The following is a 57,671-nucleotide window of genomic DNA, read 5'->3' on the forward strand; positions in this document are numbered from 1 at the left end:
GTGAGGAGAGAATCCTAAGGCGCTTGAGAGAACTCGGGTGAAGGAACTAGGCAAAATAACACCGTAACTTCGGGAGAAGGTGTGCCTCTGGTACGTGAAGTGACTTGCTCATGGAGCGGAAGGAGGTTGCAGAAATCAGGCCGCTGCGACTGTTTACTAAAAACACAGCACTCTGCAAACACGAAAGTGGACGTATAGGGTGTGATGCCTGCCCGGTGCCGGAAGGTTAATTGATGGGGTCAGCCGCAAGGCGAAGCTCTTGATCGAAGCCCCGGTAAACGGCGGCCGTAACTATAACGGTCCTAAGGTAGCGAAATTCCTTGTCGGGTAAGTTCCGACCTGCACGAATGGCATAACGATGGCGGCACTGTCTCCACCCGAGACTCGGCGAAATTGAAATAGCTGTGAAGATGCAGTGTACCCGCGGCAAGACGGAAAGACCCCGTGAACCTTTACTACAACTTTACACTGGACTTTGAATAAGCTTGTGTAGGATAGGTGGGAGGCTACGAAACCGGGACGCCAGTTCCGGTGGAGCCAACCTTGAAATACCACCCTGGTTTGTTCGGAGTTCTAACCTAGATCCGTGATCCGGATCGGAGACAGTGTATGGTGGGTAGTTTGACTGGGGCGGTCTCCTCCCAAAGAGTAACGGAGGAGCACGATGGTACCCTCAGCGCGGTCGGAAATCGCGCAGTGCGTGCAAAGGCATAAGGGTGCTTAACTGCGAGACGGACAGGTCGAGCAGGTGCGAAAGCAGGTCTTAGTGATCCGGTGGTTCTTAGTGGTAGGGCCATCGCTCAACGGATAAAAGGTACTCCGGGGATAACAGGCTGATACCCCCCAAGAGTTCATATCGACGGGGGTGTTTGGCACCTCGATGTCGGCTCATCACATCCTGGGGCTGTAGCAGGTCCCAAGGGTATGGCTGTTCGCCATTTAAAGTGGTACGCGAGCTGGGTTTAGAACGTCGTGAGACAGTTCGGTCCCTATCTGCCGTGGGCGTTTGAGACTTGAGGGAAGCTGCTCCTAGTACGAGAGGACCGGAGTGGACGCACCCCTGGTGTTCCGGTTGTCACGCCAGTGGCACTGCCGGGTAGCTATGTGCGGACGGGATAACCGCTGAAAGCATCTAAGCGGGAAGCCCCTCCCAAGATGAGGTCTCACTGGATACTTGATATCCCTAAAGGGCCGTCCGAGACTAGGACGTTGATAGGCTGGGTGTGGAAGCGCGGTAACGCGTGCAGCTAACCAGTACTAATTGCCCGTGAGGCTTGACCATATAACACCCAAACGGTTTGTATGGTCGGTAAGGCGCGACAAGCGACATCCTCGCCGATGACAACTTTCTGAATTTTGGAAATCCGGGGACGGGTTCGACCGTCCCGGGTTTTCGATACCGTCTTCCTGGCGGCCATAGCGAACAGGACCCACCCGATCCCATTTCGAACTCGGAAGTGAAACTGTTCAGCGCCGATGATAGTGTGGGGTCCCTCCATGCGAAAGTAGGACACTGCCAGGTTCTTATCCAGACCCCCGTCGACTGACGTCGGCGGGGGTTTTTCTTTTCCGCTATATTGCGCTATCCCCCACCGCACATAGCTCCCGGCCTCCGCCGTCTGGTTCGGCTTGTCATGGCTCCTGAAATGGAGTATTGCTTGGCCTCATGAACGTCTTCATCACCGGCGCCAACCGTGGATTGGGGCTCGGCTTCACCAATCGTTATCTCGCCCGTGGCGATGAGGTGTGGGCCTGTTACCGCGATGACCGGGGCGGTCTCGATGCCCTCGATAACGCGCGCTTGCACCGGGTGGCCTGGGACACGCGCGAAGAGGCCCCGCGCACCGGCGGCATGCTCCCCGAGCGCATCGATCTGCTGATCAACAATGCCGGAATCTACGGACCGAAGGACAACGGCCAGGCGCTGGAAAACGTCACGCCCAAGGTGATGCAGGAAGTCTTCGATATCGACTGTGTCGGCCCGCTGCGCGTCGTGCGATATCTGCTGCCGCGCCTGGTCCAGGCGCGCGGAATCGTCGCCAATCTGAGTTCCAAGATGGGTTCTTCGGGAGATAACAGCAGCGGCGCTTGCTATGCCTACCGCGCGGCCAAGGCGGCACTGGTTATCGTGTCGAAATCCATGGCGATCGATCTGGCGCCCCGTGGCGTGCGCGTCATCACCCTGCATCCGGGCTGGGTGCGCACCGACATGACCGGCCACTCCGGCCTGATCGACGTCGAGGACTCTGTGCGCGGCATGGCCGGGGTAATCGAGCGCATCGATAAATATCCGCCCGGCGCATTCATCGCCTTCGACGGGAAGGAAGTGCCGTTTTAAGGTGAGGCGCGCTCGGTCTTGTCGCTCGGCAGCCCGAGGTTGTTCCACACCGCCAGCGTCGCCTGCGACTGATTCATCGTGTAGAAATGCAGGCCCGGCGCACCGCCGTCCAGCAGTTTGCGGCACAGGTCGGTGGTGACCTCGAGGCCGAAGGCGCGCAGCGAGGCCATGTCCTCGCCGAAATCCTCCAGTCGCTTACGGATCCAGCGCGGGATCTCAGCGCCACAGGCGTCGGAGAAGCGCGCCAGCTGGGTGTAGTTCGTGATCGGCATGATCCCGGGCACGATGGGCAGATCCAGTCCCTCCGCCTCACAGGCGTCGACGAAGCGGAAATAGGCCTCGGCGTTGTAGAAGTACTGTGTCAGCGCGGAATCAGCCCCGGCCTGCACCTTGCGCTTGAAGTTCAGCAGGTCGGCGCGCGCCGAGGAGGCCTGCGGGTGCACCTCCGGATAGGCCGCGACCTCGATGAAGAAGTGGCTGCCGGTTTCGGCGCGGATGAACTCCACCAGCTCGTTGGCGTAACGGAACTCGCCCGCCTCGCGCATGCCGGAGGGCATGTCGCCGCGCAGCGCGACCAGGTGGCGGATGCCGTTGTCGATATAACTCTGCAGGATCTCGCGGATATTGTCGCGGCTGGAGCCGATGCAGGACAGGTGTGGCGCCACGTCGACGCCGGTGATCTGCTTGATTTGCACTACCGTCTCGCGCGTGCGGTCCCGGGTCGATCCGCCGGCGCCGAATGTCACCGAGAAGAAGCAGGGATTGAGCTCCGCCAGTTTCTGGCTGACCGTGCGCAGCTTCTCCTCGCCCTCGGCCGTTTTGGCGGGAAAGAATTCAAAGCTGTAGGCCTTGGGGTATTGGCGTTGGGATTTCATCTTGTATGCGAGCCGTGCGCAGAAGAATGAAAAGGAGTTGTGGGGACAGAGTTAAAATCTGTCCCCATGGTGGCTTAATACCGGTAGTGCTCGGGTTTGTACGGGCCGTCAGCGGAGACGCTGATGTACCTGGCCTGCTCGTCCGACAGGCGGGTGAGCTTGGCGCCGATCTTTTGCAGATGCAGGCGGGCCACTTCCTCGTCCAGCTTCTTCGGCAGCACGTAGACCTTTTTCTGGTAATCCTTGGCATTGCGCCACAGCTCGATCTGCGCCAGTACCTGGTTGGAGAAGGAGTTTGACATGACGAAGCTCGGATGGCCGGTCGCGCAGCCGAGGTTCACCAGACGGCCCTCGGCGAGCAGGATGATGCGCTTGCCATCGGGGAAGATGATGTGGTCGACCTGCGGTTTGATGTTTTCCCAGGTGTACTTTTTGATTCCGGCGACGTCGATCTCGTTGTCGAAGTGGCCGATGTTGCACACAATGGCCTGGTCCTTCATCGCCTTCATATGGTCGTGGGTGATGACCTGGAAGTTGCCGGTGGCGGTGACGAAGATGTCCGCCTGTGAGGCGGCCTCGTCCATGGTCACGACGCGATAGCCTTCCATCGCCGCCTGCAGGGCGCAGATCGGGTCGATCTCGGTGACCCACACGGTCGCCCCGAGCCCGCGCAGCGACTGCGCGCAGCCCTTGCCGACGTCGCCGTAGCCGAGCACCACGCAGATCTTGCCGGCGATCATGACGTCGGTGGCGCGCTTGATGCCGTCGACCAGCGACTCGCGGCAGCCGTACAGGTTGTCGAACTTGGACTTGGTGACCGAGTCGTTGACGTTGATGGCCGGGAACGGCAGGTCGCCGCGTTTCTCCATCTGGTAGAGGCGGTGCACGCCGGTGGTGGTCTCCTCGGTGACGCCGCGGATGTTGCCCTTGATGCGGCTGTAGAAGCCGGGCGTCTTGGCCAGCTGCGCGCGGATGGAGGCGAACAGCACGCGCTCTTCCTCGCTGCTGGGGTTGTTCAGTACGCCGGCATCCTTCTCGGCCTTGGAACCCAGGATCGCGAGCAGGGTGGCATCGCCGCCGTCGTCGAGGATCATGTTCGGCGTGCCGCCGTCGTGCCACATCATGATACGGTGGGTGAATTCCCAGTATTCCTCCAGGCTCTCGCCCTTGTAGGCAAAGACCGGGATCCCACGCGCTGCGATCGCGGCGGCGGCATGGTCCTGGGTGGAGAAAATATTGCACGAGGCCCAGCGGATTTCGGCGCCGAGATCCGCCAGCGTCTCGATCAGCACGGCGGTCTGGATCGTCATGTGCAGGCTGCCGGCGATGCGGGCGCCCTTGAGCGGCTGCTCCTTGCGGTACTTGTTGCGGATCGCCATCAGGCCGGGCATCTCGGTCTCGGCGATCGCGATCTCCTTGCGGCCCCATTCGGCGAGTCCCATGTCGGCGACCTTGTAATCGGTGGCCACGTTCTTTGCGGCGGGTGTGCTCATTATCCGTTCCCCTAACTGGTTGATGGGTGGTTGGGCGCGACTCAGCCGCGGCCGGCGGCGGCGCGCAGCGCGGCAGCCTTGTCGGTGTTTTCCCAGGAGAAACCGTCGCCGCTGCGGCCAAAGTGACCGTAGGCGGCAGTCTGGTTGTAGACCGGGCGCAACAGGTTCAGCATCGCGATGATGCCCTTGGGACGCAGGTCGAAATGTTCAGCCACCAGGGCGGCGATCCTGTCGTCGGGAATGGTGCCGGTGCCGTGGGTATCGACCGTGATATTCATCGGCCGCGCCACGCCGATCGCGTAGGCGACCTGGATCTGGCACTGCTTTGCCAGGCCGGCGGCGACCACGTTCTTGGCGACGTAACGCGCCGCGTAGGCGGCCGAGCGATCGACCTTGCTCGGGTCCTTGCCGCTGAAGGCGCCGCCGCCGTGGGGGCAGGCCCCGCCGTAGGTATCGACGATGATCTTGCGCCCGGTCAGGCCGCAGTCGCCGTGCGGGCCGCCGATGACGAAACGGCCGGTCGGGTTGATCAGGTACTTGGTATCCTTGAGCCACTCCTTGGGCAGCACGGGTTTGATGATCTCCTCGATCACCGCCTCGACGAACGAGGACTTCATCTTCTTGGACGATTCGCTCTGGTCGGGGCTGTGCTGGGTCGACAGCACCACGGTGTCGATCGAATGCGGTTGGCCGTCGACGTAGCGCATCGTCACCTGGCTCTTGGCGTCCGGGCGCAGGAAGGGCAGCTTGCCGTTCTTGCGCAGCTGGGCCTGGCGCTCGACCAGCCGGTGGGCGTAGTAGATCGGCGCCGGCATCAGATCGGGGGTCTCGTCGCAGGCGTAGCCGAACATCAGGCCTTGGTCGCCGGCACCCATGTTCAGGTAGTCATCGCTCGCCTGGTCCACGCCCTGGGCGATGTCGTTGCTCTGCTTGTCGTAGGCCACCAGCACGGCGCAGCCCTTGTAGTCCATGCCGTATTCGGTGTTGTCGTAGCCGATGTCCCTGATGGTATCGCGAGCGACCTGGATGTAGTCGACGTACGCGTTGGTGGTGATCTCGCCGGCCAGTACCACCAGGCCCGTATTGACCAGGGTCTCGGCAGCCACGCGTGAGAGCGGGTCCTGCGCGAAGATCGCGTCCAGAATCGCGTCCGAGATCTGGTCGGCGACCTTGTCGGGATGACCTTCGGAGACGGATTCGGAAGTGAACAGATAGGATTTGGACATGGGCTCCTCTTCTTCGTAATGTAAGACGCTGAATTGAAAGACCTCGTTATGACGGCTGGTCGGGCGCGGCCAGGACAATATCGAGTTCCCGCCGTCCGCTGGGTAGGAAGTGCCTAAATATTGTGCATAACGATGGAATTGATTTTCGCGATATATTAGCGGTCTTGCTGTCTGATGGCTAGCGGCACGCGGGCGTCAGCCTGCAGTATTCCCCATGAATTCTCTGTCGAAATGCCCTGGGACCTCCCTTCCCCGGAAGCCAGCCTCCGGATCCGCCCGGACCCGCTATAATGACCGCTCGATTTGCAACACGGCTAGGCACGGCGGGAATGGCACGGCCGCGGCCAATTCGGAGCGGGAGGAGATCATGGTTCGTCTGGAAACACCGGTATGCGATTTCGGGCGCGCACCGCCGCCGTTTTCCCTGCCCGGGGTGGACGGTAAGCGATGGACCCTGGAGGATTGCCGCGGCCCCAAGGGTCTGCTGGTGATGTTCATCTGCAATCACTGTCCCTACGTCCAGTCCGTGCGCGAGCGCATTGTGCGCGATACCCGCGAGCTTGCGGATTACGGCATCGGCAGTGTCGCCATCATGGCGAACGACCCCGCGGACTATCCCGAGGACAGTTTCGACAATATGCGGCGGGTCGCCGCGGAATTCGGCTTTCCCTTCCCGTATCTCTGGGACGAGACCCAGGACGTCGCCCGCGCCTACGGGGCCGTGTGCACCCCCGATTTCTTCGGCTACAACGCGGCGCTCGAGTTGCAATATCGTGGCCGGCTGGATGCCAGCCGCAAGGAAGCCGTACCGGACGCCCGGCGTGACCTGTTCGAGGCCATGAAGCAGGTCGCGCAGACCGGCCGAGGTCCGCGCGAGCAGGTTCCCAGCATGGGGTGTTCGATCAAATGGCGGGGCGGGGAATAGCGCCCGCCCGCAGGCCTCATTGCCGGGATGTTGACACCCGGTGATGAACCGGCCCTCCAGGCGGGCTGCAGATCTTTGTTGCTGGAATCATAAACCTGGGCGAAAATACACGGTTCTTGCTATAGTCGGCACATAAAAATTATCAGCCCGGCCCGAGGGCGGGCGTGGGCGCGCGGAGGGATGGTTGCGGACCGGTGCGAGGGGTGTACGGCCGGTCCGGCGGGTCTGAAACAGGTGTTACCCAACCATGCACGGGCATGGCGGCCAGTGACGGTGGCACCGGCAAGGTCCTCAGCCCACGCCGCCAGTGCAGGGTCCCAGCGAATTTTCTGGTTTTGGATCAGTCCGGTCTTGCGGGGCGATGCGCCCCCGAGCGGCCGGGCTGTCCATTTGGAAGGCCGATCGCCGACGCCCCGCGCGCCGGCCGCGTACTCGGAACAGGTTTTGAAACAGCTAAATTTTTAGGAGACAGAAATGCCATCCCGCAGAGAATTAGCGAACGCGATCCGTGCCCTCAGCATGGATGCCGTGCAGAAGGCCAAATCAGGGCATCCGGGCGCGCCCATGGGCATGGCGGATATCGCCGAGGTCCTGTGGAACAGCTTCCTGAAGCACAATCCGTCCAATCCGAACTGGTGTGACCGCGACCGTTTCGTGCTGTCCAACGGCCATGGCTCGATGCTGATCTATTCGCTGCTGCACCTGAGCGGCTATGCCCTGTCGATGGAAGACCTGAAGAACTTCCGTCAGTTGCACTCCAAGACCCCGGGGCATCCCGAATACGGCTACGCGCCCGGCATCGAGACCACCACCGGACCGCTCGGGCAGGGCATCACCAACGCGGTCGGCATGGCGCTGGCCGAGCGCACGCTCGCGGCGCAGTTCAACCAGCCCGGCCACCACATCGTCGACCACTACACCTGGGTGTTCATGGGCGACGGCTGCCTGATGGAAGGCATCTCGCACGAGGCCTGTTCGCTGGCCGGAACCCTCGGTCTCGGCAAGCTGATCGCGTTCTGGGACGACAACGGCATCTCCATCGACGGCCATGTCGAGAACTGGTTCAGCGAGGACGTCGCCAAGCGTTTCGAGGCCTACGGCTGGCACGTGGTGCGCGCTGTCGACGGCCATGACGCCGCCGCGATCGAGAAGGCGGTCCACGAGGCGAAGTCGGTCAACAACAAGCCCTCGCTGATCTGCTGCAAGACGGTGATCGGCTACGGCGCCCCGAACCTGTGCGGCAGCCACGACTGCCACGGCGCCCCGCTGGGCGATGAAGAGATCAAGGCGACGCGCGAGAACCTGGGCTGGAAGTCCGCCCCGTTCGAGATCCCGGGCGAGATCTACGCCGGCTGGGATGCGAAGAAGAAGGGCGGTATCGCCGAGCAGGCCTGGGGCGAGAAATTCAAGGCCTACAAGGCCGCCCACCCCGCCCTGGCCGCCGAGTTCGAGCGCCGCGTCAACGGCACGCTGCCCGCGAACTGGGAACAGCACGTGCAGGGCTATATCAAGGCCTGCGCCGAGAAGGGCGAGAGCCCGGCCACGCGCAAGGCCTCGCAGATGGCGATCACCGCGCTGGCCAAGGTGTTGCCCGAGTTCCTCGGCGGATCCGCTGACCTGACCGGTTCCAACCTGACCAACTGGCCGGAATGCAAGGCCATCACCAACACCGTGGCCGATGGCAATTACATCTCCTACGGGGTGCGCGAGTTCGGTATGTCCGCGATCATGAACGGCGTCGCCCTGCATGGCGGCTTCATTCCCTTCGGCGGCACGTTCCTGATGTTCTCCGAGTACGCGCGCAACGCCCTGCGCATGGCCGCATTGATGAAGCAGCGTTCGATCTTCGTCTACACCCATGACTCCATCGGTCTCGGCGAGGACGGCCCCACCCATCAGCCGGTGGAACAGACCGCCACGCTGCGCCTGATCCCCAATATGAGCGTGTGGCGCCCGTGCGATACGGTCGAGACCGCGGTGGCCTGGAAGGCCGCGGTGGAAAACAGCAAGGGTCCGACCAGCCTGATCTTCTCGCGCCAGAATCTTCCGCACCAGGCGCGCGACGCCGCCCAGTTGGCGAACATCGCCCGCGGCGGCTACGTGCTGCGCGACAGCCAGGGTGCGCCGGAAGTCATCCTGATCGCCACCGGCTCGGAAGTCGACCTGGCCATGAAGGCCGCCGAGCAGCTCAGCGGCAAGGGGCGCCGCGTGCGCGTGGTGTCGATACCGTCCACCGATGTGTTCGACAGGCAGGACAAGGCCTATCGCGAGTCCGTGCTTCCCATCGCCTGCCGCAAGCGCGTGGCCATCGAGGCCGGCGTCACCGATTACTGGCGCAAGTACGTTGGACTGGACGGCGCCGTGGTCGGGCTCGACCGCTTCGGCGAATCGGCGCCCGCCGGCGCGCTGTTCAAGGAGTTCGGCTTCACCGTGGAAAACGTAGTCAAGGTCGTCGAGGCCGTGCTCTGACAGATTTCAATTCAGCCTTGCGAGGAGAGAAACAATGGCAATCAAAATCGGCATCAACGGATTCGGGCGCATCGGCCGCATGGTGTTCCGCGCGGCGGTCAAGGAAGCCGAGTTCAAGGACATCGAGATCGTCGGCATCAACGACCTGCTCGAGCCCAGCTACCTGGCCTACATGCTGCAGTACGATTCGGTGCACGGTCGTTTCAGCGGTGACATCAAGGTGGACAACAACACCCTGATCGTCAACGGCAAGAAGATCCGCCTGACCGCCGAGCGGGATCCCGCCAACCTGAAGTGGGGCGAGGTCGGCGCCACTGTGGTGGTCGAGTCCACCGGGCTGTTCCTCACCAAGGAAACCTGCGAGAAGCATCTCGTCGCCGGCGCCAAAAAGGTCGTGCAGTCGGCGCCTTCGAAGGATGACACCCCGATGTTCGTCTACGGCGTCAACCACGCCAAATACGCGGGCGAGACCATCGTCTCCGCCGCCTCCTGCACCACCAACTGCCTGGCGCCGATCGCCAAGGTGCTGAACGACAACTTCGGCATCAAACGCGGCCTGATGAGCACCGTGCATGCCGCCACCGCGACCCAGAAGACCGTCGACGGTCCTTCGGCCAAGGACTGGCGCGGCGGCCGCGGTATCCTCGAGAACATCATCCCGTCGTCCACTGGCGCCGCCAAGGCCGTCGGCAAGGTGATCCCCGAGCTGAACAAGAAGCTGACCGGCATGGCGTTCCGCGTGCCGACCTCTGACGTCTCCGTGGTCGACCTGACCGTGGAACTCGCCAAGGACGCCAGCTACGAGCAGATCTGCGCGGCGATGAAGAAGGCCTCCGAGGGTCCGCTCAAGGGCGTCCTCGGCTATACGGACGAGAAGGTGGTGTCGACCGACTTCCGCGGCTGCTCCATGCCCTCGATCTTCGACGCCGAGGCCGGCATCGCCCTCGATCCAACCTTCGTCAAGGTCGTGTCCTGGTACGACAACGAGTACGGCTATACCTGCAACATGCTGCGCTTCGTGCAGCACGTGGCCAAGTAAGCGAGAGAATGAAAGGGGGCGGGATCGATCCGCCCCCTTCTGTTTCCGCGGCCCCGCGCCAATCCGGCAGCAAAGAAGATTTAGCTGAAGCACCGTCTTGATCTAAATCTTTTTAGCGGAGAAAGAAATGTCTGTCATCAAGCTGAACGATCTCGACCTCAAGGGCAAGCGTGTGCTGATCCGCGCTGACCTCAACGTGCCGGTGAAGGACGGCGAGGTGACCTCGGATGCGCGCATCACCGCCTCCATGGCCACGATCAATCATTGCCTGAAGCAGGGCGCGAAGGTCATGGTGACATCTCACCTCGGTCGCCCGACCGAAGGCGAGTGGTCCGAGGAAAACTCGCTGAAGCCGGTCGCCGACAACATCGGCGCGCGCCTCGGCAAGCCGGTGCGCCTGATCAAGGACTGGGTCGACGGCGGTTTCGACGTCGCCGCCGGCGAACTGGTGGTGCTGGAGAACTGCCGCATCAACAAGGGCGAGAAGAAGAACGTGGACGAGACCGCGAAAAAGTACGCGGCGCTGTGCGACGTCTTCGTGATGGACGCCTTCGGCACCGCCCATCGCGCCGAGGCCTCGACCCACGGCGTGGCGAAGTTCGCGCCCGTCGCCTGCGCCGGGCTGTTGCTGACCGCGGAGCTGGTGGCGCTGGAGAAGGCGCTCGCCAATCCGAAACGCCCGATGGTCGCGATCGTCGGCGGTTCGAAGGTGTCGACCAAGCTTACCGTGCTCGAGTCGCTGTCCGAGAAGGTCGACCAGATGGTGGTCGGCGGCGGCATCGCGAATACCTTTCTTGCCGCGGCCGGCAAGAAGATCGGCAAGTCGCTGGCCGAGATCGACCTGATTCCGACCGCCAAGGGCTTGATGGAGAAGATGCGGCAACGCGGCGCCTCGATCCCGATCGCGGTCGATGTGGTCGTCGGCAAGAAGTTCGACGCCAACGAGCCCGCGGTGCTGAAGGACGCCTCGGCGACGGCCGACGACGACATGATCTTCGACATCGGACCGAAGAGCGCGCAGCAGCTCGTCGACATCATCATGAAGGCGGGCACCGTGGTCTGGAACGGCCCCGTGGGCGTGTTCGAGTTCGATCAGTTCGGCGCCGGCACCAAGAAGATCGCCGAGGCGATCGCCGCCACCTCGGCCTTCACCCTCGCCGGCGGCGGCGACACCATCGCGGCGATACAGAAGTACGACATCTACGACAAGGTGTCCTATATCTCGACGGCGGGAGGCGCCTTCCTCGAATATCTCGAGGGCAAGACGCTGCCGGCCGTCGCCATCCTGGAAGAGCGTGCCCGCGGGCGCGGCTAGACAATATAGGGAGTTGTATCATCCTGCTATGACGCAAGAAAGACATCGTTTACGGCGCACGAAGATCGTCGCCACCCTCGGGCCGGCCACCGACAGCCCCGGGGTTCTGGATCGCATGGTGCGTGCCGGCATGGACGTCGTGCGGGTGAATTTCTCCCATGGCGAGGCCGCCGATCACGTCCGCCGCGTCGAGGCGGTGCGCCAGGCGGCGCGCAACGCCGGGCGCGAGGTCGCGGTGCTGGCCGACCTGCAGGGACCCAAGATCCGCACCGACCGCTTTGCCGAGGGCAAGGTGTTCCTTGAAGAGGGTGAGCGCTTCGTTCTCGACGCGGGCTGGCCCGCCAATGGGGGTAACAAGGATCGTGTCGGCATCACCTACAAGGAGCTGCCCAACGACGTCGTGAAGGGCGACAATCTGCTGCTCGACGACGGCAAGATCGTGCTGGAGGTGACGGAGATCTCCGGCGGCGAGATCATCTGCCGGGTGCTGGTGGGCGGCGAGCTGTCCAATAACAAGGGCATCAACCGTCTCGGCGGCGGCCTGTCGGCCGCGGCGATCACCGACAAGGATCGCGCCGATATCAAGGTCGCCGCCGCCATCGCGGCCGATTACGTCGCGGTATCCTTCCCGCGCAACGCGGCCGACATCAACGAGGCGCGCGAACTGCTGCGCGCGGCGGGCGGTCACGGCGCCATCGTGGCGAAGGTGGAGCGGGCCGAATCCCTGGCCGGCATCGAGGACATCATCGCGGCCACCGACGTGGTGATGATCGCGCGCGGTGACCTCGGCGTGGAGATCGGCGACGCCGAGCTGCCTGGCGTGCAGAAGCACCTGATCCAGCTTTCTCGCAGCATGAATCGCGTCGTCATCACCGCGACGCAGATGATGCGTTCCATGGTGGACAGTTCGATTCCGACCCGCGCCGAGGTGTTCGACGTGGCCAATGCGGTGCTGGATGGCACCGATGCCGTAATGCTCTCCGAGGAGACCGCCACGGGGCGGTATCCCGTGAAGGTGATCGAGGCCATGGACCGCATCTGCCGCGGCGCCGAAAGCCAGAAGGTCGCCGTGCTGTCGCGCCACCGGGTGGACTCCGAGTTCCAGCATATCGACGAGGCGATCGCGATGGCCTCGATGTATACCGCCAACCATCTGCGCGTGCGGGCGATCGCGGCCCTGACCGAATCCGGCTCGACCGTGCAGTGGATGTCGCGCATCAGCTCCGGCATCCCGATCTACGCCCTGACCAAGCACGAGGCCACCCGGCGCAAGGTCAGCCTGTTCCGCGGGGTCTATCCCGTGGCGTTCGACTCGGCCTCGCAGCAGCATATCGAGGTCAACCGCGAGGTGATCGACGAACTGGTGAAGCGCGGCACCGTGCAGGCGGGGGATCTGATGATCATTACCAAGGGTGACCAGATGGGCATGCATGGCGCGACCAATACCATGAAGATCATCCGGGTAGGGGATTACTGATTGCCGCGGCTATCCCGGCCGCGGTTTAGCCGATGATTTTTCCGGGAAAGAATTTAGAATAGACAGACACGACGGGTTTACTGGTAAGGAGAAACGCTATGGCCTTGATATCACTTCGTCAGTTACTGGACCACGCCGCGGAACACAATTACGGAGTTCCGGCGTTCAACGTCAACAATCTGGAGCAGATGCGCGCCATCATGGAGGCCGCGGCCGAGACCGACAGCCCGGTGATCGTGCAGGCCTCCGCTGGCGCGCGCAAATACGCCGGTTCGCCGTTCCTGCGCCATCTGATCCTGGCCGCCATCGAGGAATGGCCGGACATCCCGGTCGTCATGCATCAGGACCACGGCGTCAGCCCGGCGGTGTGCCAGCGGTCGATCCAGCTGGGATTCTCCTCGGTGATGATGGACGGCTCCCTGAAGGAGGACGGCAAGAGCCCGGCCTCGTATGAGTACAACGTGGACGTGACGCGCAGGACGGTCGAAATGGCCCATGCCTGCGGCGTGTCCGTGGAAGGTGAACTGGGTTGCCTCGGGTCGCTGGAGACCGGCATGGCCGGCGAAGAGGACGGCATCGGCGCCGAGGGTCATCTCGACCACAGCCAGCTGCTGACCGACCCCGAGGAAGCGGCCGATTTCGTCAAGAAGACCAAGGTCGACGCCCTGGCCATCGCCATCGGCACCAGCCACGGCGCCTACAAGTTCACCCGTCCGCCGACCGGCGACATCCTCGCCATCGAACGCGTCAAGGAGATCCATGCGCGCATCCCGAACACGCACCTGGTGATGCACGGCTCGAGTTCCGTCCCGCAGGAATGGCTGAAGATCATCAACAGCTACGGCGGTGACATGGGCGAGACCTATGGCGTGCCGGTCGAGGAGATCGTGGAAGGCATCAAGCACGGCGTGCGCAAGGTCAACATCGACACCGACCTGCGCATGGCCTCCACCGGCGCGATGCGCAAGACCATGGCGGACAATCCCAAGGAATTCGATCCGCGCAAGTTCTTCGCCGCGACCATCAAGGCCATGAAAGAGATCTGCAAGGCCCGCTACGAGGCCTTCGGCACCGCTGGCAACGCCTCCAAGATCAAACCGGTCTCGCTGGAGGCCATGGTCAAGCGCTACGACAAGGGCGAGTTGGAGCCGAAGGTGACTTGATACCGGACAGATGTCATGTATGAGGCGGCGAACATATGGGTTCGCCGCGCTTGTATGTCAAGGGCGGACTTGGTTCCGCCCTTTTTTTGTATCCATCATGTCCATATGGACGCTTTTCCGCTATACCGCATCGAGCAGTTCGGGTTGCCGGGCGATGCCCGAATTGAAATATTCCAGAGGGGATATCTGAAGGAGTTCCGTGTCTATTCTTTCCAGCAGTGACCGCGATACCAGAGGATCGAATTTTCTCGCGAACAGGGCTTTTGACCCTCTCATCTCATCGAAATCCGAATCGATCAGCGTAGCGGGGAATCCCCGTTCCGGGGCATACCAGTTGATGTACCGGTAATTGAAGCGGGAGGACCCCAAGGGCCGCTTGAGGACGTTTTCCGCGAGGGCTTGGTAGTTGTCGCGATATTCTCTGAAATGGATGGCGTCCTCCTTAAAGGGAGAGTTCAGTACGATGGTCTGGAAAAACATTTCATCCGGTGCGTCAGTGTAACGATAGAACAGCGAGAAATCTGCCCTGCGTGCTATAAATTCTAGGCAGTATTTGACGCAGTCGTGGGTGAGCATCCACCATTGCGATCCACCGTAAGGTTGCAGATCATCGAAATATTTCCTGGGCCGCATGCGGGATAGGAGTTCATTTTGTATGAACCGCTTGTATCGATGCCGGACCGATTTTATGCCCTGCCGGGGATTTGTCAGGACCGAATCCCAGAAGTAATAGTGCTGGATCTTTCGGAGCCAGTTTGGAAAATGTTCGGTGTCGCGCAATGGGAAATAATGAAGATATTGGGTGTTCTTGTCCTGGAAGAATCGAATGATTTCTTCAGTTCTGGCCAGTGGGTAGTCCATTCCGCTGAGAAGTACGTAGTATCGTGCCCGGCAACGCAGCGCGGCCTTCATCAGGGCAATTGTCGCCAGTATCTGGCTATATCCTCTCCAGAATATTTTGTACCGCTCCCTGATGAAATGAACTTTTCTGTTTTCCCCGAGCAGTTTTGTAAAAGGAGTGATGTCTGATCTCTTGTCGATATGAATGAAAAACTCGACGGAGTCATGATCGAGCCTGTCGATCATTCTTGCCAGGTGCCCGGGATGAGCATGAGCCAGGATCAGATAGGCCAGTGTTATTGCTTCTGTCCCCGTCTCCATAGCCGCAGCCCCTCTGAATTCCAGGAAAGTATATTTGGTGAGTTCGCGAGTCTTTTGGTCGTGCGCGAGATCACCCTCATGCTGCGTCAATCATGTGGCGGAATCCCCACGAAGACAAGGGTACTAGTTCTTTGTTATGACCGCCTGCATGAGATCTAGCCAGAAAGAACTAGTAAAAAATGGATCAATCTTGATCTTGATGGGCGGTTTCCCGGAAGAATGCGGGGGCGGTTACTGAAAGGGGGCGCGGATGTTGCTTTATTAAACCTTATAGTACTCGCGATACCACGTGATGAATTTCTCTATACCCTGCTCGATCGAGGTCGCCGGCTTGAAGCCGACGTCGCGCATCAGATCGTCAACATCCGCATAGGTCGCCGGCACGTCGCCCGGCTGTAGCGGCAGCAGGTTCTTTTCCGCCGTCCGGCCCAGGCAGCGTTCGATGGTCTCGATGAAGTGCATCAGCTCGACGGGATTGTTGTTCCCGATGTTATAGAGCCGATACGGGGCCAGGCTGGTACCCGGGTCCGGCTGATCACCGCTCCAGCGGGGGTTCGGCTCCGGGATCTTGTCCAGGGTTCTGATCACGCCTTCGACGATGTCATCGATATAGGTGAAATCGCGCCGGCATTTCCCGTAGTTGAACACGTCGATCGGCTTGCCGGCGAGGATATTGCGGGTGAACAGGAACAGCGCCATGTCGGGCCGTCCCCACGGTCCGTAGACGGTGAAGAAGCGCAGCCCGGTGGTGGGGATTTGGAACAGATGACTGTATGTGTGTGCCATCAGCTCGTTCGCCTTCTTGCTGGCGGCGTAGAGGCTGACCGGGTGGTCCACGTTGTCGTGGACGGAAAACGGCATCCTGGTGTTCGCTCCGTAGACCGAGCTGCTGGAGGCATAGACCAGGTGTTCCACTTGGTAATGGCGGCAGCCTTCGAGGATGTTGGTGAATCCGACCAGATTGCTGTCGATATAGGCCCGTGGATTGATCAGTGAATAGCGCACGCCGGCCTGGGCGGCCAGATTCACGACCCGCTGCGGCCGATGGGTCTTGAACGTATCGGTCATGGCTTCCTGGTCCTCCAGGCTCACCCGCACGTCGGTGAAGCGGTCGTGCTGATTCAGTCGCGCCAACCGCGCGAACTTGAGATTCACGTCATAGTAATCGTTGACGTTATCGACGCCGATAACTTCGTCACCGCGCTCCAGAAGACGCTGCGCCAAGGTGGAGCCAATGAAGCCCGCGGTACCGGTAATAAGGACTTTCATGTCATATCTCTTCTTGAAGAATCAGGGCGGTAGACCTGGGGTAAGGATTGATTCGAATGTGATGAGTGATGAGTAATGAGGTGATTGATACCGTATCATCACGGCTTATCCTCGTTATCATCACCCAACCCATTACCCATCACGCCCCGATCTTTTCTTAATCCTAAGGCATCAGTCCTGCGTCTTAGAGACGCCCATCCACCTGGTCCGCCGGGAACAGGGATTTTACATCGTAAACCACCGCGTTCGGTTTGCCCAGGCGACGGATACCGGCGATGCCGAGATCACGGAACTGCTGGTGTGCGACTGCAAGAATTACAGCGTCATAACTGCCGGGGCCCGGGCTGACGATGGGACGGATGCCGTATTCATGTTCAGCTTCCTCAGCATTGATCCACGGGTCGTGGATGTCGACTTGGGCGTGGTATCCCTTCAGTTCAGCCGCAATGTCGACGACACGCGTGTTGCGTAGGTCCGGGCAATTTTCCTTGAACGCGAAACCGAGGATAAGGATTCTTGAGTCAGCCATCGGTATGCGGCGCTCGGTCATCAGTCGCATTACGCGACCGGCAACATAACCGCCCATATTGTCGTTGATGCGACGGCCAGCGAGGATCACCTCGGGGTGGTAACCGATTTCCTGCGCCTTGTGGGTCAGATAGTAAGGATCGACGCCGATACAGTGGCCGCCGACGAGCCCGGGCCGGAAGGGCAGGAAGTTCCATTTGGTGCCGGCTGCTTCCAGCACTTCCAGCGTATCGATGCCAAGCCGGTTGAAGATCAGCGCGAGCTCATTGATCAGGGCAATGTTGACATCACGTTGCGTATTTTCGATGACCTTCGCGGCTTCCGCCACGCGGATGCTGCTCGCCTTGTGTGTGCCGGCTGTGATGACGCGCGCATATACGGCGTTTACGAGGTCGGCCGCCTCCGGGGTCGAGCCCGAAGTGACTTTGGCGATGGTTGCGAGACGATGCTGCTTGTCGCCGGGATTGATGCGTTCCGGGCTGTAACCGGCAAAGAAGTCCCGGTTGAATACCAGACCCGAGCTCTTTTCCAGCAGGGGCACGCAGATCTCTTCCGTGCAGCCCGGATATACGGTGGATTCGTAGACGACTACATCCCCCTTTTTGAGCACCTTGCCGACAGTGTTGCTCGCGGAGACCAGAGGAGTGAGATCCGGACGTTTGTAGGCGTCGATCGGCGTCGGGACGGTGACGATGAAGAAATTACATGAGGCGATGCCTTCCGCGTTGTCGCTGTAGGTCAGTTTTGGGATATTGGCCAGTTCTTCCGGGCTGACCTCGAGGGTGTTGTCCCGCCCCTCCCGAAGCTCGCTGATACGGCGTCGGTTGATATCGAATCCGACAGTGGGGAAATGTGCGCCCAGGGCCACGGCCAGCGGAAGGCCGACGTAGCCCAGGCCGATGACGCCGATGCGGATATCGTTGAGGTTCAACATGGGGTATCTCGGTAATAGTCAGTTGCGGATGTTACAAGAATGTCAGGTATCAGACTCTGGTGATACGTGATGGGTAATGGGTGACTAAGAGCAAATGTTTTCATCACCCATAACCCATCACGCTCCATCCCATTATAACGGCTGCTCGCCCCGGCCGATTGAGTAATATTTCAAACCGGCCTGTTTTACGATGTCTGGATTATAGAGATTTCGCCCATCGAAAATGACCGTGTTTCTCAGGGTGTTCTTCAGTCTCTTGAAGTCCGGGCTGCGGAAGGTATTCCATTCAGTGACGATAGCCAGGGCGTCCGCGCCCTGGATGGCGTCATCCTGCGATTCGCACAAGGTGAGCCCAGTGTGGTCGCCATAGATGTGCCGGGTTTCCTGCATGGCTTCGGGATCGTAGGCGCGCACGCTGGCGCCGGCGGCCCAGAGTGCCTCCATCAGCACGCGGCTCGGCGCCTCGCGCATGTCATCGGTGTTGGGCTTGAATGCGAGCCCCCACAACGCGATGACCTTGCCCTTCAGGTCGCCGCCGAAGTGCCGGTCGATCTTGCGATACAGGGTCTGCTTCTGGCGGTCGTTCACGGCCTCGACCGCGCGCAGCAGTTCAGCCGAGTAGCCGATCTGCTGGGCGGTGTGTTCCAGTGCCTTGACGTCCTTGGGGAAGCACGAGCCGCCGTAGCCGACCCCGGGGTAGATGAAGTGATAGCCGATGCGCGGATCGGAGCCGATGCCGATACGCACCTGCTCGATGTCCGCCCCCAGGCGTTCCGCCATGTTGGACAACTCGTTCATGAAACTGATCTTGGTCGCGAGCATCGCGTTGGCGGCATACTTGGTGAGCTCGGCCGAGCGGATGTCCATGCGGATGATGCGCTCGTGATTCCGGTTGAAGGGGGCGTACAGTGCGCGCAGGAGTTCGGTCGTGCGGGGATTGTCGGTGCCGACGATGATGCGGTCCGGCCGCATGAAGTCATCGATGGCCGCACCTTCCTTGAGGAACTCAGGGTTGGAAACGACATCGAATTCAATGTCGATCCGGCGCGCCTCCTGTTCCTTTAGGACCGCAGCCTTTACTTTGTCCGCGGTGCCCACGGGGACCGTTGATTTGTTGACGATGACGCGATACTCGCTCATATGCCGACCGATGCCGCGGGCCACCTCCAGGACATATTGCAGGTCGGCGGAGCCATCCTCACCGGGCGGTGTGCCGACGGCGATGAACTGGAACAGGCCATGCGCCACGCCTTCCGCGACATCCGTCGTGAAGTTCAGCCTGCCGGCCTTCAGGTTGTTGTGGACCAGATCATCGAGGCCCGGCTCGTAGATGGGGATCTGCCCCTGTTTGAGCTTGGCGATCTTCCGCGTGTCGATGTCGACGCAGAGTACGTCGTTGCCGACCTCCGCCAGGCAGGTGCCTGTGACGAGGCCGACGTAACCCGAACCAAAAATAGTAATTTTCATGAGATGTGCTCAATAACTCTGCGTGGCGATAATGGAAATATGAATTTAATTGTGGGCGCTATCATAACGTAGCCATGTCGGAGCGTTCTACCCGAATCACGTGCGTAAATGTTATCGGATCGGATAGCGGATGGTTGAAGTGGTGGTTCGTTATGGTCACTGAGTATGGAGGATAGCGCCTTATCGTTACCACTGCCGTCGCCGGGTTGTGATGCCGGAGGGGATGTGGTGGCTAAGCCGGGAATGATGAGGCCGGGCGGAGAAGTTTGGCGCGATAAGACGATCAATTTTGCCCTGATTTTGATATTTTCTGCGCTAAAACGGGGCGTTTCCTTGAAGGGTTGTCTGGCAAGAAGATGTAGGAGGAATCCCTATATAAAATTATTTGTTTAAAAACATGGTATTAAAATTGATTTAGCACTATGGAATGGTAGTTGCTATAATTCGCGAGTCAAGGAAATGACGCTATGCGAACAAGGAGGTAATAAAGGTGTAACCTCACCCGGGTAACCTGGTGTTGTAAATATCTTGAAAAGATGTGGTTAAAAACGCCGATATACTGAAGAACACATGATTATCCTAGCCAGATGTGTTGTAATCTCCGCTATTCCCCACAGTACATTTTGCCCTCATTGCGTATCGGGAGCATACCATGAGCAGGGCTGAGATGTTTCCTGTTTTGAAGAAGGCATCGGAGGGCAACTTCCGTTCCTTCAGGGGAGTCATTCGCGGTCATCACTATGATATTTCCACGCTCCTGCGTTTCATCGATGCCCTACTGGTAGGGGTATCCCTGTGGGCTGTCATTTGGTTTTTCAGCGAGGTCGGAGACTATCGCTACACTCTGACGGCAATCCTGGCCATGGGTCTGTTCTTCGTCATCGGTCAGTTCATGGATATCTACCGTGTGCGGCGCGGGGCGTCTATTTTTCAGGAGATGGTTCAGTTATGCCTGGTCTGGATGGGGGTGCTGCTTGTCCTGTTGCTGATCGGGTACGCCACGAAGAGCTCGGAGGAGTTCTCGCGACGTGTCATCCTGACCTGGATAACCATCGCGCCGATGGTGCTGATCGCCTGGCGCAGCTTTATTCACTATTCCCTGGGGGTGTTGCGCCGCAATGGATTCAATACCTGCAAGGTCGCCATTGTCGGCGCGCGTGATCTGGGTGCGGAGTTCGCCCGAACCATCCTCGACTCGAAATGGATGGGATTGATGCCGGTCGGCTTTTATGACGACAGAAAACCGGCGGGGAACCGCCCATTGGTCAATGAACCGGTCAAAGTGGTCGGTGATCTCGGTGCGCTGGTCAAGCATGCGCGGGAAGGCAAGATCGACGCCATTTATATCACCCTGCCGATGCGCGCCGAAGAGCGGATCAAGAAATTGCTCACCCAGCTATCGGATACCACGGTTTCGGTGCATCTGGTGCCGGATTTCTTCGTCTATAATCTTATGAACGCCGGGCTCAGCAACATCGGTCAGTTCCCCATCGTCAGCATTCATGAGACGCCTTTCAATGGTGTGGACGGTTGGATCAAGCGTCTGGAAGACATCGTGCTGTCCAGCGTCATTCTCACGTTGATCAGCATCCCGATGCTGATCATTGCGCTGGGTGTCAAATTGTCGTCTCCCGGTCCCGTGTTGTACAAACAGAACCGGTACGGCTTGCGCGGAAACAGGATCGAGGTGTGGAAATTCCGCAGCATGACGGTGTGTGAAACCGAGGGCGAGGTCAAACAGGCCCAGCAATCCGATAGCCGCATCACTGCCTTCGGCGCCTATCTGCGAAGGACATCCCTGGACGAACTGCCTCAGTTCATCAATGTGCTTCAGGGCAGCATGTCCATCGTCGGGCCGCGTCCTCATGCGGTGATTCATAATGAGGAATACCGCAAGCTGATCAATGGGTATATGCTGCGCCACAAGGTCAAGCCGGGTATTACCGGGCTGGCCCAGATCAATGGTTGGCGAGGGGAAACGGATACCTTGGACAAGATGGAAATGCGCATCGAATACGATCTCGACTATATTAAGAACTGGTCGTTATGGCTGGACTTCAAGATCATATTCTTGACGGTATTTAAAGGATTTTCCGGTAAGAACGTTTATTGATTCTAAAGCGTGCGGGTTCGCTTTGTATCGATAAGCGACAAGCCTCCTGCACGGAGGGAGTGCGTGCGGTAAGCCAAGGACTGGGCCAGATTTCTCTTCTGTCGACTCGCTTCCGAGCGGAAGAAGATCTTGAGCCTGTGGGTCTTCTCGATTGACATCCAGTCTCGTGCCGATCTGGATGCCTGGTTCCGGAACGGAAAGCACCGAATCTTCCCAGGATATCTTTTAATGACGCCCCGGCCTACTGGCTCATTTGTTGCTTTATTATGTCAAAACACAGCTTGTGACAGGTGGATATTATGCGTGCTGAATGGGTAAGAGAGTCGCGCTACCGGAGAGTTGGCACATGGACGGTGGTGTTCCTGTGCGTGATGCTGGGTCTGGCAAGCCCCGGATTTACTCAGGAGCGGACGATAGTCGCCGGTGAGCTCAGCGGAGATTACCTGATCGGTCCGGATGATCTGTTGGACATAAGCGTATGGAAGGAAGATACGCTGCAACGCAAGGTTGTGGTGAGGCCGGATGGAAAGATCTCATTTCCATTGATAGGCGAGATTCCCGCCGCGGCCCGCCCCGCGGAGGAAATTCAGAAGGAAATAACGCAGCGGTTGAAGAAATATATCCCCGAGCCGGTAGTGACCGTGGTGGTTGAGAAAGTCGCCTCCTACAAAATATACGTGATTGGTGAAGTGAAGAACTCCGGTCAATACCAGGTGGGTCATTATCTGGACGTCGTTCAGGCCTTGGCGTTGGCGGGCGGATTGACCGCATATGCCGCCGAAAACAAGATAAGGATATTGCGTCGCGAGAATGGCGTCGAGATCGCCATTCCGTTCGAGTACGCCAAAGTAAAATCAGGGACCGATCTCAAGCAGAACATCATCCTGAGGCGTGGTGATGTGGTTGTTGTTCCCTGATGCCGAATCGTATCTCATGCGCGGGGGCGGCCTTGGCCATCTGAGTGGGGCTTATTCACGTGCCATCGGGTAGAAGGTTGATGTTTGGGGAGCGCATGGGAGGTCGCGGTGGGAGTTTGACATGGCGGTGTGCCCGGATTGTCCTGGTTATACCGGTATTATTCATGTCATTTCCAATCCAGGCGGATCAGTGGGCGGTGACGCCATCAGTGCAGATGCGGGCATCGCATGATGACAATATCAATTTGAGCGTCGATAACCCGATCTCAGTATGGGGCAGCTCCATATCGCCCCTCTTGGATTTAAGCAAGCGCAGTGCCGCCAGTTCGTACGGAATCGGTGGCAGGCTGATATTCAACCGCTATTCAGAGGAAAGCGTTCAGGACACGAATATCCAGTTATTGACGTTTTCAGGTCGTACCGCTACCCGGCTGAGCAGGTTTGGATTGTCCGGATCATATAAGCGTGACACCACGTTCGCGACGGTTACGGATACCTCCAGCGATGACGATGACGGGCAGCTAGCAGGTGATGTCGATGCCGGTCTGGTGCGGACTCAGGTGAGGCGCAATCGTCTTCTGCTGCGCCCAAGCTGGAGATATACCCTGTCTGAGGTTATGTCGATCGATATGCGGTACATGTTCAATGACACTACGTATAGCGGAGACGGTAGCGAGGTGCTGACGGATTATCTTCGTCAGAGCGCCGAACTTACCGTGATCCGCAGGCTGTCCGAGCGGTCAAACATAACGGCTACTGCCGGCGCCGGACGATATACCACCTCCGGAGAAGGTACCGACACCGACGATTACAGCCTGAGCGCGGGATTCAGGCACGAATTCTCGCCGATGCTGACGATGCAGGTGGGCGTGGGGGTTCGGTCCGCCATATCAACCGTCGACAATTCGGACGTGGAAACAACCGGGGCGTTGATAAATGCCAGTCTGAGCGGAAACCTCTCCGAGTTGACAACCTACCGCATAACCGCCAGCGAGAACTTTCAGCCGAGCGGTATCGGCTCGCTTGTGCTGAGTGACAGCCTGAGCTGGGACATGTCCCATGATCTTTCGCAGAAATTGTCCGTTTCACTCTGGGCAACCGCGTTCAGGAATCAATCCGTCGATTTCAACAGGGCCGCGTCGGACCGGACTCATTATGATGTCGAGCCGGGCTTTCGCTGGAAGCTGGGCAGGGAATGGAGCATGGACGGCTCCTATCGTTACCGGTGGCAGAAGTATCGGGATGATGACGAGGCGGCAAGCAGCAACGCGATATATCTGGCCGTCAACTATGCCTGGCCGAGGATGGCGGTTTCGCGTTGATGGAAATTAATGTTGTAGAATGGGCGGCACCTGGGCGGATTCTGGCTCGAGTATGCCCTAGTCCGTGTTTGGAGTAGTGTAATTATGGAACGTTCAGGCCTCGATATTGGCGATTATGTGGATGTGCTGCGCAGGCGTAAGGCGCAGTTGCTCATCCCCATGCTGGCCGTGTTCGCGATCGCCGTTGCCATCGCCTTCGGCCTGCCGCCGGTATATCGTTCCACGGCGACTATCCTGATCGAACAGCAGGATATTCCGCAGGACCTCGTGCGGTCCACGGTCACGAGTTACGCGGCAGAGCGGATCCAGACGATCAGCCAGCGGGTGATGACGCGCGAGAATCTGTGGTCGATCGTCGAAAAGTACGATCTTTTCCCCGAGGAAAGACGTTCCGGGAATATCGATATCATCCTGCCGCACATACGGCAAAACATCGAAGTCGAAATGGTGAGCGCCGATATCGTCGATCCCAGAAGCGGCCGACAGAGCAAGGCTACTATCGCCTTTGATCTTTCCTTTTATTACAGCGAAGCGACAGCCGCGAAAGAGGTGGTTGACGAATTGGTCTCGCTGTATCTGGAGGAGAACATACGAATCCGGGAGCAGATGGCCTCGGAAACCTCCAGCTTCCTGTCCGAGGAAGCCAGCAGGCTGAGCGCTCATATCACCGAGCTGGAGGCCGTGCTGGCCAGCTTCAAGGAGAAGAATGTCGGCCAGATGCCGGAGCTGATGACGCTTAACATGAATCTGATCGAGCGTACTGAGCGGGAGCTGGAAGATACACGACGTGAAATATCCTCCCTGGAGGAGCGCAAGGTCTTTCTCGAGTCTCAACTCGCGCAACTGGAACCCAATACCGGCGACAGCCCGGAGGGCCGGCTCAGATCCTTGCAGATGCAGTTGTTGCGCGCCTCGTCGATCTACGCCCCCGATCACCCCGACATCGTCAATCTGCGGCGCGAGATCGAGGTGCTCAAGGCGCAGACGGGTAGCGGTACCAACAGAAAAGGTATCGAAGCGCAGATCTTGCAGCTCCAGTCCGAGCTGGCGTCGGCTCGTCAGAAATATTCCGATGATCACCCCGATATCATTGCGTTAAAGAAGTCTCTGGCGAACCTGAATGACGAGTTGAGGAACTCGACGTCGGGTGGTCTTATCTCGACAGACGGATTCCAGCCCGATAATCCGGCCTATGTCGCCACCAAGACCCAGCTCGAGGCGATAAAAATCGGCCTTAGAACGGCGCAGGAAAAGACGGATCGCTTGAAGGCCAAACTGGCTGAATACGAGGATCGCATCGTTCAGATGCCGCGCGTCGAGCAAGAGGGCGTCGCCATGCGCCGCGAATACGACAATGCGGTGCAGAAATACCATGAGATCAAGCAGAAATTGCTTGAGGCACAGGTCTCGGAACAGCTTGAAAAGGATCAGAAAGGCGAGCGGTTCTCGCTCATAGATCCTCCTATCATTCCAAGTGAGCCATACCAGCCGAATCGGATCGGGATCCTGTTGCTCGGAACCGTGTTGGCGATGGTAATTGGGCTCGGCGTCGCTTCGGTTGCCGAATATATGGATCAGACGGTGCGCGGCTCCCGCGGTGTCTCAGTTCTGCTCGGTTCTCCGCCGATAGCTACAATACCGTACTTCAAGGCCGATGGAGAGGAAGGACATCCCCAGCGCCGTATGCTGTTGGTCGGTACGATTATTCTTACCGTATTGATTCTTGGGGTTTTGGCCATAAAGGCTTTGTTCATGTCAGCGGATAATCTGTGATCGAGACCATCATGATGGGAAATTATTCTGTAAAATCATATGATTGTCAGCCCGGCATCCTGGCTTGCGTGGGTGGATGATGTTCATGGACCGGATTACCAAGGCGGTTGAACGAACGCGGCAGGAAAAGGAAACGGCCCTCCAGCCAGGCGATGTCCTCATTGGCAATACACAGGACGCGAGCGAGATTTCCCGTATCGAGGTTTCGCAGGAGCTATTGCGCCAGAACCGTATTTTCCTAGGGAGTGAGGCTGGTGATTATGCCCATGCCTATAAAGTCCTGCGGACGCGCGTATGGCATCAGATGCGCACCAACGGCTGGCATAGCCTTGGAGTGACCAGTGCCAACCCCGGGGAAGGCAAAACGCTGACGGCAACCAATCTGGCAATAAGTCTGGCCAGGATGGAAATCGGCCGCAAGGTGGTCCTGGTCGATCTCGATATGCGGAGACCCAGTGTTCACAGGTACCTGGGGTTTCGTCCCGAATACGGGATCAGTGATTTCCTGCTCTCCGGTATGTCCCTCGGCAAGATACTAGTCGACATCGGAATCGAGAGATTCGCGGTATTGCCGGGTTGCGCCTCGTTTGCAAATTCATCCGAGATCCTGTCCTCGGGCAGGATGGTGCAGCTGATGAATGAGATAAAGCGGTATTTCCCCTCGCGCGTGGTGATCTTTGACCTGCCCCCCATCCTCGCGGCGGACGATGTACTGGTCGTTGCTCCCCATATAAACGCCTTTCTGCTCGTGATCGAGGAAGGCAGGAGTCCCGCCAAAGACGTCGGCAAGGCGGCCGAATTGCTCAAGGATTCAAATATAGTCGGCACCGTGCTCAATAAGACCCCGGAAGCCGTTCAACAGTATTACGGTTACTGAACTGCCCGGCCAATTTTATGTACGAATCGTTTTACAAACTGAGGGAAAAGCCTTTTTCCCTGTTGCCTGATCCGGGTTTCCTGTACATGAGCAGGAATCATCGCATGGCGTTGGCCATGCTGGAATATGGATTCATGAATCAGGCCGGATTTACGGTGATTACCGGAGAAATCGGCTCCGGCAAAACCACGCTGATCCGCCGCCTCATGGGTCAGATCGAGAATAACGAGAATTACAAGGTCGGGCTCGTTTCCAATACCCACCGCTCGTTCGGTGAATTGCTGCAGTGGATCCTGCTGGCCTTCAAGCTCGAATACCGAGGCAAGGAGAAGGTCGAGCTGTACCAGACATTGTCCGAGTTCCTTCTGCGCGAATATGACCTTGGGCACCGCACCATTCTGATCATCGACGAGGCGCAGAACCTTGATATCGAGTCGCTCGAACAGTTGCGCATGTTATCCAATATCAACGCGGGCAAGGACCAGATCCTGCAGTTGATGTTGATTGGCCAGCCCGGTCTGCGCGACATGCTCAGGCAGCCCGAGCTGGAACAGTTCGCGCAGCGTATCGCGGTGGATTTTCACCTGCGCCCTCTCGATATGCAATCGACAAGTGATTACATCCGGCACCGCCTGACGGTGGCGGGTGGAGATCCGGATCTCTTCGAGGCTGCCGCATGTGTCTCGGTTTATTACTATACGAGGGGAATACCCAGGCTCATTAACGTTCTGTGCGATACCGCCTTGATCTGTGGCTATGCCGATCAAAAATCCAGGATTGATGCCGATCTTATTCATGATGTGGTACGAGACAGGAGCGTAGGCGGGATCCTGCCGGTGTGGGAGGGCGACCAGGAAGAGCGCAGTGTGGTTCTCGATATCCACGCGGCGAAGAGCAAGAATCAGGGCGGCGGTGCTGAATAACCGGTTCCGGCTAGGGATCTCCCTCGATATTGCGCTTGATCGATATATCCTCCGTACCATCCCGTTTCGCAGGACAACAGACTCATCAGGAGTGCATCAATGAAGGTCGTGATCTTGGCTGGAGGACTGGGTACCCGTATCAGCGAGGAGACACAGCTGAAGCCAAAGCCCATGGTGGAGATCGGTGGCAAACCGATCCTGTGGCATATCATGAAGATTTACTCGAGTCATGGCATCCACGATTTCATCATCTGTTGTGGCTATAAGGGGTACGTGATCAAGGAATATTTCGCCAATTACGTACTGCACTCCTCCGATGTCACCTTTGACCTGAAGAATAACCGCATGGAGATGCACCAGAATGGAACGGACCCATGGCGGGTGACCCTCGTGAACACGGGAGACAACTCGGGGACGGGTGGGCGTCTGCGACGGGTGCGGGCCTACATCGGTGATGAGGATTTTTGTTTCACCTACGGTGACGGTGTCAGTAACGTCGATATCACCCGCTTGATCGCCTTTCACAAGAGCCGGGGCAGGCTGGCGACCCTGACGACGGTACAACCCCCCCATCGGTTCGGTGCCCTGGATTTCGATCAGGATTCCGTTATCAAGAGTTTTGAGGAAAAGCCTCATGAAGGCGGATGGATCAATGGTGGATTCTTCGTGCTTTCGCCCAAGGCGATCGACTACATCGAACAGGATGAGGTGATGTGGGAGCGTGAACCCATGCAGCGCCTGACCCGCGAGGGTAATCTATCGGCCTACCGCCATGAGGGCTTCTGGTATTCGATGGATACCCAGCGCGACAAAAACCGTCTGGAAGAGCTGTGGAATACCGGCAAGGCTCCATGGAAGATCTGGTAAATTTGTGATCAATACGGATTTTCTTGTAATCGGCGGAGGGGTCATTGGGGTCAATATCGCCCGCACCATGAAGCGCCGATATCCCGATTCCCGGGTTGTCGTGCTCGAGAAGGAGCCGGGCTGCGGTTTGCACGCCAGCGGACGCAATAGCGGAGTCCTGCACGCCGGGTTCTACTATAGCCCTGACAGCCTGAAGGCGCGCTTTACTCGCATGGGTAACATCGCTATGACTGAGTACTGTCGCGACAGAGGCATCAGGATCAACGCCTGTGGAAAACTGGTCGTGGCGCGGGACGAGGAGGATCTGCCCCAGATGGACGAGCTCCTGAAAAGAGGGCGGGCCAATGGGGTGCCACTGGACGAGCTCTCCGAGTCCGATGCCCGGTCCATTGAACCTCGAGTGAAGACCTGCGGCAGGGCGTTGTATTCCCCCACCACGGCGTCCGTGGACCCAACGGAAGTCATGCGCCGGATGGCCGAGGATGCCGCGCAAGAGGGGGTCGAGATACATACGGGGGTCGGCTATCTGAAGGCGGAAAACGGATCCGTCATGACGTCCGCGGGCCGCTACGGCGCGGGTTATGTCATCAACGCCGCCGGGCTCTACGCGGATAAGGTCGCGAAAGATTTCGGCTTCTCCCAGCACTACAGCATCCTGCCCTTCAAGGGGCTATACCTCTATTCGGATGAACCCAGGGGTTCGATTCGCACCAATATCTACCCTGTCCCGGACCTGAGAAACCCATTTCTGGGCGTCCACTATACGTTGACGGTAAACAACGACGTGAAAATCGGGCCGACCGCCATCCCGGTGCTTTGGCGCGAGCAGTATCAAGGTCTGGAGAATTTCAGTTCGCGGGAATTTTTCGAGATCGTCTACCGTCAATTGGGGCTGTTCGCGCGCTCTAATTTCGATTTCAAGAAGCTCGCCATGGAGGAGATCAGGAAATATTCTCGCTCCCGGATGGTCGAACTCGCTTCTGTCCTTGTAGAAGGCGTCGACTCCGGCCGATACAGGCGGTGGGCCAAGCCCGGCATCCGGGCCCAGCTCCTGGACCACAGGACAAAAAAACTGGAGATGGACTTCGTGATCGAGGGCGATGCGAAGTCACTGCATGTCCTCAACGCCGTGTCGCCGGCGTTTACCTGTTCCATTCCGTTTTCGGAACATGTATGTAACGAGATTGATAGATTATTGCATTGAGCGGGTTGGAAATAACATGAATATCTTGATTACCGGAAATATGGGTTACGTGGGTCCCGTCGTCGTGAAACAGCTCAGATCGAGCTATCCGAAGGCGAGGCTGATTGGACTGGACATGGGCTATTTCGCCCATTGCCTCACGGCGGCGGATACCTTGCCGGAGTGCGACCTCGATGTTCAGTACTTCATGGATGTGCGGGACGTCGGGGTAGAGATGTTGTCCGGGGTCGATGCCATCGTACACCTGGCCGCGATCTCGAATGATCCCATGGGGAATGCCTTTGAGGAGGTTACCCTGGAGATCAATCACCGGGCCACCGTCGCGCTGGCGGAAAAGGCCAGGAAGGCCGGTGTCCGGCGCTTCGTTTTTGCTTCCAGCTGCAGCGTCTACGGGTTCGCCGAGGGCGGAGCGAGGGCCGAGGACGCGGAGTTGAATCCGCTGACCGCTTACGCGAAATCCAAGGTCTACTCTGAGAAAGACCTGCAAGAGCTTGCCAGCGAGTCATTCATCGTAACCAGCCTGCGCTTTGCCACGGCCTGCGGTATGAGCCAGAGGCTGAGACTGGACCTCGTCCTGAATGATTTCGTGGCAAACGCGGTCGCGGCGAAGAAGATCGTGATTCTGAGCGACGGCACCCCCTGGCGTCCGCTGATCACGGTGCAGGATATGGCGCGCGCGATCGACTGGGCCGCGACCCGGCCGGTTGACAATGGCGGCGGTTTCATTGCGCTCAATGTCGGCAGCAATGTCTGGAACTACCAGGTCAGGGCCCTCGCCGAGGCGGTTGCGCGCGAGATTCCCGGGGTTGAAGTGACCATCAACAAGGATGCCGCCCCCGACAAGCGCTCATATCAGGTCAATTTCGACCTGTTTTCCAGGCTGGCGTCCGCTTATCAGCCCCAGGTTGATCTGCGCGGGGCGATTACGGGGCTGAAGGAAGGTCTGACGGCAATGCATTTCAAGGATGCCAATTTCAGGCAGTCGTCCTTCATGCGGCTGAAGGTGCTGCAGGAGCACCTCGATCGCGGCAGATTGACCAGGCAGCTGCGCTGGTCGTGACAACAAAGAGAGCAGGGTAACCTATGTCTAGCGCAAACTTGTCGTGCCGCTTCTGTGGAGCAGGCCTGCGGCGCACATTCGCCGATCTCGGCATGTCGCCGGTGGCGAATTCCTATGTCAAACCCGACGCGTTGCATTGCATGGAGCCGTTCTATCCCCTTCATGCCTATGTGTGCGAGTCATGTTTTCTGGTTCAGCTCGAGGAATTCCAGAGCCCGTCGGAGATCTTCGGCGACTATGCCTATTTTTCCTCCTATTCAGAGAGCTGGCTGAAGCACGCCAGGGATTACTCGCTGGAGACCATGAAGCGCTTTGGTATTGATGCGAAATGGCAGGTGGTGGAAATCGCGAGCAATGACGGTTACCTGTTGAGGAATTTCAAGGAGGCCGGCGTCCCGGTGCTGGGTATAGAGCCGGCGGAGAACGTGGCCATGGTCGCGCAGCAGGCGGGCATACCCGCGGTCGTGAAATTCTTTGGCACCCGGACCGCATCCGAGCTTGTCGATCAGGGTACCCGCGCGGATCTTCTGATCGGCAACAATGTATTGGCGCACGTCCCTGATCTGAACGATTTCGTCGGCGGGCTCAAGATCCTGCTCAGTCCGCGCGGTGTCATCACGATGGAATTCCCGCATCTGCTTCGGCTGATGAAGGAGAATCAGTTCGATACCATTTACCATGAGCATTTTTCCTATTTCTCTTTCATTACGGTCGAGAAGGTCTTTGCCAAACATGGCCTGACCATTTTTGATGTCAAGGAACTGCCGACTCACGGAGGTTCGCTCAGGATCTATGCGTGCCATGATGCCGGTTCCGGGCATTTAGTGGGGGAGAGCGTAACTAAACTCAGGGCCGAAGAATTGCGCCAGGGATTTGACCAGCCTGGCACTTACAGCAGCTTCAGCGAGCAGGTCAAGGAAACCAAGCGGAAACTTCTGGAATTTTTGATCGAGGCCAAGCGTGACGGTAAATCGGTCGTCGGTTATGGCGCCCCTGCCAAGGGGAACACGCTGTTGAATTATTGCGGGATCCGTTCCGATTTCATCGATTATACGGTTGACCTCAGCCCGCACAAGCAGGGGCTTTATCTGCCGGGAACACGCGTGCCGATTCACGCGCCTGACAAGATCAGGGAGACCCGCCCCGACTATGTCCTGATTCTGCCCTGGAATCTGAAGGACGAGATCATGAAGCAGATGCAGCACATACGCGAGTGGGGTGGAAAATTCGTCGTGCCGATTCCGGAGGTGAAGGTTTATCCATGATATTCCGTGAGACGGAACTCGCTGGCGCCTTCATCATCGAGCCGGAGAAGATCGAGGATGACAGAGGATTTTTTGCGCGTAGCTGGTGCCGCAGGGAGTTTGGAGAGCATGGTCTAGAGACCGGCCTTGAGCAATGCAATATATCGTTCAACAAGATGAAGGGTACTCTTCGGGGGATGCATTATCAGATAGCCCCCCATGAAGAGGTGAAACTGGTCAGATGTACACGCGGGTCGATTTTCGATGTGATAATCGATCTGCGGCCTTCGTCCTCTACCTATGGGCGCCATTTCGGGCTTGTGCTTTCGGAGGATGAGAGAAACATGCTGTATATACCGGGTGGATTCGCGCACGGTTTTCAGACGCTGGTGGATTCGACGGAAGTGTTTTATCAGATGACCGAGTCATACCATCCGGAATCGGCGCGCGGCGTGCGATGGGATGATGCGGGATTTGATATCGAATGGCCACCTGCGGCGCCACGGTTGATTTCCGAGCGCGACAGAACCTGGCCTGACTTTACAGGTCATTCAGGGCGTTGATACAAAGCGAGAGTTCTATCACGATGGCTAAGGAACAATCCGATAATATTCCCGTTCTGATCATCAAGCCGGACAGCGGCTGGAAGATGATCGACCTCGGCGAGATCATCAGGTACCGCGACCTGGCGTATAACCTGGTGTGGCGCGATATCACGGTTCAGCATGCCCAGACCGTCCTCGGGTTCATTTGGGCGATCATAACGCCGCTGGTCCAGATACTTATCTTCTCGATAATCTTCGGCAAGGTGGCCAAGATCAGCACGGACGGGATACCGTATACGCTGTTTACGACCGTTGCGATCATCCCGTGGACATATATGTCCACGGTCATGCTTCAGTCCAGTCAAAGCCTGATTTCGAACCATAACATGCTGGGTAAGATTTACTTCCCGCGTCTGCTCTATCCGTTAACACCGGTCATTTCGAAAATGTTGAATTTCGGGATATCGCTGTTGCTACTGTTGGCGATCATGGTGTACTACAAGGTCGCGCCCACCTGGCAGTTGCTCTATTTGCCCCTATTCATCCTGATGATGATGATGGTTCCGGCGGGTATCGGCATGTGGATGTCCGCGATGGCGATACGTTACCGCGACATAAAATTCATCATGCACTATGTTGTCCAGATGCTCATGTACAGCGCTCCGATCGTATATTCGGCGGCATCGATCCCGGAGAATTACCGGTTTGTATATTCATTGAATCCCATTGTGGGAGTGATCGAGGGGTATAGAGCCTGTCTCCTCGGCGCCGATATGCCCTGGCAATTCATACTGCCCGGCATGTTCACGGCCGTTCTACTGTTCGTTGGGGGCGCCTTTTACTTCAAGCGTATCGAGCGGATATTTGTCGATGTTATGTAATGTATTCCGCTGCAGCAGAGTTGACACATCATGCCTATGAACTCAGAAGAGATCGCTATCAGGGTCGAGAAAGTCGCCAAGCGGTTCCGTCTTGGCCTGGAAGACGCCATGCACGATACCTTCGGGGCGGCCATGCTCGATTTCATCAAAAGCCCCCTCAAGAACTATCGATACTATCGTTCGCTTCATAAATTCGACGACTCCGCCGGCCCGGACGATCCGTCGAGCGAGCCGTCGGATATCCTGTGGGCGCTCAGAAGCGTTTCATTCGAGGTCAAACGCGGGGAGGTCCTGGGGATAATCGGCACCAACGGCGCTGGCAAATCCACCCTGCTCAAAATCCTGTCGCGAATCACCCCGCCCACACGCGGCTCGATCGAAATCAGAGGCCGGGTATCCAGCCTGCTCGAGGTCGGCACCGGTTTCCATAATGAGCTGACGGGCAGGGAAAATATCTATCTCAATGGCACCGTTCTGGGGATGAGAAAGAAGGAAATTGACCGGAAATTCGATGAAATCGTCGAGTTCTCCGGCGTCGAGCGTTTCCTTGATACTCCGGTGAAGCGCTATTCCAGCGGCATGCGCGTCCGCCTGGCTTTTTCGGTGGCAGCCCATCTGGAGCCCGAGATCCTGATCATTGATGAGGTGCTGGCGGTGGGTGACGCGGCATTTCAGAAGAAATGCATGAACAAGATGCAGGATGTCGGCGAAGGCGGCCGCACGGTTCTCTTCGTCTCCCACAGCATGCCCGCGATCACCCGATTGTGCCATCGAGCGATACTGCTGAATCAGGGTACCGTGCTGAAGGATGGTTTGACGCATGACGTGGTGAGCGCCTATCTGGGATCTGGCCAGGGATCGCCATCACACAAACAATGGGACGATCCGGGCACGGCACCCGCAGGTAAAGTGGCGCGGTTGCTTGCCGTGCGAGCCCTGGATGCCGACCGCAAAATATCGAGCGCGATGAAGATTACTCAGCCGATCGCGATCGAGATTGAATTTGAGGTGATCGAGCCGGGATATATCCTGATGCCACATTTTCATGTCTTCAATGACGAAGGCGTGCGCCTGTTCGCGGCCTTGGACCAGGATCCGCAGTGGCGCGGAAAACAGCGCCCGAAAGGCCGCTATATTTGCCGTGGCTGGATTCCGGCGAACCTGCTGTCTGAGGGCTTGCTGTATGTGTCTCCCGCGCTAACGACACTGCAACCGGATATACCGCAATTCATTGCCCGGGACGCCATCTCGTTCCAGGTAATGGACAGCCGGCATGAAGGCGCGGAGTCGGCGCGAGGGGACTATGCGAGGAATATCAAAGGGGTCATCAGACCGATGTTGAGCTGGGAGTCCGAAATCGTGGAGATACCAGGGCGGCGCTCAACCGCTTGAGTGTGCCGGCCGCGGGGCCGCGCTGCCGGCAGAATCGGCAATGCAGGATCGAATGATATGGACGATATGGACTTCTCTGCCAATGTGCCCTCCGTGGGCGATGACATGTACGGACTTGTCCGGCAATTGTTCCCGATTTGTCGCAGCATCACCGGTGACGGCGTGCGGGAGACACTCGCTCTCCTGAGAGAGCGGCTTTCGATCGAGATCCACGAAGTCGAAACCGGGACGCAGGTATTCGACTGGACGATTCCGAAGGAATGGAACATCCGCGATGCCTACATCATGGATTCCCGCGGCCGGAAGGTGATCGACTTCCGGGACAACAATCTGCATGTGTTGAATTACAGTACGCCGATACGTGCGCGGGTATCGAATGAGGAATTGAAGAAACACCTGTACACCCTTCCCGACCGGCCGGACTGGATTCCCTACCGCACCTCGTATTACAGCGAAAACTGGGGGTTTTGCGTCAGCCATAATCAATTCCTGAGCCTGACGGAACCGGAATACGAGGTTGTGATCGATTCCGATCTGAAGGCCGGTCATATGACCTATGGCGAGTACTACAAGCCGGGAGAGTCCACGGAGGAGGTACTGTTCTCCTGCCATGTGTGCCATCCCTCGCTCTGTAACGACAATCTTTCCGGGATAGCTCTCGCCGCGCAACTTGCACGCTGGCTGTCCGGTAGAACTACGAGATACTCCTACCGATTTCTCTTTATCCCCGGTACGATAGGGTCGATTGCCTGGCTGAGCCTGAACGAAGCCATGGTCGGGCGCATCAAGCACGGACTGGTGGTGGTCTGCGTCGGCGACGACGGTGACTTCACGTATAAGAAAAGCCGCCAGGCGGATAGCGAGATCGATCGAATCGTTTTGAATATACTGAAAAATTCGGGTAAGCCCTACAAGGTGATTGATTTCTATCCCTATGGATATGACGAGCGTCAGTACTGTTCGCCCGGGTTCAATCTCGCCGTCGGCAGTCTGTCCAGAACGACCCATGGCGAATACCCTGAATACCATACCTCGGCGGATAATCTGTCATTTGTCAAACCAGTCAATCTGGCCGATTCCTTTGACAAGTATTGCCAGATCGTCGATGCGCTGGAAAACAATTACACCTACCGCAATCTCAGTCCGAAATGTGAGCCCCAACTCGGGAAGAGAGGTCTATACGGCGGTATCGGGGCGGAGGACAAAAAGCCCGTGAAGACCATGACCCTCTTATGGGTCCTCAACCTGTCTGACGGCAAACACAGTCTGCTGGATATCTCGGAACGATCCGGCGTGCCGTTCGATGAGGTCGCCGCCGCTGCCGCTGCGCTGGCGGGTGCTGGGCTGTTGGCCAAGGTATGATGGGCCCGCTTTCGGGAAAGACCGCGGTCATCACCGGTGCCACCGGCGGCATCGGCAGGAGTGTTGCGCTGGCGCTGGCTCGGGAAGGCGTCAATCTGTGCCTGCTCGGTCGCGAGCGGGCTCGATGTGAGGGTCTCCTCGCGCAAGTGGCGACCGGGCATCCTGGGCTGCGTACCGCCTTTCAGGCGGTGGATCTTGCGGACGTTACCGGTGTGCGGCGTGCCTGCGAGAGCCTTCTGCGCGATCAGCCTGCTATCGATCTGTTGGTCCACTGCGCCGGCCTGATCGTTCCGGCCGAGTATGCGAGCGCGAAGACTGAGGATTTCGATGCGCAGTATTTCATCAACGTTCGGGCGCCATTCCTGCTGACCCAGGGGCTGCTCTCCGCGATCCGTGCCCGGAAGGGGCAGGTGGTATTCGTGAACTCAAGTGCGGCCCAGCAGAAGGCGAGGGGCGGTATGGCAGCCTACGCCGCCAGTAAATATGCCTTGACGGCGCTGGCCGACAGCCTGCGGGATGAGGTCAATGCGGATGGGGTGCGGGTCATCAGCGTCTACCCCGGCCGTACCGCGACGGCCATGCAGGAGCAACTCCATGAGCGGGAGGGCAAGCCTTACCGGTCGAATGTTCTGCTGCAACCGGACGATGTCGCGGAGGCGATTCTTCACGCCCTTATGGCCCCCCTCACCGCCGAGATCACCGATATCTCGATTCGCCCCTTTCAGAAGGGTTGAATGGCGCGATGGATGGAGTGGCCGCATCCTCTCTTGGCGCGTCCGGATCCGGCGCCGGTGTGACAGGGGGCCAGGTACCGGCGGAGGTGCGGCGTGAAGCCCAGTAATCTGCTCGGGATTCTCGGCCATGCCGCGCCGGATTTTTTCATCATCGGGGTCCAGAAAGGCGGCACCACTTCGCTCTACAATTATCTCGCCCGTCATCCAGCGGTGCTTCCGGCGGTGGAAAAGGAGATTCACTATTTCAGTGAAAATTTCTATAGAGGCGAAGCGTGGTACAGCAAGCGCTTTCCGACCCGATACCACAAGCTGCGCCGCATGCTGGAGTTGCATACGCGTATCCTGACCGGAGAGGCAACCCCGTATTACATCTTCCATCCCCATGCCGCCCGACGGATCAGGGCGCGTCATCCACGCGCCAGGATCATCCTCATGCTGCGCAATCCCGTCGATCGCGCCTATTCGCACTATCGTTATCACGTCAAGCTGGGTGTCGAGTCGCTGAGTTTCGAGGAGGCGATAGCCGCGGAGCCACAGCGGCTGGCCGGGGAAATGGAGCGGATGATGGCCGATGAGTACTACTCCAGCGAAGCGTGCAAACTGTTTTCTTACCTGAGGCGCGGGATCTATGTCGACCAGATCCGGCGCTGGCGCGAATATTTTCCTCGCGAGCAGATGCTGGTCCTGAAAAGCGAGGATTTTTTTGCCAACCCGGCGGAGTCTTATCTGCAGGTCACCCGGTTTCTGGGCCTGGAGCACCATGATCTTAGCGCTTATGACACGTTCAATGCGGGCGCTGAATCGGCCCTGCGGTCTGACACACGGCAGGGGCTCGTGGAATATTTCCGGGCGAGTAACGAGCAGCTCTACGACTATCTGGGAGTCGATTTCGGCTGGAATTGATGCTATAAATTTGCTCCGTATGGTTGGTGCCATTGATTGGCGGATATAGCTCAGTAAGCATGAATTTTCTCCCGCTCGTCGCCCGAGGTTTCAGCCAGGCCGTCCTGCTGGCCGCCCTCACGCTGTTACCGTTGACGATCCCCCCCGCGGCGGCGGCCGCGAATGCGCGTGCCGATTTCAACGGCGACGGGCGCACTGACCTGGCGATCGGTGTTCCGGGCGAGGATGTCGGGAGCATCATCGATGCCGGCGCCGTACGGATCGTTTATGGAAGCGGCAGTGGGGCGCCGGCGGCGGGTACAGAACAGATCTGGCATCTGGACAGCGTCGGTATACCGGGTACGGCGCAGTCGGGCGATCATTTCGGTGCGGCCATCGCCAGCGGGGATTTCAACCGGGACGGTTATACCGACCTCGCGGTGGGTATGCCGAACAAGAACGGCAATCGAGGCCAGATGCTGGTCATGTACGGCAGCGGCGCGGGTCTCAGCGCGGCCGGCAGCCAGATCTGGGATCAGGGGGTGCTCGCCGATGACCCGGAAACAGACGACCGCTTTGCATCCGCGCTCGTGGCGGGGGACTTCAACCGGGACGGATACGACGACCTCGCCGTCGGGGTTCCCGGGGAGGATTATCCCGGCATCGGGCCACCTGAAGCCAACCCGCCGACTCCCAATTGCGATCCCTGCGTCAATGCCGGTGTGGTCAATGTGGTTTACGGCGGCCCCAGCGGCCTGACGGCCACGCGGAACGAGCTTTGGCACCAGGATCGCGGCGTTTCCTACGACGGCTGGGTTGAGCCACAGGACTGCTTCGGTGCAAGCCTGGCTTCCGCGGATTTCAATGGCGACGGCATAGATGATCTTGCCGTTGGCGTGCCGTGCGAGAACACCGGCGGCGCGGACGTGCCATTTCCGAACAACGGCGCGGTGAGCGTGTACTACGGTTCGACCGGCGGTCTGACGGGTGTCGGAGCGCAATACCTGCGGCAGTGGGCGGAAGACGTCGTCGATTATCCCCAGGCCAATGATGCCTTCGGTTATGCCCTCGCGGCGGGAGATTTCGATGGTGACGGCCGCGCCGATCTGGCGATAGGCGTGCCGGGCGAGGATAGCGGCGGTATCAGCGATGCCGGTGGCGTGGCGGTCTTTTACGGGGCTGCCGGCGGCCTGATCAGAAACGAGCTGTGGGGGACACACAGTCCGGATGTCATCGGCGACCCGGTCGCCAATGCGCACTGGGGTTATGCGCTCGCCGCGGGAGATTTCAACCATGACGGGCGAGCTGATCTTGCGATCGGGGCACCCGGTGATAGCGTTTCGGCCATTATCGAGGCCGGGTCCGTAAGCATACTTTACGGTGCCCCCACCGGACTGAGCGGCCAGTCCAGCCAACTGTTCACCCAGGATACCCCCGGCGTAGACGAGGTTGCCGAGCAGGTTGACTGGTTTGGACATACGCTCGCCGCTACCGATCTCGACGGCGATGGCGCTCAGGACCTCGTCATAGGCGTGCCATTCGAAGACTACGGATTCACCGTGGATGCGGGGGCCGTTCATCTCCTCTATGGCTCGGCAGGTACGGGGATTTCAGCAACCGGGAGCCGATTACTCGGTCAGGATGGACCAGGCAGCCAGGACATCAGCGAGGCAGGGGATCAATTCGGTGGTCGTCTGGTTCCGCGCCTCAACGGCGCGGCGCCCTGGCCGGATGAACCGACGAACTACATGATGACGGCGCCGACCGCGGTGAATCTCACCGCGGAGGGTTCGGCGGACTGGGTTCATTGGGGCCGCGCCAGCGTAACAGCGCCGGATCGAAAATCCGGTGTTGCCCCCCAGATTGGCAACCTGTTTCCTCTGGGCGGGGCGAGTCCCGCGATCACGAACCAGACGAGCTCTGCCTATGCCTGGAGCGACGGCGCGCCACTCGCGACCCATTCCGGCACCAAATCCGGCGTTCGGGTGTTCAGCGCCGGCAATGGCTTCCAGTTCAGTGTGCCTGCAGATACGGGCTTCCGGACCCTCAAGGTCTATGTGGGAGCGAATGCCGCAAGAGGCCAATTTACCGCCAGTCTGAGTGATGGCAGTGCTCCGGCGTACACCACCGCGGTCGATCGCCGCAGTGGACGCACCAGTCAGGTCATCACACTCAACTACCGCGCGGCATCGCCCGGCCAGACCCTGACCGTCAGCTACGTTTTGAACACGCTCTACCAGGCCAATCTCCAAAGCTGGATAACCCTCGAGTCGGCGGCACTGCGTGTTGCCGGGGATGATCGCCCGCCGATGCTTGAGCCGATCGGAAATCGAACCTTGCAGGAAGGCGAACTGCTGAGTCTGGCCGTGGTCGCAGTGGATTCCGATGGTCCGGCCCCGCTGAGCCTGAGCCAGACCAATACGCTGCCCGGCAGCCCGAACATCCTGACCGACAATGGCAACGGCAGCGGCACGCTGAACTGGACGCCGGCCGCGGGCTCCGCGGCCGGCAGCCCCTATTCGGTCACCGTCACGGCCACCGACGGCGCCGGGACCTCCTCGAGCACCAGCTTCACCGTGACCGTTCTCCCGGTCAGCTCGCACACGCCTTACGGCGGGAGCGCGTGGCCGATCCCGGGGATCATCGAGGCGGAGAACTACGACCTGGGCGGCTCAGGCGTGGGCTATTTCGACACCACGGCGGGCAACGCCGGCAATCTCTACCGCAGCGACGGCGTCGACATCTGGGTCGCCTCCGACGTGGATGGCGCCTACATGGTGGGCCAGACCAGCGCCGGCGAGTGGCTGGACTACACAGTCAACGTGGCAGCCGCCGGCAGCTACACGCTCAATCTGCGGGTGGCGACGGCGGTGAACAACAAACGGCTGCGTATCCTGATGAACGGCGCCGACATCACCGGCTCGATCGCGGTGCCCAATACCGGCGGCTGGACCGCCTGGACCACCCTCAGCCGGACGGTGACGCTCAATGCCGGCCAGCAGACCCTGCGCCTGCAGGTCGACAGCGGCAGCTTCAACGTCAACTGGATCGGTTTCACCTCCGGTTTCTCCAATGCCGCGCCCACCCTGAGCCCAATCGGCAATCAGACGGTGAATGAAGGGCAATTACTTGTCGTGCCGGTCTCGGCCACTGACGCCGACGGTCCAGCCCCGCTGAGCCTGAGCCAGACCAGTACGCTGCCCGGCAGCCCGAACATCCTGACCGACAATGGCAACGGCAGCGGCACGCTGAACTGGACGCCGGCCGCGGGCTCCGCGGCCGGCAGCCCCTATTCGGTCACCGTCACGGCCACCGACGGCGCCGGGACCTCCTCGAGCACCAGCTTCACCGTGACCGTTCTCCCGGTCAGCTCGCACACGCCTTACGGCGGGAGCGCGTGGCCGATCCCGGGGATCATCGAGGCGGAGAACTACGACCTGGGCGGCTCAGGCGTGGGCTATTTCGACACCACGGCGGGCAACGCCGGCAATCTCTACCGCAGCGACGGCGTCGACATCTGGGTCGCCTCCGACGTGGATGGCGCCTACATGGTGGGCCAGACCAGCGCCGGCGAGTGGCTGGACTACACAGTCAACGTGGCAGCCGCCGGCAGCTACACGCTCAATCTGCGGGTGGCGACGGCGGTGAACAACAAACGGCTGCGTATCCTGATGAACGGCGCCGACATCACCGGCTCGATCGCGGTGCCCAATACCGGCGGCTGGACCGCCTGGACCACCCTCAGCCGGACGGTGACGCTCAATGCCGGCCAGCAGACCCTGCGCCTGCAGGTCGACAGCGGCAGCTTCAACGTCAACTGGATCGGTTTTTCGGGCATTAACTAGCTCAACTGGATTCAAATCCCCGGAATTTTGCCCGATACTCTCTGCATAGACACAGCCTCAAGAGCGCGTCAATTCCGTGGACAGCACCGGGTTTGGGTCGCGATAGCTTCGTTGGGGCAGGATCATTTTCGATAATTTAGCGGGACAATCGTGATGTCGACCAATGAGCAGCGGCTGATCTTTCTGGGCGGGGCCCCCCGGTCGGGAACAACCTTGTTACAGAACATCCTCGATATGCATCCGGATATCCTGGGTGGTCCGGAGTTTCTGCATTTGCCGGATATCCTGCAACTTCGCGGCAAGCTGCGCGACTCCGTTGCCCGCGGATGGATCGATCTGATCTGCTCAGCGGAGGAGGTCGATGAACGCATGCGTAATCTCATTGGCGGATTTCTGTTGACCTTCGCCGACAGGCACGGCGCCAAATTGCTCAGCGAGAAGACACCCGAGAATGTCCTGGTCTTTCCCAAATTGGTGGAGTTGTTTCCGGGTTCGAAGTTCATTCACATCGTGCGCGATCCACGCGCAACCGTGGCTTCTTTGCTGGAAGTTGGGAAAAAGGCCCGGCGTAAAGGTGAAACCCCGGCGTTGTTCACACGTGACGCACAGTCCGCGATCAGGCATGTGCGACGCTGCCTGGATTCCGGCTTTTCGGCCTCCCGTACCGCGCCGGACAAGGTGTATACGCTGGTTTATGAACGATTGATCCGGGACCCGGAGGCCGAGGGACGCCAGATCTGCGGTTTCCTCGGTGTGTCATGGGCGCCGGAGATGTTACGGCCCGGCGAGAAGCGCCACATGGGTGAGAGCGCCATTACCGTCAACTCAAAAGAGATCTGGTATGACGCCAAAACGTACAACTCCAATCCTCAACCGGACAGCCTGGAGAAATGGCGCGAAACGCTGGCGGCGCACGAAAAGCTGATGATTGCGCGCGCGTTCTCCGATTCAGAGGATTTGAGCCGGCTGGGGTACGATTTCACGCTCAGCGATATGGGGACGATGGATCGCGCGCGCGGCGCCGTGGTAACGTGGCTGCGGGGGCTCCGTCGCCGGCTCGGCGGCGGGCTGCGCCGGCTTGCCGGAGATAAATGAGCGATGTTTCAGTATTCCGCGTCGATCCCGTATCCACGGCCATCAGTAGGTGCCACGAGGAAGCGGACGTGCATCATTCCACCGTCCTGCAGATGGATCTCGGCATCGACCTCGACCTTACCTTCGGTGGTCTCTCTTGCATCCGAGATGCTGAACGTCGCGCCTGCGTAGGAATTCAACAATACCTGGCCATAGCCCGGACTTTCCAGCAGGGACTGACGTTCCTTGCGGAAGTCGGGCGTGATGAACTTGCTCAACTCGGCCGTATTTCCGCTGATCAGGCCGGCCATGTATCCCTCGACCGTTGCGCGCGCCATGGATTCGGCGGTCGTCATGGGCGCGGCGCCCAGCGCGGGGTGCGCGGTGAAGACCAGGAGTGCCAGGACGGTTGCCGTAAATGGGTGCATCGATCTCATGGCTCGTGTGCTCTATGGGTTGAATATCGTCCGGATCTCAATTCTTGACCACGATCGCAATGTAATTTGCCGCGGCACCGGTCGCCGCGGCGTTGGCGCCTCCTAGGAGGATGGTCCCCGACGCATTGTCCTTGCGATAGAGCTTCATCTGCGGCGTGGACGGGTTGCTGGTGTAGATCCGCAATCCGGAATCCACGAATCCGGAGGATAGCCAGGAGGGCAGCGTGGCGGCATTGGCATCATACGCCACGTACAGCGTCGCGGGCGCCGGAATGTTGAACGACAGGTAATCGCTGTTGGCGGCGTTCTTGTCCAGATTGCCGGTCAGTATCCAGCGCCCATGCGCGAGCGCCGCCGGAATCGGGCTGTTGATCGTGTAGGTTTGATCGACATAGTACGGATCGCCGGGCTCCATCAGGTTTTCTTTGTAGGGAAGCGGGCTTGCGCACGAGCCGCCCTGGGACAAGCGCAGGCACAGGGCGCTGGCGACGAATGGCGGCGTCGAGTTTCCGGTCAGCGCGTTGGCGATCAGGCGCGCCATGACCTCGTAGCCGAGCGCGTTCGGATGAAGGTTGGTGGCGTACAGGTAGAATTTGTTCTCGCTGCCGAGGAAATAATCGTACAGATTCGCCCCCAATTGTCGGTCCGTGAGCTCATTGGCGATCACGGCATTGTATCCGTCACGAATCAGCAGATTGCGTGCATGATTCGCCGGATCCGCATAGGGCGCCTGGAATGGATCGCCGAACCGGGGCGGCGCCCGGTTGACGACGACGGTTTTTCCCGCGGCGGTGAGCTGGTTGATAGTTGCCTGCAGATTACCCTTGAAGGTGCCGTTGCACTGGCTGCCGTTGCAGCCGAGGCCACTCGGTGTGAAGAGCGTTCCATTGGCGTCGTTGACGCCGATGGTTACGATGAATCTGTTGGAATCCGGATAGCCCTCGAGCACCGAGGCGAGCCTGTCGTTCAGCAAGTTGGCCGACGTGTCGCCGGGGACGCCGGCGTTGTTCACGAGCGACGGATAGGGTTGTTGCGAGTTGAGCAAATCGGTCAGGGCGGCTTCATAACCCTGTGAGGAGATCACCCAGCCGCCCTGCGAAATACCGTCGCTGGAAGTGCTGTCGTCCAGCCCGTTGGTGATACTGTCGCCGAACGCCACATGGTTATCGCCACCGGAGCTTATGGAGGTATTGGTGTCGCTGTCCAGCTGGACATTGAACTGATCGCGCAATACCGCGCTCAATTGATAGACCCCCTGGGCCGGCGCGGTGCAGGAGGCGGTGAACAGGCCGGCATGTCCCGTCTCGCTCGCGACGGTACAGGAGTTGAGCAGGCTGTTCAGCTGGAATTCGACCGTGGCTCCGGCGGGCTTGTTCATCACGACGGCGCCCACGTCGAACGTGGTGCCCGGAGAGACCGAGTAGGACACGGGCGCGGATATCGCGACGGCCGGAACCGTATCATTGTCCTGGATGTAAACATCGTCGAAGGCGCACTGGTCGCGGCAGTAGAGTCCCACGGTGCCGCTGCTCAGGCTCGTGTCGTAAGCCCCGAACAGTTTCTCGCCGTTGACGCTGGCGATGACGACCGGTCCCTGGGCCTTCATGGTGACGTTCAGGGGCGTGCCGGTCAGATAGCCCCTGGCGTTTTTGGCCAGGGTATGGAAGGTGCCTCCGGCGCGGGTTTCGAGCCGTGCGAAGCCGTTCGCCGCGCTGTACGAGAGACGCGTATAGCTGTTGTCGTTGGGGTTGACGCGGATCATGACACCGATGTCCTGTCCCGAGGCCGCCGTCGGTAGAGCTTTGACGCTGAATGTGTAGTCGCCGAGCGTTATCCCTGGGACCAGATAGGAATAGGTGCCGCGATGGTATCCGCCCTGCAGGGCGCTTCCATTGAAGCCGACGAAGTTGTTCTGGCGGTATTCGCCGGCGGTCACGCCCCAATTCGGGTCTTGTCCGGAGTCATTGACGACCTGCCAGTTGGTGGCGAAGCCGCTGGAGAAATCCTCGGAGTAGGGAAGCGGCAACGCTCCGGCCGCCGTGAAGCTGATCCAGTTGACGTTGAAGCTGCCGTTGTCGATCTGGAGGCGCATCACCTTCTGGCCCGCGCTGCCGATGTTGACCGGGATGCTGACGGTCTGCCAGGTGATCCAGCCGCCGGTATTCGGAATGGCGATCGGTCCGGCGATATCGTTGCCATTCATCAGTACGCGCGCCTGTTTGCCATTGGCCGCGGTCGCCACCCGCAGGTTCAACATGTAGGAGCCGGCGCTTTGCACCTCGACCGTGTATTCCAGCCACTCACCCGCCTTGGTCGAGCCCACCATATAGGCGCCGCTGACATCGGAAGCATTCCAGATGTCGACGTTGTCGCTCCGGTACAGATTGCCGTCGTTGCCGACGGTGGCATCCTGGTAAGCGATACCGGGCCCACCGAGGTCGTAGTTCTCCGCCTCTATGACCCCGGGGATCGGCCAGGGCGTGCCGCCATAGGGGGGCTGCGTGCTGGAAATGACTGTGACCTTGAAGCTCGCGCTGGAGAAGGCGCCGTCGCCATCGGTGGCCGTGACGGTGACCGAGTAGGGACTGCCGGCGGCCGCGCCCGTGGACGGCGTCCAGTTCAGCGTGCCGGTACCGTTGCCGTTGTCGGTCAGGATGAAGGGGTTGCCGGGCAGGGTGTTGGTCTGGCTCAGGGTCAGGGGCGCCGGGCCGTCGGTGTCGGAGGCCGAGACCGGCACGACGAGCGGCTGGCCTTCAGTTACGACCTGATTTCCGATGGGACTCAGGGTCGGTGGCAGGTTGTCGGTCACCGTGACTGTGAAGATCATGCTGGAGAAATGGCCGGCGCCGTCGGTGGCGGTAACGGTGATTGAATAGGGACTCCCGGCGGAGGAGCCAGCGGGAGGCGTCCAGTCGATGAACCCGTTGCCGCTGCCATAGTCCGTCAGGATGTTCGGGTTGCCGGGCAGGGTGTTGGTCTGGCTCAGGGTCAGGGGCGCCGGGCCATCCGTATCAGACGCGGTGACCACCAGGCCCAGCGACTGCCCCTCAGAGATCGCCTGGTTGCCGATCGGACTCAGTACGGGCGCCTGATTCCCAGCGACCGAAATGGTGAAGCTGGTGCTCGAGGAGGCCCCGGCACCATCGGTGGCCGTGACGGTAACGGAATAAGGGCTGCCGGAGGAGTCCCCTGTTGCGGGCGTCCAGTTCAGCGTGCCGGTGCCGTTGCCGTTGTCGGTCAGGATATTCGGACTGCCGGGCAGGGTGTTGGTCTGGCTCAGGGTCAGGGGCGCCGGGCCGTCGGTGTCGGAGGCCGAGACCGGCACGACGAGCGGCTGGCCCTCGGTCACGGTCTGATTGCCGATCGGATTCAGGGTCGGTGGGGCATTGGAGGACCCGTCCGAGGTGAAACTGATCCAGTTGACGTTGAAGCTGCCGTTGTCGACCTGCAGGCGCAGGGTCTGCTGTCCGGCATTGAGCGTCACCGTCTTGCTGATCGTCTGCCAGGTGGTCCAGCCCCCGGTGTTGGGCACCGTGATCGGACCGGTGATGTCGGCCCCGTTCATCAGAAAGCGCAGCCGCTTGCCGTTCGCCGCCGTCGCTACCCGCAGATTGAGCGTGTAGCTCCCGGCGGCCGCCACGTTGACCGTGTATCGCATCCATTCGCCTGTGCTGGTCTGGCCCACCATATAGGTGCCACCGGTGTCACCGGAATTCCAGATGTCGATATCGTCGCTGCGGTACAGGTTGCCGGCATTGCCCGCTGTGGTATCGAAATAGCCCACGTCCGAGCCGCCCAGATCGTAGTTCTCCGCCTCGATGAGGCCAGGGATCGGCCAGGGGAATCCGCCGTAGGGCGCCTGTCCGTTGGTTTGTATGGTGAACGTCCGACTGATGACGGCGCTGTTGTTGTATCCGGTCCGTATCGCGATGGCCTTGACTGTGGTGGTAGCCGTCAAGGTGAATGGCGCCGTGTACAGCGTGGAGGTGGCGTTCGGCGTACTGCCATCCGTGGTGTAATGGATCGCTGCCCCCGGCGTGGTGCTGGAGAGTTGCACATCGACCGAGTTCTGGAACGTGCCTCCGTCCGGCACGAAGGCGGGTTCCGCGACGGCCGGCGCGCCGGCCTGCGAGTCGAACACCAGGTAGGCGACCTGCTCGGCTGAGAGATGCGAGCGTTCCACATCCAACTTCTGGTCTTCGTCGATCGCCACGGCGAGCTGGCTGGGCGAGACGGCGCCGGGTCCGTACTGTACCACCCAGCCGCCGTTGGTCCCTTTCATCCCGGCCTGGCTGACGATGGCTATCTCAGGCTGGGTCAGGCCGCTGATCGGGATATTGAATGGCGGGCTGTCCTCGATCCCCTGCGCCACGGCGGAACTGAGTCCGGCCAGCGCCGTATCTCCATCGAGCGTGCTGATTCCCGCGTTCATGACCACATAGCCGAGCGTTTCCGCGCTGCGGGTCTTGTCGGGGTCTTCGCCGACGTGTTTGCCTATATAGAGGGTGTTGGTGTTGGGTGGATTCTGCGCCGAGCTGCCACGGCTCCAGAAGGTGGAGAAGTCGGCATCGTTATACGACATGACCTGTCCCAGCACGACCGGTTGGGCGTACGAATTGGCGTAGGGCCGTTGCGTACCCACCCAGCTCGACGCATTGTCCGTCCGGTTTGTCCTCAGGCGCAGCGCCTCCAGGTCCACGCCGTGATGGGCCTGGTTATACACTCCCGCTTCGACCACCAGGTACTGGACGGTGGCCGGCGTGATCGCCGTGCCCGAGTTGTCGGCCCGCTCCAGCCGGATGTCGAAGCTGGCATGATCGACGGTGAGGTCATCGGCGTTGCGGATCCGGGTGACCACCGGTGGCATGGCGGCATCGGGATATTGCACACTGGTCAGTACGATTGGCGCGCGATAGGGATGACTCAGATTGATCGTGCGCCAGGCGCCGTCGACGTTGTTGAGTACCCCGCGCTCCAGGTCCAGCGGAGGCTGCCACGGCACCAGACTTTCTTCCGCCTTGTAACCATTCAGTACCGCCATCAGTTCGGTGACCTTGGTCGGGTTGGAAGCGGCGAGATTCTGCGTCTCGTAGGGGTCACTGGCAAGGTTGTACAGTTCGAAGGTGCCGCCGGGCGCGTTCTGCACCAGTTTCCAGTCCTGTCTCCGCACCGCATAATGCGTCTTCCAGAGCGTGTCGGTGAAGGTGGAGCGGTTCTCGAAGAAAAGATCACGCGCGGGATACTGCGGGCTTTGTCCAAGCAATGTCGGCAGTATGGATCTGCCCTCGATCGGATGTTGGATGGTAACGCCCGCGGCCTCGGCGATCGTTGCGTAGAGGTCCATGGTCAAGGCGATTTCCGCGCTTTGGGTGCCGGGCTGGATCCTGCCTGGCCACACCGCTGCCATGGGTACGCGGAGGCCGCCCTCGTAGAAATCGAGTTTTCCACCCCGATACGGGCCATTATTGGCGTTATGCAGCAGGTACCCGCCGTTGTCGGACGTATAAATAATGAGCGTATTGTCGTAGATGCCGTTGTCTTTCAACTCCTGCACGACTTGACCGATGCTGTCGTCGAGGTGTTCGATGAGCGCGACAAGCTTCGCCCGCTCGGGGTCAATGCCGGGTTCACGCGCCAGTACCTGATTCAGATAGGATTGCGGCGGCTGCACCGGGTCGTGAGGCGCACTGAAGGCCAGATACATCATGAACGGCTGGGATGAGCCCGCTCGTTCCTGGATGTAGTCCTTCGCCCATTGAGTCAGCAGGTCGGTCGTATGGATGCCCTGCAGTGACGCCGGATCGAGCACCGTGTCATTGAGCATCAGCAGGTTGTCGCCCGGCCATCCATAGCTGGATCCGTCATGTGTGTAATAATCGCCCGCGGCCCCGATGAATCCGTGAAAATGGTCGAAACCCCGGTGCGTCGGCAGGTTGTGCGGATCCCCACCCAGGTAGTCACCCAGGTGCCATTTACCAATCAGACCGGTGGTATAGCCGGCGGATTTGAGCAATTCCGGCAGGGTGGGGCCCGTGGGGGAAAAGTACCCCATGTTGGTGACCGGGTCGCGGGCCACGGTACCGGGTACGCCCACCAGCGCGGGATAACGCCCCGTCATCAGCGCGGCCCGGGTGGGGGAACAGACACTGCTGTTGGCGTAAAAATTATTGAAACGCATGCCATGCGCGGCGAGGTCGTCGAGATTCGGCGTCTCCAGGTCGGCCGCGAGCCCGGTGTAGGCAACGTCGCCATACCCCTGATCGTCGGTGAGGATTACGACGATATTGGGCGGTGGGGCGGACTGTATCGTCACCGCGAAGCTCAGGCTGGAAAACGCGCCGGCGCCATCGGTCGCGGTGACGGTAACCGAATAAGGGCTGCCCGCGGCGCTGCCCGCGGGGGGCGTCCAGTTCAGCGTGCCGCTACCATTGCCGTTGTCGGTCAGGATGTTCGGGTTGCCAGGCAGGGTGTTGGTCTGGGTCAGCGTGAGTGGGGCGGGACCGTCGCTGTCGGAGGCTGTAAAAGGGAGATTCCAGGATATCCCCTCGGTGACCATCTGGGTACCGATGGGGTTTATCACAGGAGCGGCATTGTTGGCGGTAAAGCTGATCCAGTTGATGTTGAGGCTGCCGACGTCGATCTGCAGCCGCATCACATGTTGTCCGGCGCTCAGATTGACCGTTCTGCTGACGGTCTGCCAGGTGGTCCAGCCGCCGGTGTTGGGTATCGCGATGGGGCCGGTGATATCCACCCCATCCATCAGGACGCGCGCCTGTTTTCCGTTCACGGCGGTGGCCGTTCGCAGGTTCAGGACATAGCTGCCGGTAGCCGCGACGTTGACTGTGTATGCCAGCCACTCTCCGACTTTGGTCGAGCCGACCATGTAGGCGCCGCTGACGTCCGCGGAGTTCCAGATGTCGACGTTGTCGGTTCGGTAGAGCCCGCCCTCGTTGCCCGAAGTGGCGTCCTGGTAGCCGACACCGGAGCCACCCAGATCGTAGTCTTCCGCCTCGATCAGCCCGGGTACGGCCCATGGGGTACCGCCAAAAGGCGTTTGCACGGCCTCCGCATGCGGAGACAGCCCAAGAACCAGAAAGAAGGTACTGAGAAGAAGGTACTGCTTGGTTAACCTAAGATGCACCCAGGCGTCCGGCGTTTTATTGAACATAGCTTGTCCATGATGTATCTGGCCACACTGTGTCCTTACAGGCAGAGGCTAGGGTACGAACAAGCCAAAATGATAGAGAAAACCGCCTGGTTTCTCAATGGGCTTGAGGCGGTGCGAACAGGGCAAAAAAGGTTAAGTGATTGAAATTAATAAATAAATAATTTTTGGTTATGTGACGGATTTTTGGCGATTCTCAAGGGGGGCTGTCGCCGGTCTCTTCCCGGGCCCGGAGGACACGGTCTGCCTGGACATCATGGAGGGTTTGAACGGTACCACTGGGCCAATGGATCGTGATCTCATCCGCCTGGACATTCGCGCCCAGGCCGAAGTGGAGGCGGGGGAAATTTTGCGCGATCCGGTGCATGCCGCCAGTCTGTACCCGGGTCTGGGTTACCCCTCCGGCCGTCAGGCTGACGACAGCCCCGATGCCGTCGCGGTTGGAGCGGACCCCCTCGAGGTCGATCTCGAGCCAGTGGTTTCCATTGCCGAGATTCCGGAACAGCTGGTGCGGTCCATCCGCCACGAAGGGCGAGGTCGGATCCATCCCGTTGGTGACGAACAGATCGAGGAAACCGTCGCGATCGTAGTCAGCCACGGCGACGATGTCGCCGCGTCCAAGCGGGCTTCCCGCCGCGCCGCCCGCGTCGGAGACCAGAGTGAAGTTTCCCTTGCCGTCATTTTCCAGCAAGCGGTTCGGCAGATTTTCGACGGCACCGGAGCAAACCAGATACAAGTCGATATCCATGTCATTGTCGAAATCGCCGGCGGCGACGGAATGACAGGCGGTATCGGCGCCGGCCGCGCCGGATAGCTTGTGTCGGATATATCCGCCTTCTCCGCGCATCAGCAGGGCGTCGATACCCTGTTCGCGAAAGGGCTCGAATCCTTCCTGCTTCAGCCCGGTGATGGGCGTGGATGAATTGATGATGAGATCAACGAACAGTCCATTCGAGATATTGCTGAAAACCCAGTCGCCAGATTCGCGATCGAAGGTGATCGAGAAGCCGCCGTTGCGAACGACTTCCGCGGATGGGGCTCCGTTAACCGCGGGGTCATCGCTGGATAAGGAAAACGAGCGCGAATCGGGATGGATGCCTTGCGTCCCGATATAGACGGTCGAGAGGTCAATGAACGCGGGGAAGATCCGTACATCCAGGTGTCCCGGCGCATGGAATCGAACAGTTCTGGCTGCTTCATCCTTATTGCTGGTCAGCGTCGCCTTGATCGAATCAGGAGCGGTCTGAATCACATCCGACAGCAACCATGGACCGATCGTCAGATAGATATCGGGTTTTCCATCATTGTCGAAATCCGCGATCGCCGCGTCGCTGATATTGTCGAGCGCGGGAAAGCCCATCATCGCGGTTTCATCGCTAAACGGGACGTCATCGATCGAGTAAACCCTGGTCGGCGATGACAACAGAACCAGAGAGGCTTCCTGATCGCTCAGTAAGTCGGAAAGCTGGGCGGATTCCAGGTGTTTGTGCATATTGACCAGGCTGATTCGTCCGAATTTGAACCGCAGCGCGTTGCGCGCCATCCCCAGGTAGTCATCACGGCGAGACCAGCGGTCATCGCGGAAGCCGAATATTTTGTTCGCTTTCTCGAAGGAGTGATCGTCCTTCTGGCGAAAAATCCAGGAAGGCGTGGTGCCGCCACCGAGCCGTGTATTGGCCACCACCAGGTCGAGTCTGCCGTCCCGGTCAGCGTCGAGCCAGAGCGGGGTGCGCGCGAATCCTGTCGCGGCGAGGCCATATTTTTTCGCGCTTTCGACCAGTTTTCCCCCCTCGTTCACGAACAGATGATTGAGGCCGCACCCGAAACAGAATGTGCCATCGATGTTCTGCATCGCCCCGACGACCTCGACCATATCCTGGTCGCCATCGTTGTCGAAATCGGCCCAGGCCGCCCCGTGGGTATCGGCGTGGGGATTGGTCGACCATACCTGGTCGATCACGTTGGAGAAACCGCCGCCCTGAAGATTGAGATAGAGCGTGGGTTTGCTGTCATGGTTGCCGACCCAAAGGTCGGGCCAGCCGTCGCCATTGAAGTCTCCCCACGAGGCGCCATAGCTCTGTCCCGCATGATCGATGCCCATCCGCTGGCTGGCATCCTCGAACCGGATGGCCGCCGGAAGCGACTGAACCGTGACCAGGCATAGCAGGGCGGACAGACGCGCAAGCCGGTTGGCCACGAAAGCGGGGCGGAAATCGTTCATCGGCCGAACTCCCATCGAGAGCCGCTTGCGCGATATGTTGAGCGTCGAATCCAGGGTCATCTGGCCGCTTCCGTGACAGTCACTATCCGGTCGGCCTGGAGGTTCCTCAGTTCCTGTACGGTGCCGCCCGGCCAGCGGATCGTGAGCCTGTCGACCGTGCTGTTGGCGCCCAGCCCGAAATGGATGCGTGAATGGTTCTGCGAGAAACTGTGCATGCCGCCGCCCTGGGTCCGGGTCTGGCTCTTGCCGCCGGTCTCGAGCGTGAGCAGAGCCCCGATGCCGTCGCGGTTGGAGGTCGTGCCTGCGAGGTCGATTTCGATCCAGTGGTTGTCGTTGCCGAGGTTGCGGAACAACTGATGTGGGCCATCGGCGAATGGCGGAGGTCCCAGGCCGTTGGTCACAAACAGATCGAGAAAGCCGTCACGGTCGTAATCCGCGACGCTCACCTGATTCCCGCGACCGCGCTCGCTGCCCGCCGCGCCGCCGGCCTGTTCTATCCGGGTGAAGTTGGCCTTGCCATCGTTTTCGTAGAGTATGTTGGGCTGATTCTGTGTGGGATCGGAACAGACCAGATACAGATCGATGTCCATGTCGTTGTCGAAGTCGCCGGCGGCGACCGAACTGCAGGCGGCGGGATTTCCGCTATCCGGGCCCTTGCGTGCCGTGAACTTTTTCCCGTCATTGATCAGGAGTCTGTCCTCGAGTCGGCCATTCGAGGGTTTGAAGCCCTCGGTGTGAATGGATGAGACAGGTTCGGTCGACGCCAGCTTGTATCCGATGGAGGCGATGGAGCTCCTCAGCGTCCAGGTTCGCGCGGCGCGGTCATAATGCAGAAAAATGCCCTCGCCCGCTCCCGCCGGAGGAAGAGCGCCAATCGATTCGTCATCGGGCGAAACGGTCAGCGCCTCTTCGGGCAGTTCCTGTTGCCGTTCCCCGAGATACAGCATGGGCCGGTTCGCCGATGCGGGATCGGAGGGGTCCATCCAGGGCCGGTGAATCTCGACCGTGATCGAACCCTCGGAGATGAAAGCGATGGTGGAGGACTCGCCGGGTTTGTTGGCCAGATTGCCTTGCAGATGCGTCGCGTCGGTCTGGACCACATCCGTCGCCCAGGGCCTGGAACGTACCAGGTACCAGTCCGGTCTGCCGTCCCCGTTCAGATCTTCGAGGACGGCGTCCTGCACGGAGCTGACGTTGGGGAGCGATATCGTCCCATCCGCGTTCCGCAGGCCGGTGGAAGTCATGCCATAGATCCGCCCGGGCCGCATGTAGGCGATCAATTCGGGGTGGCCGTCGCCCGTCAGGTCAGCCAGTTGCGCGAATTCATCGGTGGATTTGATGGCGCCGGGCTTTTTATAACCCAGGGCCACGGCGTAGTCTCTGACGCGATTCATGGCCCGTGACAGAAACGACTCTTCGGGCTGCGGGAAACCCAGGACCTTGTTGGCGAGAGAAAATCCGCCGGATGTCTGCAGGAAAATCGCCGACGGCGCCTCCACGCGGGGATGGTTCATCAACAGGAGGTCGAGTTTCCCGTCCTGGTCGATGTCGAGCCAGAGCGGTGTTCTGCCCCGGCCCAGCGAGTAATCCACCCCGTACTTCCCGGCCAGGTTGGTCAGCTTGCCGTCTTCGTTGATAAACAATCTGTTTGCACTGGCCCCCCGCCCCGCGCCTCCACCGGTGACCACAACCAGATCCTGGTCGCCATCGCCGTCGAAATCGGCCCAGGCCGCGCCATGGAAATCGGGCGCCGGAGCGGTCGGCAGACGTTTTCCGTTCGGCCCCAGGAAACCGGATGCGGCATCATCGACGAGGATGTCGGCCGCGCGGTTTGCGAACGTGCCGTCGTGCAGGTTCAGATAGAGCGAGGGCCGGATGCCATGGTGGTTCGAGACCCACAGATCCGGCCATCCATCGTTGTCGAAATCGCCCCAGGACGAGCCGGCCGACGGGCCGGTGAAATGGATACCGGCGGCGAGTGAAGACTCTTCAAACCGGATGTCGGCCAGCGCGGCAAAGGGGATCACGCATGCCAATAGCAGGCCGGTAAGGCGGTAAAGCCTGTCTGGCTGCGGGGAATTGTCAAATATGCGCATGCGGCTTGTTCTTTGTTCGAGGCAATAGTTTAATACGGGGCGGGAAATCCTGTGCAACATATGCGGTATTATCGATCTATTCAAGGCGAGCGTACAACATCCGCCGCGCATCACACGAAGTATCCGTCACCCGGGCGGCCCCGCCAGGTGCCGTGTCGAGGTGCGGGCGCGGAAAAACCGCCCGTGACGGGTGGTTCCGGTCCGTGGCCGGTGCTGAGCGCTCCTGTTCGGGATAAACAATGAATCAAAGTCCCACTCTGGTCAGTATCGTCACGCCCGTCTACAACGGCGAGGCTTATCTGGCGCAATGCATCGAAAGCGTGCTCGGGCAGACCTACCATAACTGGGAATACATCATAGTCAATAATTGCAGCACCGACGGCACGCCTGCCATCGTGGAGCGTTATGCGCGGCGGGATTCGCGCATCAAGGTTCACGGCACCGACAGCTTGCTCTCGGCGGTGGAGAACCATAATTTCGCGGTAGCCAGGATGGATCCCGCGAGCGTGTACTGCAAAATCCTTCATGCCGACGACTGGCTGTTCCCCGAATGCCTGGAGCGCATGGTGGGCGTGGCGGTTTCGAACGCATCAGTGGGTATCGTCGGTTCCTACAACCTGGTCGGGAAGACGGTGCGTTGCGACGGGCTGCCTTATCCGGACGCGGTGATTCCGGGACGGGAGGCCGGCCGCCTGGCTCTGTTGGGGAAGGCCTACCCGTTCTATTCACCTTCCTCCACGATGATCCGGTCGGATCTTGTCCGAGCCCGGGCCTCGTTCTACGACCCAACCAAGATGCATGCGGACGTCGAACTTATGTACGAATTGCTCCAGGAACAGGATTTCGGCTTTGTACATCAGGTGCTGACGTACGTCCGTGAACACGCCGCGTCGGAAACCTCCCGGTCGGCTCAGCCGCTGAACAGGATTCTGTGGTCCAATTTCGATCTTCTGGTGAGATACGGCCCCATATTTCTCGAGGCAGGCGAGTTCAAGGCCAGGACCCGGGCCTATGAGCGCAACTATTACAAATTTCTGGCCCGGGGCCTGTGGGAGCTGCGCGACCGGGAATTCTGGCGCTATCACGCGCGAGGATTGCGATCGCTCGGCTATCCGATCAATCCGGTGCGGCTGCTGGGTCGGGCCCTGGGCGAGGCCGTGTGTAGTCCACGGAACACCCTGGCGCGGCTGTTGCGCGGTTCAGGAATGACTCGCGGCGGCGCCCGCTGAACGCGGCGGACTGATCGGTCATATCTTGACCGGGCGGTTCAGGCCCAGTCGGCGTCGGAATAAAACTCGCGCGCGACGTCCTCGACGTAACCCCGAATTCTCAGGATCTCTTCGCCCGACAGCCGGTGTTTCCAACTGGAAATGTTCTGCTGGCTGTCGAGTTTGAGAGTTTTCTCGGTGCCCGATGCCCGTTCGGGGTTGGACTTCCCAGTGTGTTCGGCGATCACGGAGCGCGCTTTGTCCGTGTAGGGCAGCTCCAGTTTTTTGTACAGATCCGCGAAGGACCGGGCGGGGTCGAGCGAGATGTCCTCATGGCGCAGGAAGGTCCAGTCAGGATGCCGTTTTTTGTAGGTTGAAATCACATGGTGATGCATCGCCCAGGCCAGCGACGCGCGCTCGATCAGGTCGTGCTCGCCACCGCTCATCTCACGTATTCGCCGTTCAAAGGGGCCGAGATAATCCCGCATCAGCAAGGTTTGCGGCAACGCCCATTTTTCAGGATGGGAGGCCCATCCCAGCCGCTTCATGCTCGCGACGAATGCCGCGGGGTGGCGGATCATGACGATGCAGTGCATGTCGAAGTGGCCGCACAGCCACTCGGCCGACATCAGGGCGATCGGGTCCTTGATCAGGGGACGCCCTCCACCACGACGCAGCTCGCGGGATGCGCTCAGGTTGCGCGCGATGCCCAGCAGGTCCCGGGGCGAGCGCGCGGAGCGCAGCCCATGCCTCCAGTCGTATCGCCCTTCGAGCAGTCGTTGCACCGCGGCGTGATATTCGTCGCCGTTATCCTCGCAGATATGAATGAAGTAGTGAGGCACCTTGAGCCCGTAAAGTTCCTCGCTCGCCTTGACGAGCGGGTTGAACGGTTCATGTACGTAGTACAGCGCGGGATCGATGGTGAGCATGCGTCCGAGCCAAGTGGTGCCCGAGCGCGGGGCGCCGGTGACCAGGACGGGCTTGATCATTGCGGTGGCGTTCATGTGTTATCCATAAATGGGCGGGGATGGCTGGCCTTACATCGAAGCAAATCCTGTGCCACCGGGGTCTCATGGGCAGGATGTGTGCGATCGGTGAACAGCTCCGGGGCTCAGTATAATCCGGGCCCGTGTAAACACACAGCCGCCCTCCGCACGTGGTCTGGCATGCTATCAGTGAAATAGCGGATAATGATATCTCAATGAAGCCCGCCGAACATCTCGACTCCGACCATCACCTTGCCCAGGCGATCCGCGAACCAGGAATCTTCGCCCGGCGGCGCGGATTACAGCGGGCGTGCGTCGGGAGTATCTCCGGACGTCGCCTGCGGTCATGGGGACGTTTGCTGACGCTGGGCTGGGCAATCGCCACGATCTCCGCATGTTCTCCTTCGCTGCAGGGTGGGGAGGGGTTCAAGCCCGAACCCCTGGCGGTTGCCGACTATGGCATCTTCGATCTCGGAATCGCCGATATCAACGATGACGACCGCCTGGATGTCTTCACCTCGAATCATTCCGGCCCGCAAAGCATCTTGCTGAATCAGGGGGGCGGCGTGTTCAGTGATGGATTCTCAAACCTGAGGTTCGATCAGGATGCGAAATTTCCCGGGCTGGCCGTCGTCGCGCACGAGCCGGCGATAGACCGCCCCGGGCTCTTCATCAACTGGCGCGGTCCCAAGATTGTCATCCGTGCGCACGACCTCGATCGACTCGACGGCACGGTATCCGGGACGATTCGGCTGCTCGACCCGGAGAAAGTGATTATCGAGGAAAAAAAGAACTTCGATGTATCGACCGAGTCCGCTCCCGGCGCGAATGGCATCTCCGATATGGTGATCCGGTTTACCGGCC

The 57,671-nt window shown here is 59.6% G+C and carries 39 protein-coding genes and 2 rRNA genes (2 of these 41 running past the window's edge); 29 read left to right on the forward strand and 12 right to left on the reverse strand.

All coding sequences use genetic code 11. The features are described from left to right. The 3 genes from IPM20_13830 to IPM20_13840 form a co-directional block, all read left to right on the forward strand. A 23S ribosomal RNA gene (locus tag IPM20_13830) occupies positions 1 to 1,282 on the forward strand; it begins 1,607 nt to the left of the window's first position. 124 nt (positions 1,283 to 1,406) lie between these two features. Continuing rightward, positions 1,407 to 1,522: ribosomal RNA gene (gene rrf / locus IPM20_13835) — 5S ribosomal RNA — on the forward strand. Positions 1,523 to 1,666: 144 nt separating this feature from the next. Further along, positions 1,667 to 2,338: an SDR family oxidoreductase gene (locus IPM20_13840; protein MBK9132693.1), complete on the forward strand. Its 672-nt coding sequence runs from the start codon at positions 1,667 to 1,669 to the stop codon at positions 2,336 to 2,338. On the opposite strand, the gene metF is transcribed toward IPM20_13840, so the two are convergent. The 3 genes from metF to IPM20_13855 form a co-directional block, all read right to left on the reverse strand. Then, positions 2,335 to 3,213 (reverse strand): methylenetetrahydrofolate reductase [NAD(P)H], encoded by an 879-nt coding sequence (metF, locus tag IPM20_13845; protein ID MBK9132694.1) that lies wholly within the window; start codon positions 3,211 to 3,213, stop codon positions 2,335 to 2,337. The genes IPM20_13840 and metF overlap by 4 nt on opposite strands. A 74-nt stretch (positions 3,214 to 3,287) precedes the next feature. After that, positions 3,288 to 4,706: an adenosylhomocysteinase gene (locus IPM20_13850; protein MBK9132695.1), complete on the reverse strand. Its 1,419-nt coding sequence runs from the start codon at positions 4,704 to 4,706 to the stop codon at positions 3,288 to 3,290. A gap of 41 nt (positions 4,707 to 4,747) precedes the next feature. Beyond that, positions 4,748 to 5,932 (reverse strand): methionine adenosyltransferase, encoded by a 1,185-nt coding sequence (locus tag IPM20_13855; GenBank protein ID MBK9132696.1) that lies wholly within the window; start codon positions 5,930 to 5,932, stop codon positions 4,748 to 4,750. A gap of 367 nt (positions 5,933 to 6,299) precedes the next feature. Between IPM20_13855 and IPM20_13860 the strand changes: the two genes are divergently transcribed. The 6 genes from IPM20_13860 to IPM20_13885 all read left to right on the forward strand — a co-directional run bounded on the left by IPM20_13860 (position 6,300) and on the right by IPM20_13885 (position 14,320). Then, positions 6,300 to 6,857 (forward strand): thioredoxin family protein, encoded by a 558-nt coding sequence (locus IPM20_13860; protein ID MBK9132697.1) that lies wholly within the window; start codon positions 6,300 to 6,302, stop codon positions 6,855 to 6,857. Positions 6,858 to 7,331: 474 nt separating this feature from the next. Then, complete coding sequence (gene tkt / locus IPM20_13865; protein ID MBK9132698.1) at positions 7,332 to 9,326, forward strand: transketolase; 1,995 nt, start codon at positions 7,332 to 7,334, stop codon at positions 9,324 to 9,326. A 34-nt stretch (positions 9,327 to 9,360) separates the two neighbouring features. Further along, on the forward strand, positions 9,361 to 10,365 hold the full coding sequence (gap, locus tag IPM20_13870; GenBank protein ID MBK9132699.1) for a type I glyceraldehyde-3-phosphate dehydrogenase: 1,005 nt from the start codon (positions 9,361 to 9,363) through the stop codon (positions 10,363 to 10,365). Between the two features lie 127 nt (positions 10,366 to 10,492). Further along, a complete protein-coding gene (locus IPM20_13875) occupies positions 10,493 to 11,680 on the forward strand; it encodes a phosphoglycerate kinase (GenBank protein MBK9132700.1) in 1,188 nt (395 codons plus the stop codon). Between the two features lie 28 nt (positions 11,681 to 11,708). Beyond that, the gene (gene pyk, locus IPM20_13880) at positions 11,709 to 13,157 is read left to right on the forward strand and encodes a pyruvate kinase (GenBank protein ID MBK9132701.1); all 1,449 of its coding nucleotides are present in this window, start codon (positions 11,709 to 11,711) and stop codon (positions 13,155 to 13,157) included. Between the two features lie 98 nt (positions 13,158 to 13,255). Beyond that, complete coding sequence (locus tag IPM20_13885; protein MBK9132702.1) at positions 13,256 to 14,320, forward strand: fructose-bisphosphate aldolase class II; 1,065 nt, start codon at positions 13,256 to 13,258, stop codon at positions 14,318 to 14,320. Between the two features lie 120 nt (positions 14,321 to 14,440). Here IPM20_13885 and IPM20_13890 read toward each other — a convergent pair whose 3' ends face one another. From IPM20_13890 to IPM20_13905, 4 genes are all read right to left on the reverse strand, one after another. After that, complete coding sequence (locus tag IPM20_13890) at positions 14,441 to 15,571, reverse strand: hypothetical protein (GenBank protein ID MBK9132703.1); 1,131 nt, start codon at positions 15,569 to 15,571, stop codon at positions 14,441 to 14,443. A 171-nt stretch (positions 15,572 to 15,742) separates the two neighbouring features. Next, on the reverse strand, positions 15,743 to 16,750 hold the full coding sequence (locus IPM20_13895; protein ID MBK9132704.1) for an NAD-dependent epimerase: 1,008 nt from the start codon (positions 16,748 to 16,750) through the stop codon (positions 15,743 to 15,745). Between the two features lie 184 nt (positions 16,751 to 16,934). After that, positions 16,935 to 18,212: a Vi polysaccharide biosynthesis UDP-N-acetylglucosamine C-6 dehydrogenase TviB gene (tviB, locus tag IPM20_13900; GenBank protein ID MBK9132705.1), complete on the reverse strand. Its 1,278-nt coding sequence runs from the start codon at positions 18,210 to 18,212 to the stop codon at positions 16,935 to 16,937. A 132-nt stretch (positions 18,213 to 18,344) separates the two neighbouring features. Beyond that, positions 18,345 to 19,679 carry a UDP-glucose/GDP-mannose dehydrogenase family protein gene (locus IPM20_13905; GenBank protein ID MBK9132706.1) on the reverse strand — a complete coding sequence of 445 codons (1,335 nt, stop codon included), beginning with the start codon at positions 19,677 to 19,679 and terminating at the stop codon, positions 18,345 to 18,347. 667 nt (positions 19,680 to 20,346) lie between these two features. On the opposite strand from IPM20_13905, the gene IPM20_13910 reads away from it, so the two are divergent. The 18 genes from IPM20_13910 (at position 20,347) to IPM20_13995 (ending at position 42,715) form a co-directional block, all read left to right on the forward strand. Then, the gene (locus tag IPM20_13910; GenBank protein ID MBK9132707.1) at positions 20,347 to 21,792 is read left to right on the forward strand and encodes an undecaprenyl-phosphate glucose phosphotransferase; all 1,446 of its coding nucleotides are present in this window, start codon (positions 20,347 to 20,349) and stop codon (positions 21,790 to 21,792) included. A 299-nt stretch (positions 21,793 to 22,091) separates the two neighbouring features. Further along, complete coding sequence (locus IPM20_13915; protein MBK9132708.1) at positions 22,092 to 22,709, forward strand: polysaccharide biosynthesis/export family protein; 618 nt, start codon at positions 22,092 to 22,094, stop codon at positions 22,707 to 22,709. 164 nt (positions 22,710 to 22,873) lie between these two features. Next, on the forward strand, positions 22,874 to 24,031 hold the full coding sequence (locus IPM20_13920; GenBank protein ID MBK9132709.1) for an outer membrane beta-barrel protein: 1,158 nt from the start codon (positions 22,874 to 22,876) through the stop codon (positions 24,029 to 24,031). Between the two features lie 84 nt (positions 24,032 to 24,115). Then, a complete protein-coding gene (locus IPM20_13925; protein MBK9132710.1) occupies positions 24,116 to 25,804 on the forward strand; it encodes a lipopolysaccharide biosynthesis protein in 1,689 nt (562 codons plus the stop codon). A gap of 85 nt (positions 25,805 to 25,889) precedes the next feature. Then, positions 25,890 to 26,681, forward strand: a complete 792-nt coding sequence (locus IPM20_13930) for a CpsD/CapB family tyrosine-protein kinase (protein ID MBK9132711.1) — start codon at positions 25,890 to 25,892, stop codon at positions 26,679 to 26,681. A 17-nt stretch (positions 26,682 to 26,698) separates the two neighbouring features. Then, positions 26,699 to 27,604, forward strand: a complete 906-nt coding sequence (locus IPM20_13935) for an AAA family ATPase (GenBank protein ID MBK9132712.1) — start codon at positions 26,699 to 26,701, stop codon at positions 27,602 to 27,604. A gap of 99 nt (positions 27,605 to 27,703) precedes the next feature. Then, positions 27,704 to 28,471: a glucose-1-phosphate cytidylyltransferase gene (rfbF, locus tag IPM20_13940; GenBank protein MBK9132713.1), complete on the forward strand. Its 768-nt coding sequence runs from the start codon at positions 27,704 to 27,706 to the stop codon at positions 28,469 to 28,471. Further along, entirely contained in the window at positions 28,377 to 29,675 is a 1,299-nt protein-coding gene (gene lhgO, locus IPM20_13945) for an L-2-hydroxyglutarate oxidase (GenBank protein ID MBK9132714.1), read from the forward strand. Before rfbF ends, lhgO begins: the two co-directional genes overlap by 95 nt. Before the next feature lie 16 nt (positions 29,676 to 29,691). Then, positions 29,692 to 30,735: an SDR family oxidoreductase gene (locus IPM20_13950; GenBank protein ID MBK9132715.1), complete on the forward strand. Its 1,044-nt coding sequence runs from the start codon at positions 29,692 to 29,694 to the stop codon at positions 30,733 to 30,735. A gap of 23 nt (positions 30,736 to 30,758) precedes the next feature. Beyond that, positions 30,759 to 32,000 carry a class I SAM-dependent methyltransferase gene (locus IPM20_13955; protein ID MBK9132716.1) on the forward strand — a complete coding sequence of 414 codons (1,242 nt, stop codon included), beginning with the start codon at positions 30,759 to 30,761 and terminating at the stop codon, positions 31,998 to 32,000. Then, positions 31,997 to 32,542 carry a dTDP-4-dehydrorhamnose 3,5-epimerase gene (gene rfbC / locus IPM20_13960; GenBank protein ID MBK9132717.1) on the forward strand — a complete coding sequence of 182 codons (546 nt, stop codon included), beginning with the start codon at positions 31,997 to 31,999 and terminating at the stop codon, positions 32,540 to 32,542. The genes IPM20_13955 and rfbC overlap by 4 nt, the downstream gene beginning before the upstream one ends. Before the next feature lie 23 nt (positions 32,543 to 32,565). Further along, complete coding sequence (locus IPM20_13965) at positions 32,566 to 33,405, forward strand: ABC transporter permease (protein ID MBK9132718.1); 840 nt, start codon at positions 32,566 to 32,568, stop codon at positions 33,403 to 33,405. Positions 33,406 to 33,441: 36 nt separating this feature from the next. Continuing rightward, the gene (locus IPM20_13970) at positions 33,442 to 34,797 is read left to right on the forward strand and encodes an ATP-binding cassette domain-containing protein (protein ID MBK9132719.1); all 1,356 of its coding nucleotides are present in this window, start codon (positions 33,442 to 33,444) and stop codon (positions 34,795 to 34,797) included. 57 nt (positions 34,798 to 34,854) lie between these two features. Continuing rightward, positions 34,855 to 36,159, forward strand: coding sequence for a DUF4910 domain-containing protein (locus IPM20_13975; GenBank protein MBK9132720.1), 1,305 nt, complete (start codon positions 34,855 to 34,857; stop codon positions 36,157 to 36,159). After that, the gene (locus IPM20_13980) at positions 36,156 to 36,893 is read left to right on the forward strand and encodes an SDR family NAD(P)-dependent oxidoreductase (protein ID MBK9132721.1); all 738 of its coding nucleotides are present in this window, start codon (positions 36,156 to 36,158) and stop codon (positions 36,891 to 36,893) included. Before IPM20_13975 ends, IPM20_13980 begins: the two co-directional genes overlap by 4 nt. Positions 36,894 to 36,986: 93 nt before the next feature. Further along, a complete protein-coding gene (locus IPM20_13985; protein MBK9132722.1) occupies positions 36,987 to 37,796 on the forward strand; it encodes a sulfotransferase domain-containing protein in 810 nt (269 codons plus the stop codon). 59 nt (positions 37,797 to 37,855) lie between these two features. Next, a complete protein-coding gene (locus IPM20_13990; protein MBK9132723.1) occupies positions 37,856 to 41,620 on the forward strand; it encodes an FG-GAP repeat protein in 3,765 nt (1,254 codons plus the stop codon). A gap of 153 nt (positions 41,621 to 41,773) precedes the next feature. Then, complete coding sequence (locus IPM20_13995; GenBank protein MBK9132724.1) at positions 41,774 to 42,715, forward strand: sulfotransferase; 942 nt, start codon at positions 41,774 to 41,776, stop codon at positions 42,713 to 42,715. 8 nt (positions 42,716 to 42,723) lie between these two features. Here the strand turns inward: IPM20_13995 and IPM20_14000 are convergent, their stop codons facing one another. The 4 genes from IPM20_14000 to IPM20_14015 all read right to left on the reverse strand — a co-directional run bounded on the left by IPM20_14000 (position 42,724) and on the right by IPM20_14015 (position 54,613). Further along, a complete protein-coding gene (locus tag IPM20_14000; GenBank protein MBK9132725.1) occupies positions 42,724 to 43,131 on the reverse strand; it encodes a hypothetical protein in 408 nt (135 codons plus the stop codon). A gap of 37 nt (positions 43,132 to 43,168) precedes the next feature. Further along, positions 43,169 to 50,191 (reverse strand): sulfatase-like hydrolase/transferase, encoded by a 7,023-nt coding sequence (locus IPM20_14005; GenBank protein ID MBK9132726.1) that lies wholly within the window; start codon positions 50,189 to 50,191, stop codon positions 43,169 to 43,171. 301 nt (positions 50,192 to 50,492) lie between these two features. Continuing rightward, positions 50,493 to 52,577, reverse strand: a complete 2,085-nt coding sequence (locus tag IPM20_14010) for a CRTAC1 family protein (GenBank protein MBK9132727.1) — start codon at positions 52,575 to 52,577, stop codon at positions 50,493 to 50,495. Beyond that, complete coding sequence (locus tag IPM20_14015; GenBank protein ID MBK9132728.1) at positions 52,574 to 54,613, reverse strand: CRTAC1 family protein; 2,040 nt, start codon at positions 54,611 to 54,613, stop codon at positions 52,574 to 52,576. Before IPM20_14015 ends, IPM20_14010 begins: the two co-directional genes overlap by 4 nt. Before the next feature lie 239 nt (positions 54,614 to 54,852). Between IPM20_14015 and IPM20_14020 the strand changes: the two genes are divergently transcribed. Next, entirely contained in the window at positions 54,853 to 55,842 is a 990-nt protein-coding gene (locus tag IPM20_14020; GenBank protein MBK9132729.1) for a glycosyltransferase, read from the forward strand. 38 nt (positions 55,843 to 55,880) lie between these two features. Here the strand turns inward: IPM20_14020 and IPM20_14025 are convergent, their stop codons facing one another. Then, positions 55,881 to 56,825, reverse strand: coding sequence for a sulfotransferase (locus IPM20_14025; protein MBK9132730.1), 945 nt, complete (start codon positions 56,823 to 56,825; stop codon positions 55,881 to 55,883). Positions 56,826 to 57,022: 197 nt separating this feature from the next. On the opposite strand from IPM20_14025, the gene IPM20_14030 reads away from it, so the two are divergent. Continuing rightward, positions 57,023 to 57,671, forward strand: partial view of a CRTAC1 family protein gene (locus IPM20_14030; GenBank protein ID MBK9132731.1) — the beginning only. Its footprint extends 1,409 nt past the window's final position; only the first 649 of its 2,058 coding nucleotides appear in the window; it begins with the start codon at positions 57,023 to 57,025; the stop codon falls past the right edge of the window.

This window comes from Gammaproteobacteria bacterium (assembly GCA_016716465.1).
Lineage (GTDB): Bacteria > Pseudomonadota > Gammaproteobacteria > SZUA-140 > SZUA-140 > JADJWH01.

Bases quoted from the DNA above. Each gene is read 5' to 3' on its own strand.
- IPM20_13840 (MBK9132693.1), top strand. From the start codon at position 1,667: ATGAACGTCTTCATCACCGGCGCCAACCGTGGATTGGGGCTCGGCTTC.
- metF (MBK9132694.1), bottom strand. From the start codon at position 3,213: ATGAAATCCCAACGCCAATACCCCAAGGCCTACAGCTTTGAATTCTTT.
- IPM20_13850 (MBK9132695.1), bottom strand. From the start codon at position 4,706: ATGAGCACACCCGCCGCAAAGAACGTGGCCACCGATTACAAGGTCGCC.
- IPM20_13855 (MBK9132696.1), bottom strand. From the start codon at position 5,932: ATGTCCAAATCCTATCTGTTCACTTCCGAATCCGTCTCCGAAGGTCAT.
- IPM20_13860 (MBK9132697.1), top strand. From the start codon at position 6,300: ATGGTTCGTCTGGAAACACCGGTATGCGATTTCGGGCGCGCACCGCCG.
- tkt (MBK9132698.1), top strand. From the start codon at position 7,332: ATGCCATCCCGCAGAGAATTAGCGAACGCGATCCGTGCCCTCAGCATG.
- gap (MBK9132699.1), top strand. From the start codon at position 9,361: ATGGCAATCAAAATCGGCATCAACGGATTCGGGCGCATCGGCCGCATG.
- IPM20_13875 (MBK9132700.1), top strand. From the start codon at position 10,493: ATGTCTGTCATCAAGCTGAACGATCTCGACCTCAAGGGCAAGCGTGTG.
- pyk (MBK9132701.1), top strand. From the start codon at position 11,709: ATGACGCAAGAAAGACATCGTTTACGGCGCACGAAGATCGTCGCCACC.
- IPM20_13885 (MBK9132702.1), top strand. From the start codon at position 13,256: ATGGCCTTGATATCACTTCGTCAGTTACTGGACCACGCCGCGGAACAC.
- IPM20_13895 (MBK9132704.1), bottom strand. From the start codon at position 16,750: ATGAAAGTCCTTATTACCGGTACCGCGGGCTTCATTGGCTCCACCTTG.
- tviB (MBK9132705.1), bottom strand. From the start codon at position 18,212: ATGTTGAACCTCAACGATATCCGCATCGGCGTCATCGGCCTGGGCTAC.
- IPM20_13905 (MBK9132706.1), bottom strand. From the start codon at position 19,679: ATGAAAATTACTATTTTTGGTTCGGGTTACGTCGGCCTCGTCACAGGC.
- IPM20_13910 (MBK9132707.1), top strand. From the start codon at position 20,347: ATGTTTCCTGTTTTGAAGAAGGCATCGGAGGGCAACTTCCGTTCCTTC.
- IPM20_13915 (MBK9132708.1), top strand. From the start codon at position 22,092: ATGCGTGCTGAATGGGTAAGAGAGTCGCGCTACCGGAGAGTTGGCACA.
- IPM20_13920 (MBK9132709.1), top strand. From the start codon at position 22,874: ATGTCATTTCCAATCCAGGCGGATCAGTGGGCGGTGACGCCATCAGTG.
- IPM20_13925 (MBK9132710.1), top strand. From the start codon at position 24,116: ATGGAACGTTCAGGCCTCGATATTGGCGATTATGTGGATGTGCTGCGC.
- IPM20_13930 (MBK9132711.1), top strand. From the start codon at position 25,890: ATGGACCGGATTACCAAGGCGGTTGAACGAACGCGGCAGGAAAAGGAA.
- IPM20_13935 (MBK9132712.1), top strand. From the start codon at position 26,699: ATGTACGAATCGTTTTACAAACTGAGGGAAAAGCCTTTTTCCCTGTTG.
- rfbF (MBK9132713.1), top strand. From the start codon at position 27,704: ATGAAGGTCGTGATCTTGGCTGGAGGACTGGGTACCCGTATCAGCGAG.
- lhgO (MBK9132714.1), top strand. From the start codon at position 28,377: ATGAGGGCTTCTGGTATTCGATGGATACCCAGCGCGACAAAAACCGTC.
- IPM20_13950 (MBK9132715.1), top strand. From the start codon at position 29,692: ATGAATATCTTGATTACCGGAAATATGGGTTACGTGGGTCCCGTCGTC.
- IPM20_13955 (MBK9132716.1), top strand. From the start codon at position 30,759: ATGTCTAGCGCAAACTTGTCGTGCCGCTTCTGTGGAGCAGGCCTGCGG.
- rfbC (MBK9132717.1), top strand. From the start codon at position 31,997: ATGATATTCCGTGAGACGGAACTCGCTGGCGCCTTCATCATCGAGCCG.
- IPM20_13965 (MBK9132718.1), top strand. From the start codon at position 32,566: ATGGCTAAGGAACAATCCGATAATATTCCCGTTCTGATCATCAAGCCG.
- IPM20_13970 (MBK9132719.1), top strand. From the start codon at position 33,442: ATGAACTCAGAAGAGATCGCTATCAGGGTCGAGAAAGTCGCCAAGCGG.
- IPM20_13975 (MBK9132720.1), top strand. From the start codon at position 34,855: ATGGACGATATGGACTTCTCTGCCAATGTGCCCTCCGTGGGCGATGAC.
- IPM20_13980 (MBK9132721.1), top strand. From the start codon at position 36,156: ATGATGGGCCCGCTTTCGGGAAAGACCGCGGTCATCACCGGTGCCACC.
- IPM20_13990 (MBK9132723.1), top strand. From the start codon at position 37,856: ATGAATTTTCTCCCGCTCGTCGCCCGAGGTTTCAGCCAGGCCGTCCTG.
- IPM20_13995 (MBK9132724.1), top strand. From the start codon at position 41,774: ATGTCGACCAATGAGCAGCGGCTGATCTTTCTGGGCGGGGCCCCCCGG.
- IPM20_14000 (MBK9132725.1), bottom strand. From the start codon at position 43,131: ATGAGATCGATGCACCCATTTACGGCAACCGTCCTGGCACTCCTGGTC.
- IPM20_14010 (MBK9132727.1), bottom strand. From the start codon at position 52,577: ATGACCCTGGATTCGACGCTCAACATATCGCGCAAGCGGCTCTCGATG.
- IPM20_14015 (MBK9132728.1), bottom strand. From the start codon at position 54,613: ATGCGCATATTTGACAATTCCCCGCAGCCAGACAGGCTTTACCGCCTT.
- IPM20_14020 (MBK9132729.1), top strand. From the start codon at position 54,853: ATGAATCAAAGTCCCACTCTGGTCAGTATCGTCACGCCCGTCTACAAC.
- IPM20_14025 (MBK9132730.1), bottom strand. From the start codon at position 56,825: ATGAACGCCACCGCAATGATCAAGCCCGTCCTGGTCACCGGCGCCCCG.